This is a genomic window from Streptomyces sp. NPDC058632, from assembly GCF_042717095.1.
Taxonomy (GTDB): Bacteria; Actinomycetota; Actinomycetes; order Streptomycetales; family Streptomycetaceae; genus Streptomyces.
In genome coordinates, this window is the sequence record NZ_JBHXQZ010000013.1 from 46,928 (window position 1) to 100,620 (window position 53,693).

43 protein-coding genes and 1 pseudogene are annotated in these 53,693 nt (G+C 71.0%); 28 read left to right on the forward strand and 16 right to left on the reverse strand.

Annotated elements, in window-relative coordinates; all coding sequences use genetic code 11:
• Positions 1-322 precede the first annotated feature (322 nt).
• On the forward strand, positions 323-1,720 hold the full coding sequence (locus ACFWVE_RS07800; protein WP_384009276.1) for an erythromycin esterase family protein: 1,398 nt from the start codon (positions 323-325) through the stop codon (positions 1,718-1,720).
• Between the two features lie 25 nt (positions 1,721-1,745).
• Here ACFWVE_RS07800 and ACFWVE_RS07805 read toward each other — a convergent pair whose 3' ends face one another.
• Positions 1,746-2,621, reverse strand: a complete 876-nt coding sequence (locus ACFWVE_RS07805; protein ID WP_384009277.1) for an alpha/beta fold hydrolase — start codon at positions 2,619-2,621, stop codon at positions 1,746-1,748.
• Positions 2,622-3,052: 431 nt separating this feature from the next.
• Between ACFWVE_RS07805 and ACFWVE_RS07810 the strand changes: the two genes are divergently transcribed.
• On the forward strand, positions 3,053-5,824 hold the full coding sequence (locus tag ACFWVE_RS07810) for a cation-translocating P-type ATPase (RefSeq protein ID WP_384009279.1): 2,772 nt from the start codon (positions 3,053-3,055) through the stop codon (positions 5,822-5,824).
• 201 nt (positions 5,825-6,025) lie between these two features.
• Here the strand turns inward: ACFWVE_RS07810 and ACFWVE_RS07815 are convergent, their stop codons facing one another.
• A complete protein-coding gene (locus tag ACFWVE_RS07815) occupies positions 6,026-7,378 on the reverse strand; it encodes an acyltransferase family protein (RefSeq protein WP_384009281.1) in 1,353 nt (450 codons plus the stop codon).
• A gap of 350 nt (positions 7,379-7,728) precedes the next feature.
• Here ACFWVE_RS07815 and ACFWVE_RS07820 point away from each other — a divergent pair, with 350 nt between their 5' ends.
• From ACFWVE_RS07820 to ACFWVE_RS07830, 3 genes are all read left to right on the forward strand, one after another.
• Complete coding sequence (locus tag ACFWVE_RS07820; RefSeq protein ID WP_384009283.1) at positions 7,729-8,724, forward strand: sporulation protein; 996 nt, start codon at positions 7,729-7,731, stop codon at positions 8,722-8,724.
• 227 nt (positions 8,725-8,951) lie between these two features.
• Complete coding sequence (locus tag ACFWVE_RS07825; RefSeq protein WP_384009285.1) at positions 8,952-9,218, forward strand: GlsB/YeaQ/YmgE family stress response membrane protein; 267 nt, start codon at positions 8,952-8,954, stop codon at positions 9,216-9,218.
• Positions 9,219-9,299: 81 nt separating this feature from the next.
• Positions 9,300-9,875, forward strand: a complete 576-nt coding sequence (locus ACFWVE_RS07830; RefSeq protein WP_384009286.1) for a TerD family protein — start codon at positions 9,300-9,302, stop codon at positions 9,873-9,875.
• A 79-nt stretch (positions 9,876-9,954) separates the two neighbouring features.
• On the opposite strand, the gene ACFWVE_RS07835 is transcribed toward ACFWVE_RS07830, so the two are convergent.
• Genes ACFWVE_RS07835 through ACFWVE_RS07845 form a run of 3 tightly spaced genes read right to left on the reverse strand, consistent with a single transcriptional unit; the run spans position 9,955 to position 12,449 of the window.
• The gene (locus tag ACFWVE_RS07835) at positions 9,955-10,530 is read right to left on the reverse strand and encodes a GNAT family N-acetyltransferase (RefSeq protein WP_384009288.1); all 576 of its coding nucleotides are present in this window, start codon (positions 10,528-10,530) and stop codon (positions 9,955-9,957) included.
• Between the two features lie 58 nt (positions 10,531-10,588).
• Positions 10,589-11,350, reverse strand: a complete 762-nt coding sequence (locus ACFWVE_RS07840) for a class I SAM-dependent methyltransferase (protein ID WP_384009362.1) — start codon at positions 11,348-11,350, stop codon at positions 10,589-10,591.
• A gap of 4 nt (positions 11,351-11,354) precedes the next feature.
• Positions 11,355-12,449 carry a helix-turn-helix transcriptional regulator gene (locus ACFWVE_RS07845; RefSeq protein WP_384009289.1) on the reverse strand — a complete coding sequence of 365 codons (1,095 nt, stop codon included), beginning with the start codon at positions 12,447-12,449 and terminating at the stop codon, positions 11,355-11,357.
• Between the two features lie 104 nt (positions 12,450-12,553).
• On the opposite strand from ACFWVE_RS07845, the gene ACFWVE_RS07850 reads away from it, so the two are divergent.
• The 9 genes from ACFWVE_RS07850 to ACFWVE_RS07890 all read left to right on the forward strand — a co-directional run bounded on the left by ACFWVE_RS07850 (position 12,554) and on the right by ACFWVE_RS07890 (position 20,897).
• Positions 12,554-13,177: a DinB family protein gene (locus ACFWVE_RS07850; protein WP_384009291.1), complete on the forward strand. Its 624-nt coding sequence runs from the start codon at positions 12,554-12,556 to the stop codon at positions 13,175-13,177.
• Positions 13,178-13,269: 92 nt separating this feature from the next.
• Entirely contained in the window at positions 13,270-14,364 is a 1,095-nt protein-coding gene (locus ACFWVE_RS07855; protein ID WP_384009293.1) for a winged helix DNA-binding domain-containing protein, read from the forward strand.
• 400 nt (positions 14,365-14,764) lie between these two features.
• Positions 14,765-15,970 carry an ATP-binding protein gene (locus ACFWVE_RS07860; protein ID WP_384009295.1) on the forward strand — a complete coding sequence of 402 codons (1,206 nt, stop codon included), beginning with the start codon at positions 14,765-14,767 and terminating at the stop codon, positions 15,968-15,970.
• Positions 15,967-16,368, forward strand: a complete 402-nt coding sequence (locus ACFWVE_RS07865; RefSeq protein WP_384009297.1) for a roadblock/LC7 domain-containing protein — start codon at positions 15,967-15,969, stop codon at positions 16,366-16,368. Before ACFWVE_RS07860 ends, ACFWVE_RS07865 begins: the two co-directional genes overlap by 4 nt.
• Positions 16,365-16,739 carry a DUF742 domain-containing protein gene (locus ACFWVE_RS07870; protein ID WP_266075846.1) on the forward strand — a complete coding sequence of 125 codons (375 nt, stop codon included), beginning with the start codon at positions 16,365-16,367 and terminating at the stop codon, positions 16,737-16,739. The genes ACFWVE_RS07865 and ACFWVE_RS07870 overlap by 4 nt, the downstream gene beginning before the upstream one ends.
• A complete protein-coding gene (locus ACFWVE_RS07875) occupies positions 16,714-17,316 on the forward strand; it encodes an ATP/GTP-binding protein (RefSeq protein ID WP_384009299.1) in 603 nt (200 codons plus the stop codon). The genes ACFWVE_RS07870 and ACFWVE_RS07875 overlap by 26 nt, the downstream gene beginning before the upstream one ends.
• Before the next feature lie 103 nt (positions 17,317-17,419).
• Positions 17,420-18,721 carry a cytochrome P450 gene (locus ACFWVE_RS07880; protein WP_384009364.1) on the forward strand — a complete coding sequence of 434 codons (1,302 nt, stop codon included), beginning with the start codon at positions 17,420-17,422 and terminating at the stop codon, positions 18,719-18,721.
• 101 nt (positions 18,722-18,822) lie between these two features.
• On the forward strand, positions 18,823-20,109 hold the full coding sequence (locus tag ACFWVE_RS07885) for a cytochrome P450 (protein WP_384009300.1): 1,287 nt from the start codon (positions 18,823-18,825) through the stop codon (positions 20,107-20,109).
• Complete coding sequence (locus ACFWVE_RS07890) at positions 20,106-20,897, forward strand: enoyl-CoA hydratase/isomerase family protein (protein WP_384009302.1); 792 nt, start codon at positions 20,106-20,108, stop codon at positions 20,895-20,897. The genes ACFWVE_RS07885 and ACFWVE_RS07890 overlap by 4 nt, the downstream gene beginning before the upstream one ends.
• 111 nt (positions 20,898-21,008) lie before the next feature.
• Here ACFWVE_RS07890 and ACFWVE_RS07895 read toward each other — a convergent pair whose 3' ends face one another.
• Positions 21,009-21,416, reverse strand: a complete 408-nt coding sequence (locus tag ACFWVE_RS07895; RefSeq protein ID WP_384009304.1) for a RidA family protein — start codon at positions 21,414-21,416, stop codon at positions 21,009-21,011.
• 301 nt (positions 21,417-21,717) lie between these two features.
• Between ACFWVE_RS07895 and ACFWVE_RS07900 the strand changes: the two genes are divergently transcribed.
• The gene (locus tag ACFWVE_RS07900) at positions 21,718-22,503 is read left to right on the forward strand and encodes an endonuclease/exonuclease/phosphatase family protein (RefSeq protein WP_384009306.1); all 786 of its coding nucleotides are present in this window, start codon (positions 21,718-21,720) and stop codon (positions 22,501-22,503) included.
• A 90-nt stretch (positions 22,504-22,593) separates the two neighbouring features.
• Positions 22,594-25,233: a SpoIIE family protein phosphatase gene (locus ACFWVE_RS07905; protein ID WP_384009308.1), complete on the forward strand. Its 2,640-nt coding sequence runs from the start codon at positions 22,594-22,596 to the stop codon at positions 25,231-25,233.
• A gap of 26 nt (positions 25,234-25,259) precedes the next feature.
• Here the strand turns inward: ACFWVE_RS07905 and ACFWVE_RS07910 are convergent, their stop codons facing one another.
• From ACFWVE_RS07910 to ACFWVE_RS07920, 3 genes are read right to left on the reverse strand one after another with little or no spacing between them, the layout of a single operon-like run.
• Complete coding sequence (locus ACFWVE_RS07910) at positions 25,260-27,362, reverse strand: xanthine dehydrogenase family protein molybdopterin-binding subunit (RefSeq protein ID WP_384009310.1); 2,103 nt, start codon at positions 27,360-27,362, stop codon at positions 25,260-25,262.
• 24 nt (positions 27,363-27,386) lie between these two features.
• Complete coding sequence (locus ACFWVE_RS07915; RefSeq protein WP_384009312.1) at positions 27,387-28,382, reverse strand: FAD binding domain-containing protein; 996 nt, start codon at positions 28,380-28,382, stop codon at positions 27,387-27,389.
• Complete coding sequence (locus tag ACFWVE_RS07920) at positions 28,379-28,951, reverse strand: 2Fe-2S iron-sulfur cluster-binding protein (protein WP_384009314.1); 573 nt, start codon at positions 28,949-28,951, stop codon at positions 28,379-28,381. The genes ACFWVE_RS07915 and ACFWVE_RS07920 overlap by 4 nt, the downstream gene beginning before the upstream one ends.
• A 235-nt stretch (positions 28,952-29,186) precedes the next feature.
• Here ACFWVE_RS07920 and ACFWVE_RS07925 point away from each other — a divergent pair, with 235 nt between their 5' ends.
• From ACFWVE_RS07925 to ACFWVE_RS07935, 3 genes are all read left to right on the forward strand, one after another.
• Positions 29,187-29,939: an IclR family transcriptional regulator gene (locus ACFWVE_RS07925; RefSeq protein ID WP_384009316.1), complete on the forward strand. Its 753-nt coding sequence runs from the start codon at positions 29,187-29,189 to the stop codon at positions 29,937-29,939.
• Positions 29,940-30,037: 98 nt separating this feature from the next.
• The gene (locus ACFWVE_RS07930) at positions 30,038-31,303 is read left to right on the forward strand and encodes a PP2C family protein-serine/threonine phosphatase (RefSeq protein WP_384009319.1); all 1,266 of its coding nucleotides are present in this window, start codon (positions 30,038-30,040) and stop codon (positions 31,301-31,303) included.
• Between the two features lie 183 nt (positions 31,304-31,486).
• Positions 31,487-32,248, forward strand: a complete 762-nt coding sequence (locus tag ACFWVE_RS07935; RefSeq protein ID WP_384009321.1) for a YqjF family protein — start codon at positions 31,487-31,489, stop codon at positions 32,246-32,248.
• 39 nt (positions 32,249-32,287) lie between these two features.
• On the opposite strand, the gene ACFWVE_RS07940 is transcribed toward ACFWVE_RS07935, so the two are convergent.
• Positions 32,288-32,488, reverse strand: a complete 201-nt coding sequence (locus tag ACFWVE_RS07940) for a DUF2191 domain-containing protein (protein ID WP_384009324.1) — start codon at positions 32,486-32,488, stop codon at positions 32,288-32,290.
• A 252-nt stretch (positions 32,489-32,740) separates the two neighbouring features.
• Here ACFWVE_RS07940 and ACFWVE_RS07945 point away from each other — a divergent pair.
• The 3 genes and pseudogenes from ACFWVE_RS07945 to ACFWVE_RS07955 all read left to right on the forward strand — a co-directional run.
• Positions 32,741-34,407: pseudogene (locus tag ACFWVE_RS07945) on the forward strand (GH92 family glycosyl hydrolase); the annotation flags it as partial.
• The gene (locus ACFWVE_RS07950) at positions 34,388-34,984 is read left to right on the forward strand and encodes a metallophosphoesterase (protein WP_384009365.1); all 597 of its coding nucleotides are present in this window, start codon (positions 34,388-34,390) and stop codon (positions 34,982-34,984) included. The pseudogene ACFWVE_RS07945 and the gene ACFWVE_RS07950, both read left to right, overlap by 20 nt.
• Positions 34,985-35,249: 265 nt before the next feature.
• Positions 35,250-35,912 carry a CBS domain-containing protein gene (locus ACFWVE_RS07955; protein WP_384009327.1) on the forward strand — a complete coding sequence of 221 codons (663 nt, stop codon included), beginning with the start codon at positions 35,250-35,252 and terminating at the stop codon, positions 35,910-35,912.
• 88 nt (positions 35,913-36,000) lie between these two features.
• Here the strand turns inward: ACFWVE_RS07955 and ACFWVE_RS07960 are convergent, their stop codons facing one another.
• Genes ACFWVE_RS07960 through ACFWVE_RS07975 form a run of 4 tightly spaced genes read right to left on the reverse strand, consistent with a single transcriptional unit; the run spans position 36,001 to position 40,479 of the window.
• Complete coding sequence (locus ACFWVE_RS07960) at positions 36,001-37,377, reverse strand: GH1 family beta-glucosidase (RefSeq protein ID WP_384009367.1); 1,377 nt, start codon at positions 37,375-37,377, stop codon at positions 36,001-36,003.
• A gap of 32 nt (positions 37,378-37,409) precedes the next feature.
• Complete coding sequence (locus ACFWVE_RS07965) at positions 37,410-38,252, reverse strand: carbohydrate ABC transporter permease (protein ID WP_384009329.1); 843 nt, start codon at positions 38,250-38,252, stop codon at positions 37,410-37,412.
• A 5-nt stretch (positions 38,253-38,257) separates the two neighbouring features.
• Positions 38,258-39,208, reverse strand: a complete 951-nt coding sequence (locus ACFWVE_RS07970; protein ID WP_384009331.1) for a carbohydrate ABC transporter permease — start codon at positions 39,206-39,208, stop codon at positions 38,258-38,260.
• A gap of 11 nt (positions 39,209-39,219) precedes the next feature.
• Entirely contained in the window at positions 39,220-40,479 is a 1,260-nt protein-coding gene (locus ACFWVE_RS07975) for an ABC transporter substrate-binding protein (RefSeq protein WP_384009334.1), read from the reverse strand.
• A gap of 329 nt (positions 40,480-40,808) precedes the next feature.
• Here ACFWVE_RS07975 and yicI point away from each other — a divergent pair, with 329 nt between their 5' ends.
• Positions 40,809-43,082, forward strand: coding sequence for an alpha-xylosidase (gene yicI, locus ACFWVE_RS07980; RefSeq protein ID WP_384009336.1), 2,274 nt, complete (start codon positions 40,809-40,811; stop codon positions 43,080-43,082).
• A gap of 503 nt (positions 43,083-43,585) precedes the next feature.
• Here the strand turns inward: yicI and ACFWVE_RS07985 are convergent.
• Complete coding sequence (locus ACFWVE_RS07985; RefSeq protein WP_384009338.1) at positions 43,586-44,374, reverse strand: SAM-dependent methyltransferase; 789 nt, start codon at positions 44,372-44,374, stop codon at positions 43,586-43,588.
• Between the two features lie 101 nt (positions 44,375-44,475).
• Complete coding sequence (locus tag ACFWVE_RS07990) at positions 44,476-45,483, reverse strand: LacI family DNA-binding transcriptional regulator (RefSeq protein ID WP_384009370.1); 1,008 nt, start codon at positions 45,481-45,483, stop codon at positions 44,476-44,478.
• Positions 45,484-45,882: 399 nt separating this feature from the next.
• Between ACFWVE_RS07990 and ACFWVE_RS07995 the strand changes: the two genes are divergently transcribed.
• The 5 genes from ACFWVE_RS07995 to ACFWVE_RS08015 all read left to right on the forward strand — a co-directional run bounded on the left by ACFWVE_RS07995 (position 45,883) and on the right by ACFWVE_RS08015 (position 53,587).
• A complete protein-coding gene (locus ACFWVE_RS07995; protein ID WP_384009341.1) occupies positions 45,883-46,809 on the forward strand; it encodes a carbohydrate ABC transporter permease in 927 nt (308 codons plus the stop codon).
• Between the two features lie 7 nt (positions 46,810-46,816).
• Positions 46,817-47,767 carry a carbohydrate ABC transporter permease gene (locus ACFWVE_RS08000; RefSeq protein WP_384009344.1) on the forward strand — a complete coding sequence of 317 codons (951 nt, stop codon included), beginning with the start codon at positions 46,817-46,819 and terminating at the stop codon, positions 47,765-47,767.
• A gap of 138 nt (positions 47,768-47,905) precedes the next feature.
• The gene (locus ACFWVE_RS08005; RefSeq protein ID WP_384009346.1) at positions 47,906-49,249 is read left to right on the forward strand and encodes an ABC transporter substrate-binding protein; all 1,344 of its coding nucleotides are present in this window, start codon (positions 47,906-47,908) and stop codon (positions 49,247-49,249) included.
• A 59-nt stretch (positions 49,250-49,308) separates the two neighbouring features.
• Positions 49,309-51,351 (forward strand): beta-galactosidase, encoded by a 2,043-nt coding sequence (locus tag ACFWVE_RS08010; RefSeq protein ID WP_384009349.1) that lies wholly within the window; start codon positions 49,309-49,311, stop codon positions 51,349-51,351.
• Between the two features lie 187 nt (positions 51,352-51,538).
• Positions 51,539-53,587: an RICIN domain-containing protein gene (locus tag ACFWVE_RS08015; RefSeq protein ID WP_384009352.1), complete on the forward strand. Its 2,049-nt coding sequence runs from the start codon at positions 51,539-51,541 to the stop codon at positions 53,585-53,587.
• Positions 53,588-53,693: the final 106 nt, after the last annotated feature.

The window sequence follows — 53,693 nt, forward strand, 5'->3', positions numbered from 1 at the left end:
GTATGGACTTGGACGGTGGTCGGGTTCGGGTTGTGAGTGCGGATGGTGGGGGTGTTTGTGATCCTGGGCGGGGGGGTCCGGGTCGGCGGGCGCGTGGGGTTGGGGTGGGCACCCGGGCCGTCCGGTGTGCCCACCGATCCAGGAGGACGGTCCGGCCCTCACGATGCAGCCTGTACCCCGGCCCGGGGTACAGGCTGCACCACCACACACGTCCGACGGACCCGGACACGGCCGGAGTGCCTCGACGGTAGTGCCTGGGGTACCTCGAGACGGGCAGCACGGGGGTTGGTGAAGCCCACCGTACGCCAGGAAATCTATGGGTATGACACGACGCAAGGCAGTAATCATTCCCTCGGTCCTCCTCTCCCTAGGTGCCATCGCCGTGGCCACTCCGGCCGTCGGGGACGAAGGGCCGGGGACACAGGCTTCGGTTTCCCCGCCACAGGCCACCATGTCCGGGCAGTACGCGGGGACGGTGGTCGATGCCATCGGGCGCAGTGCCCACACACTGCGCAGCACCGAACCCGAAGGCGGCCTGCGCGATCTGAACGCGCTCGGCCGTATGGTCAAGGGCGCCCGCGTGGTGGGTCTTGGCGAAGCCACCCATGGGTCGCGGGACTTCTTCCGCATGAAGCACCGGCTCTTCCGTTACCTGGTCGAGGAGAAGGGATTTCGGGCTTTCTCTCTCGAGCTTGCCTGGAGCAGTGGTGTGCGGCTCGACGACTACGTGGTGAACGGCGAGGGCAACCTGAAGGACATCGCGCGTGAGGAGTTCCAGGGGTCGTACCGGATCTGGAACAACCAGGACTACCTCGACCTCATCGAGTGGATGCGCGACTACAACCGTCAGCACCCGCACGACCCCGTCCGCTTCACCGGCAACGACATGGGTCATGCCGGACCGGAGTTGTACGAGCGGGTGACCGGCCATGTGGCCCGCCGTCACCCGCGACTGCAGGAACGCGTCGCCGGGCTCTACCGCGGTCTGCCTCCGACCACCGACGCCGGCACCTACATGCAGGAGTACCTCGAGCTGCCGCTGGCCGAGCGCAGGGAACGGGCGGAGCGGACCGGGAAGGTGCTCGAACTGCTGCGGGAGCAGCCCTCGGGTCGCGGTGCCGGCAAGCAGGAGCATCTGTGGGCCGTGCAGCACGCCAGGGCCATTCATCAGATGGCCAAGGGCTATTCCTTCGACATCACCGACGAGGCCCAGGTCGCGGAGATGATGAGATTCCGTGACCAGGTGATGGCCGAGAACGTGGCCTGGTGGCACCGGCACACCGGTGACCGGGTCCTGCTGTCGGCGCACAATACGCATGTGTCCTACGATGCCTTCGATGTGCGGTACCCCAAGACCCAAGGGGCTTTCCTGCGCGACACGTTCGGCAAGGGCTACGTCAGCATCGGCTTCAGTTTCCACGAGGGCGCCTTCAAGGCGTTCGGTACGGACGACAACGTCATGCGGACCCACCGTGTCGGCACCGCGCAACCGGGTTCCAACGAACACACCCTGGACCAGGCCCGCCAGAGCGACTACATCCTGGACATGCGCACCGCCCCCCGCTCCGTGCGCGACTGGCTGGACCAGCCGCGCGTCACTTACAACATCGGTGCCGGGTGGCCCGACCCCATGGAGTACAGGATCGCCCTCGGTGAGGCGCACGACATCCTCATCCACCTCGACGACGTCGAGGCCACCACGTACCTGGGCGCCCCCTGAGTCGGGCCGACGGACCGATGGGCCGTCAGCCGGTGTGGCCGAGGACTTCGCGCAGTTTGCGTGCGAAGTCCTCGGGCTGCCCGGCGTAGCCGGACTCACCGTCCAGGAAGCCGCCGTGGTGGTTCGGGAACACCGTCGGCTGCTGTCCGAGCAGCGCGGCCGTCGCCACCGCGGTGCGTCCGGTGAGGGTGTCCAGGGATTCCTCCCCCACCGCGATTACGATCCGCGCCGAAGCGCCGGCGAGCACGTCCGTGTCGGGGCGGTGGCCGCTCACCGCCCATGAGCGGTCGGAGAGCAGTGGATCGTCACGGGAACCGTCGTCCTCGGCCGGCATTCCCAGGGCGGCGGGGTCCGGCGCGCACTGGGCGAAGTAGTCCTCGGTGAACTCGCCCCGCCACGACGTCATCATGACGAACGCGGCCATGCCGGCGCCCCAGCCCTTCTCCTCATAGGCGTCCCGCACGGCCGCGCGGGCGCGTACGGCGGCCCGGGCGTCGGGGAGCGCGGTGATGAGGGGTGGTTCGTGTGCCACCAGGGTGGTCACATCGTCGGGGTACGCCTCCACCAGCGCGAGCACGGTCACCGCTCCCCCGCTGCTCGCGAACATCTCGACCGGGCCCGCGCCGAGCGCCTCGATGACAGCGTGTACGTCGGTGGCCTGGAGCGTGGGACTGTGGTCGACCCGGCCGTCCTTTCGGACGCTGCGGCCGATACCGCGGGGGTCGTAGGTGATCACGGTGCGCTCGGGGAAGTACGACGCCAGCGCGCGGAAGCCTGCCGCGTCCATGGGCTGGCCGATCATGAACAGCGGCGGACGTCCGCCGGCGGCCGGCAGCGGGCCGAGGACGTCGTGAACGAGGTCGGCTCCGGAAGTCCTGAGGGTCTGTGCATCTGCAGTCATGACGGTGTGGACCGGTCCTGGGCCGAGAACTCCTCGGCCGCGGCGGCACCCGGCTACAGGCGCGGGGCGCGGCGGCGGCAAGGTCCGGGCTCCGGGTGGCCCACAGTCTGCTGATCCCGCCGGCTCCGCATCCGCGTACCACCGTGCGCGCCCACTCCGTCAAGGGACGGACCGGTCTCGTGGTGCGCTACGGCAGGGAGGCGGCCGCCGTCATCGGCCTCGACATGGCCGGCCCTCACCTCAGGCCGTACAAGCGGCAGGGCCGAAGGGGTGACGCCGTTCGGGGGGTCCGCTGTCCACCGGTGCGGGAGCGGATACGCGGACGGGCCGGTCACGGGCGGGTGCGGGCAACTCTCTTGCCCCCGGGCCGGCCCTCCGGATTCCTCCTGTACGCGCGTGCTCGGCCGCACAACCGCATGCAGAATGGGGCAATGCTGCCTTCCGACACTTCCGCCACACCACCGCCCTGGCATGCTCTGCCCGCAACCGACGCGACGGGCCGGCTCGACGTCGACCCCGGTGCGGGGCTTTCTTCGGACGAAGCGGCCCGGCGGCTGGCGGAGCACGGGCCGAACCAGTTGGACGAGGCTCCGCGTGAACCCCGGTGGCGGGCCTTCCTCCGGCAGTTCCAGGATCTTCTGATCATCATTCTGCTGGTGGCCGCCGTGGTCAGCCTGCTGGTGTCCCAGGAGTGGGAGACCCCGATCGCGATCGCGGTGGTGGTGCTGCTCAACGCGACGATCGGGTTCGTGCAGGAGTCCCGGGCCGAGGCGGCCCTGGACGCCCTGCGGGAGATGACCGTCACTCATGCCACGGTCCGCCGCGACGGCCGTCTGATGCAACTGGCCGCCAGTGAACTGGTCCCCGGGGACGTGGTCACCCTCGCGCCGGGCGACCGGGTGCCCGCGGACGGACGGCTGCTGACGTCGGCTTCCCTGGAGGTGCAGGAGTCCGTCCTGACCGGCGAGGCGCAGGCCGTGGCCAAGGACGCGGATGCCGAGGTAGCGGAGGACGCCCCGCTGGCCGACCGGTTGACGGCGGTGTTCATGAACACCGCCGTCACGCGCGGCCGCGGTGAGGTCACGGTCACCGCCACCGGTATGGACACCGAGACCGGTCGCATCGCCGACATGCTGCACTCCGCCAAGCCCGGTCCGACGCCACTGCAGCGTCAGATCGACGCACTCAGCCGCAGCCTCGCCCTGATCGCCGGGCTGGTCATCGCGCTTGTGTTCATCCTCGGCCTGGTGCGCGGGCAGGACTTCGGCGACCTGTTCATCAGTGCCGTGTCGCTGGCGGTCGCGGCCATCCCCGAGGGCCTGCCCGCGGTGGTCGCGTTCACCCTCGCGATGGGCACGGGCCGGATGGCCAAGAAGGGGGCGATCGTCAAGAAGCTGGCGTCGGTCGAAACCCTCGGCAGCACCACCCAGATCTGCACGGACAAGACCGGCACGCTGACGCTGAACCAGATGACGGCGCGGGAGATGCTGCTGGCCGGCCGTCGGCTCACCCTCTCCGGCGAGGGCTACTCCTCCGAGGGACGGATCCGCACCACCGACGGACAGCCCCTGCCGCAGACGCTGGATCACGCGCTGACCGCGATGGCCCTGTGCACCGACGCCGTGATCCGCGACGGCGACGTCGTGGGTGACCCGACCGAGGGCGCCCTGGTGGTCCTGGCCGAGAAGGGCGGCATCGACGTGACCGGGCTGCGGCAGCAGCGGCCTCGGCGGCTGGAGGTTCCCTTCGACTCCGACTACAAGTTCATGGCGACCTTCCACGACTGGACAAACGACTCCGGGCACGCGGTGATCCGGTGCTTCGTCAAGGGTGCCCCCGATGTCCTCGCGGACCGCGCGGACCGCCTCGTCGGCGAGGAGGGCATCCTGCCGTTCGACGACACGGCCCGCCGTCGGTTCGACGAGGGCAACGCCTCGCTCGCCGAGCAGGGCATGCGGGTCATGGCGCTGGGCATGGAGGATTTCCCCGCCGACGGCTTCCAGGCCCCCGAGGACCCCAAGGATCTCCTCGACCGGATCGTGCTGACAGCCATGGTCGGTATCGTCGATCCGCCCCGCCCGGAGGCACGCACGGCGATCGCCGAGTGCATCGACGCGGGAATCCGGGTCCGCATGATCACCGGTGACCACGCGGTGACCGCCGGCGCCATCGCCCGCGAGCTCGGTATCCCCGGAGCCGCCGTGACAGGCGCCGAGCTGGACCGTATCGACGACGACACCGCCCTGGCCGACCGGCTGGACGAGGTGGGCGTCGTCGCCCGAGTGTCCCCCGAGCACAAGATCCGTATCGTCCGGGCGCTGCAGGACCGCGGTGACGTGGTCGCGATGACCGGTGACGGTGTCAATGACGCCCCTGCGCTGCGCAAGGCCGACATCGGGGTGGCGATGGGTGTCACGGGGACGGAGGTCACCAAGGAGGCCGGCACGATGGTGCTGACCGACGACAACTTCGCCACCATCGTGTCCGCGGTCCGCGAAGGCCGCGGCATCTACGACAACATCGTGAAGTTCACCCGGTTCCAGGTCTCCACCGCCCTGGGTTTCGTGGCCACCTTCCTGATCGCCTCACTGACCGGCCTGGCGGGCGGGGCTCCCTTCACCGCCCTGCAGATCCTGTTCGTCAACCTGGTCATGGACGGCCCGCCGGCCATGTCCCTGGGCGTCGACCCGGTCAGCCCGGACGCGATGAAGCGCGCGCCCCGTGCGGCCGGTGAACGGATCCTCAGCAGGCAGCGTCTCGCCCGCATCCTGCTGGCGAGCACGGTGATGGCGGCCGGCACGCTGGCGGTGCTGGTCTGGGCCCCCGGGCCCGAGCCGGAACTGGGAGAGGCTACCGTCGCGGGCACGATGGCCTTCGTCACCTTCGTGTTCTTCCAGGTCTTCAACCTGCTCAACGTGCGGCACGACATCCGCAGCGTGTTCAGCCGGGAAACACTGCAGAACACCTCCGCGTTCGTCGCCACGGGTGCCGTGATCGCCCTGCTCGTCATCATCGTCGAGACGGACGCGCTGCACGGTTTCTTCACCACCACCGATCTCACTCCCGGTCAGTGGCTGGTGTGCGCTGCCGTCGGCTCGGCGATCCTGTGGACCGGCGAGGTGCTCAAGACCGTGCTGCGTGCGCGCGCACGCGGCACGCGCGGCACCGGTTCGCAGCAGCCGACGTCACGGCAGGCGGCATGACGGCGGTGCGCCGGGCACACCGACCGGGCGGGAAGAGCGGACGGGAAGAGCGGGCACAGGACAGGCGGGCGGGCGCGGGGGTTACGGTGTCTCGCACCCACGACGGCCGGGACCTCGTGGACCGGTTCGTCGTCGGTGATCGCCTCCACCATGAACAGCGCGAAGTCGACCCGCCGGGCGGTGTCGCCGACGAGGACCGGGTCACCGACCTGCCGGCTCCGCACCGGCAGCCCCTGGCTCCCGCCCTCCTTCAGATCGCTCCCGCGTACGACGGTCCAGCGGGTGCCGCCGGCGAAGAGGCGGCGGCATGCCTCCACCTGGTCGCGCAGGTCGGCGAAGCGCGTCGGCCCCTCGGTTCTCACCGGACCGCTGTGATGCCGCTGCCGGTTCCGGAACCGGCTTCTGCGCCGGTGCCGACGCCGGCACGGGGGTCTGCCGTCGGAAGGCCCAGTCCATCTTCGGCTCGAACGCGGCACGGAAGATCCGCCGCACCGGTGCGGTGCACAGGGCGGTCACGACCACGGCGGCGATCGCGGTGACGGTGATCTCGCCCAGCGGGGTGTGGAACCAGTCGTTGCGGGACCAGTGCCAGTGGTTGGCTGCCTGGATGAAGAAGCCGTGCAGCAGGTACCCGTACAGCGTGCCGGCGCCCAGCGCGGTGAACCAGGTCCGGCGCCGCGGGACGAGCGCCACGAAGGCGGCGGCGAGGACCGTCGAGCAGCCGAAGATCGCCAGTGTCATGAGCGGCCCGTACCAGGCGGGCGCCGCGAGGTCCTCGGCGCTGGACTTGTGGAAGAACCAGGCGTAGTTCATCCGTGTCACGGCCCAGTAGGCCACGACCAGCGCGCCCGCGAACACCGGCACGGCGAGGATGCGCACCTCACGGCGGCGCACCATCTCGAAGTGCTCCTTCCTCAGCGAGAGGCCGAGCACGAAGTACGGCAGGAACTGCAGGGTGCGGTGGAGGTCGAGGTCCTTGCCGATGGACGGGGCGAGGGTGGCCAGTGCCGCGATGGCGAGGGCGACGGGCAGCGGCCGGCGCAGGGTCCGCCAGATCGGAGTGGTCAGCCGCCAGATGAACAGCGCGGCCAGGAACCATGTCAGGTACAGGGGGTCCAGCAGGCTGACCGAGCGGTCCGGTTCGTTGTCGCTCCACCGGGTGAAGAAGGTGTACGCCACCTCGAAGACGACATACGGCACGGCGACGCCGGTGACCAGGCGCCTGATCTTCCCCGGGCTCCAGTCGAAGCTGCGCGAGAAGTAGCCGGAGATGATGATGAACGCCGGCATGTGGAAGGCGTAGACCAGCGTATAGAGAGCCGTGACGGTGCGGCTCTCGCTGCGCAGGGGTTCCCACGCGTGGCCGACCGCCACCAGCACGATGGCCAGGTACTTGGCGTTGTCGAAAAGCGCGTCCCGCGGTTTCGCCGAGCGGACCTCCCCGCCGGCCTCCCCGCCGGCCGGTGCGGTGCCGGCGCGGGTCTTCTCCTGGTTCGTTCTCGTCGGCGGCCCGTCCGTCTCCCCGGGGCTGCGCGAGGGCAGCGTTTCGTTCACGATTCCTTCCTTCGGGAACCCAGACAGAGCAGAACACCTCTTACGGGGGTTGCGTAAGTGACACGAGAGCAACGACCCGGGAAACCGTAGCCGCGGCCGACGCCCGGGTAAACCCGAGCCCTGGGAGATGTGACCATCGCGATCGCGGGCGGTGCGGGAAGTCCCGTGTCCGCCGTCGGCGCGGGTGCCCACTTTCGGCCATTCCCGCCGCGTCGGCGACGAGTGCACGCCCGCCCGGACATCGCCACCCTATGCTTCTACGTGCTTGTAGAAAGTTGGTGCCGTGCTCCCGCGGGGACGTGCGGCACCGCGCTTACGGAACACTCGCACGTGAAGGAGTGGACGCCGCGATGGTGTTCAAACGACTGCTCGGCTCACTCGGTGTGGGCGGCCCCACGGTCGACACGGTCCTCGACCCCGGTGCGCCCCGGCCCGGAGCCGCGCTGACCGGGCAGGTCCATCTCAAGGGCGGCGACGCCGACTTCGACATCGAGCACATCACACTGGAGCTGGTGGCCCGGGTGGAGGCCGAGCACGAGGAGGGGGAGAGCGAGGGCGTCGTCGTCTTCGAGCGGTTCACCGTGGGTGGCGGCTTCCGGCTCGGCGCCGGCGAACTGCGGAGCGTCCCGTTCACCGTGGCACTGCCCTGGGAGACCCCCGTCACCGAGCTCCACGGCCAGGGCCTCGGTGTCGTCCTGGGCGTGCGGACCGAGCTCGCCGTGGCGGGCGCCAAGGACAAGGGTGATCTGGACCAGCTGAGCGTCGGGCCGCTGCCCGTGCAGGAAGCGATCCTCGAGGCGTTCGGCGGGCTCGGGTTCGGCTTCCGGTCCGCCGATCTCGAGTACGGCCGCATCCGCGGCACCGGCCAGCAACTGCCCTTCTACCAGGAGATCGAGCTGACCCCGGGGGCACAGTACGTCCACCAGGTCACCGAGATCGAGGTGACGTTCCTCGCCGGCCCCGGCGGCATGGAGGTCGTGCTGGAGGCGGACAAGCGCGGCGGGCTCTTCTCCTCCGGCCACGACTCGGTGAACCGGTTCACGGTCTCCCACGACGGTGTCGAGCACCAGGACTGGAACGCGATCGTCGGCGAGTGGATGCGCCGGCTCGTGGAACACCGGGCTTCGTACGGCTCGCACGGCGATCACGGGCACGCCGGGTACCACGGGCACGACGAGCACCACCACGACGGCCACCGCTCCGGCCCCGGCATGGGGACGGTCGTCGCGGCGGGCGCGGCCGGACTGGCCGTGGGCGTAGTCGGCGGCATGGTCGCGGCCGAAGTCGTCGACGAGGTCGGGGACTTCTTCGAGGGCGACGAGGAAGAGGCGGAGGACGAGGGCTGACCGCACGGGGGCGGGCCGGACACGTCATGTGCGCGGCCCGCCCCGCCTCGTCCCGCCGGTGACCATGGGTACCGCCCGGTGGTCGCCGGGACTTCCTGTCGTACGACACCCCCGCCCCGCAGCTTCTACAGAATTGTAGAGGTTAGACTTGCCCCTGCACGGACGTCCGCCGTACCGCACCGTCGGCATGGCCGGCGCGGCACGGCGACACGACTGGGAGGGGCGTCATGGGCGTCATCGCATGGCTGGTACTGGGACTGCTCGCAGGGGCAACAGCCAAGGCCGTCCTGCCCGGACGCGACCCGGGCGGACTCATCGGGACGACGGTCATCGGCGTCGCGGGGTCCTTCCTGGGCGGCTGGCTGTCGTCGCAGTTCCTGGACCGGCCGGTGCAGCGGGAGTTCTTCGACGCCGCCACCTGGGGCTCTGCCATCGTGGGCGCGCTCGTCCTGCTCATCGGCTACCGCGTCCTCTTCGGCAACTCACGCGGCTGAGCGTCGGCCGGGAACGGCCCATCGATCGCGGACGACCGCGAATACTCGACACCACCGAGAACGACCGAGAAGGAGTACCCAGTGGGAGTTTCCCTTTCCAAGGGCGGCAACGTCTCTCTCAGCAAGGAGGCCCCGGGCCTGACCGCGGTCGTGATCGGCCTCGGCTGGGACGTCCGCACCACCACCGGTACCGACTACGACCTCGACGCCTCCGCCCTGCTGCTCGACACCTCCGGCAGGGTGCCGTCCGACCAGCACTTCGTCTTCTACAACAATCTGAAGAGCCCGGACGGTTCGGTGGAGCACACCGGGGACAACCTCACCGGTGAGGGCGAGGGTGACGACGAGTCCGTCAAGGTGAACCTCGCCGGTGTCCCCGCCGAGGTCGACAAGATCGTTTTCCCGGTCTCGATCCATGACGCGGAGAACCGCGGCCAGAGCTTCGGCCAGGTCCGCAACGCCTTCATCCGGGTCGTCAACCAGGCGGACAACCAGGAGATCGCCCGCTACGACCTCTCCGAGGACGCCTCCACCGAGACGGCGATGGTCTTCGGCGAGCTCTACCGCAACGGTGCCGAGTGGAAGTTCCGCGCCGTCGGCCAGGGGTACGCCTCCGGACTCGCCGGGATCGCCGCCGACTTCGGCGTCGGGGTCTGAGACCCGGCTGTCAGACCCGGCCGGGGTCACCCGGCCGGAACGGCCGCCGGGCCGGGCCCTCCGTGGCCGCTCCGGGTCCTTACGGGCGCAGGTCGAGGCGCATCAGGACCCGGGGATGTCCGGCCAGTACCGAGGTGGTGTCGGCGGCATGGGTGAACCCGGCACGCTCGAAGTTCTTGCGGATGCCCGCGTACGCCATCGTGAGGTCGACCCTGGCGTCACCGTTGTCGAGGGGGTACGCCTCGATCGCGGGTGCCCCCTGAGTGCGGGCGAACTCGACCGCACCGGCGATGAGCGCGTGCGAAATCCCCTGTTTGCGGTGACCGGGGCGGACCCGGATGCACCACAGCGACCACACCGGCAGGTCGTCGACGTGCGGGATCTTCCGGTTGCGGGCGAAGGACGTGGCCGAGCGCGGCGCCACCGCGGCCCAGCCGACCGGTACGTCGCCGGCATGGGCGAGCACCCCGGGCGGGGGCGACGTACGGCACAGTTCGGCGACGTACTCACCGCGGGCCGGCCCGCACAGCTCGCGGTTGAGCTTGGACGGGATGCGGTGGCTCAGGCACCAACAGACGTTGGCCGTAGGAGACCTGGGGCCGAGCACGGCGTGGACGCCGTCGAAGTCGGAGGCCGGGCGCACATCGATGCTCATGGCAGCATGGTGTCACGGGGCGGGTGCCACGGTCCGCCCGGAAATCCTCCGCGCGGGTCTATCTCCCGGGCTCGGCCGGGTACGCGAGCGGCATGCGGTAGACCGACACATGGGAGCGCGACTCGGCGGTGAAGGGGGCGCCGGTCCAGTCCCCGTGCCTGGTCTCCAGGTCGAAGCCGGCCAGCTGAGCCATGAGGTCGAGTTCGGCCGGCCAGATGTAGCGGTGCGGGGTGCGGTCCAGCCGCGCCTGCCGGGTCCCGTCGAACCGGAAGTGGTGCGACACCACCTGCTGGTGCAGGACGTCGTACGTGTCCAGGAGGATGTAACCGGATTCGGACCGCATGACCGTGGCCGCCTGGCCCGGTGGGAGCCTGCGCAGCTCCGGCACCCAGAGCTCGATCACGAACCGGCCGCCGGGGACGAGGTGGCGGGCCGCGTTGCGGAAGCACTCGACCTGCTCGGCCTGGGTGAGCAGGTTGGCGATCGTGTTGTGGACAAGGTAGACGAGGCGGTACTCCCCCGGCGCGGTGGTGGTCGCCATGTCGCCGATGACCACCGGGATCGTCGCCTCGTCCGCCTTGGTGCGCAGCCGCTCCACCATCGGGCGCGACAGCTCGATACCGGTGACGGGGACGCCTCGTTCGGCGAGGGGCACTGCCACCCTGCCGGTCCCGACGGCGAACTCGAGCGCCGCTCCGCCCTCGGTGAGCCGGGCGAGCCGGTCCACGGCCGGCCGCAGGGTGTCGGGCGCGAACATGCCGGTGCCGGGCGTGTCGTAGCGCTGTGCGGCGTCGGCGTCCCAGAGGTCCTCCTGCTTCATCACGTCAACGCTCCCCTGTGGCCGGGGGGTTGTCCAATGAGTTTCGGGCCGGGGTGGGTCCGCCGTGCGGTGCGGGGGGCGCGGGGGTAACCGTCGCGGTGGGCGGGGCGGTCGCACCGGCGGCTGTGCAGCGGCGGCCCAGGCGGGTGAAGGCGGCCTTGAGTTCGGGCGGGCCGACGACCTCGATGCCGGTGTCGAAGAGGCCGACGGTGGCGGCGAGGCCTGCCCATGACCACGCGCCCAGGGTGAGCCGGCAGCGGTTCGGGCCGAGTTCCTCGACGACTCCGTCACGGGCGTATGGGGACACCTCGGCGGCGGGCAGGTCGAGGATCACCTCGCCGCGGCAGGGCCAGTTCCCCGAGCCGTCGGAGCCCCGGAACCTGGCGGCGACGAAACAGGAGACCTCGCCCCCGGGCAGTTCGCGCGGGGTGAAGCGGGGGCCCGTGGGGGTGCGCGGGGTGATCCGGTCCGCGCGGAAGGTGCGCCAGTCCTCGCGGTCGAGGTCCCAGGCGACGAGGTACCAGCGTCCGCCCCGGGTGACGAGATGGTGCGGTTCCACCCGGCGGGGCGGGGGTCCTGCGGGGTCCTGCCCGCCGTGTTCGGACGGGAAGGCGGGGGTGTAGTCGAAGCGCAGTACCTCCCGGGCGTGGACGGCGTCGCTGAGCGTCAGGAGCACGCCGCTGTCGGCCTGGGGGTCCGGGCCGGCTCCCGGCCGTTCGACGGCAGTGACCTGGAGGGTGTCGACGCGGTGGCGGAGCCTGGCGGGCATCACCTGGCGGACGGTGTTCAGCGCGCGCACCGCGGCCTCCTCGATACCGGCGCCGGTGGTGGTGGCGATCCGGAGGGCGACCGCGAGGGCGACGGCCTGCTCGTCGTCGAACAGCAGCGGCGGGAGGTCCGTGCCGGCGCCGAGCCGGTAGCCGCCGTCGGGGCCCTTGACGGCCACGATGGGGTAGCCGAGCTCGCGCAGCCGGTCGACGTCACGGCGCACGGTGCGCGGGCTGACGTCCAGCCGCTCGGCCAGCAGCGCCCCCGGCCAGTCCCGGCGTACCTGGAGCAGGGAGAGCAGGGCCAGCAGTCGCGCTGATGTCTTCGGCATGGAGTCCATGGTGCCCCGAGTGGAGGACACATCCTGACCTCCACGGCTGTCACGGTGGTCCCGTACCGCAGGACGACGAGCACGACCCGAGAGGCTTCCTCACCATGGCCATCACCCCCACGCCGGGCACCACCACGACCGGCAGCGCTGCCACGGCCGCGGCCGCTTCCCAATCCGCCGTCGACGCGGAGCGGGCCGATCTGCTCGCCGCCCTCGCATCCGCGCGCTCCGCCCTGACCGTCACGACGCAGGGACTGAGCGACGAGCAGGCGGGTGAGCGGTCCACGGTCAGCGCGCTGTGCCTGGGCGGGCTGATCAAGCACGTCGCGTCCATCGAAGAGGGGTGGATGCGCTTCGTGCTCGAGGGACCCTCGGCGATGTGCCACGACCTGCCCGACGGCGTCACCTGGGCCGACCTCGCGGCCGGTACCGCACGCGAGGTCCCGCAGTGGGCGATCGACCACCGGAACGCCTTCCGCATGCTGCCCGGTGAGACCCTCGCCGGGATCGTCGCCCGGTACGAGCGGGTCGCCGCCCGGAGTGAGGAGATCATCGCCTCCGTGCCCGATCTGTCGGCGGCGCACCCGTTGCCCGAGGCGCCGTGGAACGAGCCGGGAGCGGTGCGCAGCGTGCGCCGGGTGCTGACGCACCTCGTCGCGGAGACGTCCCAGCACGCCGGGCACGCGGACATCCTGCGCGAGACCCTGGACGGGCGGACGTCGAGCTGACGGACCCGTCCCGGCCTCACCGCGTTGTACGGAACCGAAGGGAACGGTGTCACCGTGACGACACATGGACAGGCGCATCGCCGGGTGATCCGGTGACCGTACTGGATGTCCGGGCGCTCAACCGCGCCATGCTCGCCCGGCAGTTGCTGCTCGACCGCGCCGAGATGCCGGCACAGGGCGCCGTGGCGCACCTCGGGGGTCTGCAGGCGCAGGAACCGCAGGAGCCGTTCGTCGGGCTCTGGTCGCGGGTGCGGGGGTTCGAGGCGCCCGCGTTGTCGGACCTGCTGACCGGGCGGGGCGTGGTGCGGGCCCATCTGATGCGCCGGACGGTGCATCTCGTCACGGCCGACGACCTGCTGGCCTGGCGGGCCCGGCACCACGCCATGCTGCGCCAGCGGGTGCTCGGCGTCTACCGCCGTGAGCTCACCGGGGTCGATCTCGGTGAGCTCGAGTCGGCCGGCCGGGAGTTGATGTCCGACGGGGAGCCGCGTTCGATGGGCGGCCTGGCGCGGGAGCTCGCGGGGCGCTGGCCGGAGCCGGGGCCGCGCGCGCTGGGAGAGATGCTGCTCGCCGCCTTGATCCCGGTGGTTCAGACGCCGCCGCGCGGGCTGTGGCGGACGAAGGGCCCGGTCCGCAACGCCCTGGTCTCCTCGTGGCTGGGCCGCGACGTCGACCCGCTCCCCGCGGACGGCTCGGACCCGGTGGGCCGGGCACTGGTACGGCGCTACCTGACGGCGTACGGTCCCGCCGCCACGGCCGATCTGCGCGCCTGGTCCGGTCTGGCCGGGCTGCCGGCCGCGGTCTCCGCGCTGCGCGGGGAACTGGTGTCGTTCCGCGACGAACGGGGCCGGGAACTGCTGGACCTGCCCGGCCTGCCGCGCCCCGATGCCGCGACGCCGGCCCCGGTGCGGTTCCTGCCGGCGTTCGACAACGCGATCCTCGGCTACCACGACCGGGGACGCGTCGTCGACGACGCGCACCGCGGTCTGTCGGTCACCGGTGCCCGGGTGGTGCTGGTCGACGGGCGGGCCTCCGCGACCTGGGAGTTCGGTGAGGGCACTGTGGTGGTCACCCCGCTGCGCCGTTTGTCCCGGGTGGACCGGGCCGCGGTCACCGAGGAGGGGAGCGCGCTGGCGTCGTTCCTCTCCGACCGGGAGAGTGACCGCGTGCGGATCGACGCGTCCTGATCGGCACGTGCCGGACGACCCGTCAGCCCGCGTTCCCACCAGCAGTTCCACCAGGGTTCCGTCCGGGTTCCCTGCTGGTTTCGGCCCGGTTCCCTCCGGATCCGGTTGCGCGCGTTCCGTGTCGGTGGCGTACGGAAGGCAGGCGTGTGAGGGTCTGGTGAGGGTCGCCGAGTGAGGCACGGGGCATGCGTTTTGTGCATATGCAGCTGATAAGATCATCGGACTTTCAGTAGACTGACGGCGCGTCATGAACGCGTACGGGGGACAGTCTCTAAGGCCCCATCGCCAAGGAGTGAGGTGTGGTCCGCCCGTGGACCCGAGCCGTTCGACGGCCGGGTCGCTCAGTACGGATCGGCGGACCTCCCGCATTCCCGGCGCGATGCGACTTGAAGAGAGTCTCATGACGTCATTGATCCGGGATCCACTGTTGTGGATCTTGCTGGTAGTGCTCATCATTGCGTCGTTCGCAGTGATGAGGGCGCGGAGAACCAATCTGGCTCTCCGCAGAACGAGGAAGGACCTGGAAGCAAGCCTGGGGCAGACCCAGGGTCAACTCGCCCAGCAACAGGGGCAGATCGCGGCGCTCAACGCGCGGCACCAGGGCGACCTCGCCGACGTCCGCGCGGATGCCGAGTCGTCGACCAAGGCCGTACTGAAGTCTGCGATGGGAACGCTGCAGTCCCTCGCCGAGGAGCAGCAGCTGCTGCTCGACGAACTGCTGAAGAAGTACGGCAACGACACCGAGGTCCTCGCCGACCTGATGTCGGTGGACCACACCGGCAGCCAGTTCAGCCGCCGGGCCAAGGGCATCTCCGTACTGTGCGGCGGATGGCTGGGCCGGCGTGACGGCGCGGCGACCGTGTACGACGTGGCGCGCAGCGCCCAGGGGCGGATCAAGGACTTCAACCGGGTCGGCATCCATGCCCAGGTCAGCGTCTCCGTCTCCACGAAGGCCGTCGAACCGGTGGCCGTCGTGCTGGCCGAGCTGCTGGACAACGCGACCACCTACAGCGCTCCGGGCACACCGGTCGAGGTCAACATCCAGGCCGTCCCGACGGGTGTGTGCTTCATCGTCGACGATGCCGGACTGGGCATGGACCAGGAGACCAAGGACCGGGCGGCGGCACTGCTGTCCCCCGAGGGCGCGGTCGACATCACGAGTCTGGGTGATCCGCCCCGGTTCGGGTTCGCGGTGTGCGGCATGCTCGCGGCGCGGTACGGCTTCGCCGTCTCCGTAGGCTCGGTGTCCCCCTACGGCGGAGTGCGTGCAGTGATCCGTGTACCGGAAAGTCTTCTTGCCGCCGAGGCGCCCGCGCCTGCCGAGCCCGTTCAGGAATCCTCCGGGGAGGAGGCCGCCCCGCAGCGGCTCGCTCCCGTGCCGGTGGGTCCCTCCCATGTGGTGGGCAGGACCAACGGCGGACTTCCCAAGCGCCGTCGGCGACAGGGCTCCATCTCGGTGGTGCCCTCGCCGGACGCCACGGCCCCTGCCGACGAGCCCACGCCCGAGCAGGCCAGCGAGGTGACCGCGTCGCGCCTCGGCGCGTTCGCGCGCGGCACCCAGCTCGGTCGGATCACGAACTCCATGGAAGGACCTGATCAGCGGTGAACACCGACCTGTCGTGGGTGCTGAACGACGTGCTCGAGGTGCGCGGTGCCCGTCACGCCGTCCTCGTCTCGGGTGACGGCCTGCTGCTGCAGCGTTCGGACGACATCTCGCGCGACGACGCGGAGACGAACGCCGCGGCCATGAGTTCCATGCAGTCACTCAGCCGCGCGGTCGCCGGTTTCGTCGGTTCGGGCAACGGCGTCTGGAAGCAGACGCTGCTGGAGTACGACGGCGGCTGGATCTTCCTGAGCGCCGCCGGTCAGGGCGCCTATCTGGCTGTCTCGGCGGCTCCCGACGTCGACATGGAAGCCGTCTCGTTCCGTATGCAGAAGACGGTGGTGGCGCTCAGCAAGGCGATGAGCGTCGCACCGCGCTCGGACCACGGTGGCGGCTCATGACGGCTCCCGGCGAGGAGGAATCCGTCTCCAGCGACTTCGTCCGCTCCTACGTCATCACCGGTGGCCGGAGCCTGCCGTCCTCGGACGATCTTGCACTGCACACCCTCGTCACGCTGGCTCCCGAGCGGACTCCTCCGCTCGGGGCCGGGCCCGAAGTGACGGCGATCTGGGACCTGTGCGCGGGGGGCTACCTGTCGGTGGCCGAGGTGGCGGGTCACCTCGGGCTGCCGGTCGGGGTGGCCCGCCTGTTGCTGACCGACCTGTTCGAGCAGGGGCACCTGCTCCACCGCGCCGAGCCGCCCCGGGCCCAGAACGTTGACAGAGCGACCCTCGAGAAGGTTCTGCATGGACTCCAATCCCTCATCAGCTGAGACGGCCCAGGGCTCCATCTACGTCTCCAGCGCGGTGACCAACGCCGCCAAGATTCTCGTCGTCGGGCATTTCGCCGTGGGCAAGACGACGCTCATCGGTTCGCTGTCGGAGATCACTCCGCTGCGCACCGAGGAGAAGATGACCCAGGCCTCCGTGCACGTCGACGACCTGCGGGGCGTGACGGACAAGACCACCACCACGGTCGCCCTGGACTTCGGTCGTCTCACGCTCAGCGAAGACCTGGTGCTGTACCTCTTCGGTACGCCGGGCCAGCAGCGCTTCATGCAACTGTGGGAGGACATGGCCCGCGGTGCGCTGGGAGCGCTGCTGCTGGTCGACCCCGCGCGGCTGGAGGAGACGTTCCCCGTCATCGACCTCGTCGAGGGGTACGGCCTGGAGTACGCCATCGCCGTCAACACCTTCAATCCGTCCGCCACCTACAGCGAGGCGGAGGTGCGTGAGGCGCTCGACCTGCTCCCGGACACCCCTGTCGTCTACTGCGACGCCCGCGACCAGCAGTCCTCCGCGCGGGCGCTGATCGCGCTGGTCCGGCATCTGCTCGAGCGCGCGGCCTGACCGTTCCGCGCCCACCCCGCCCGGGAGCGACCGCTCCCGGTACACCAAGGAAGACTTCATGGATCTTCAGCAGACCTCTGCGCCCACGGGCAGCAGATGCCCCATGCACGACGCCTCGTTCGCCGCCGATCCGCAGGCGCTCTACGACCAGTTGCGGGCCCACGCTCCGGCCGGTCCGGTCGAGCTCGCCCCGGGGGCAGACGCCACGCTGGTCGTGGGGCACGAGATGGCGCTGCGCGTCCTGCAGAACACCGAGCTCTTCGCCCGCGACGCCCGCCGCTGGAAGGCCCTGAACGAGGGGCGCATCGGGATGGACAACCCGGTGCTGCCGATGATGGCGTACCGGCCGAACTGCCTGTTCACCGACGGTGCGGTGCACCTGCGGCTGCGCAAGGCGGTCACCGACAGCCTGGCCAGGCTCAACATCACCCGGGTCCGCCGGGACGTGGAGCCGATCGCCGACTACCTGCTCGACCAGTTCAGCGAGCGGGGCCGTGCCGATCTGCTCAACGACTACGCCAAGCTGCTGCCGCTGTTGCTGTTCAACAAGCTGTTCGGCTGCCCCGCGGACATCGGTGACACCCTCACCACCGCGATGTCGGCGATCTTCGACGGCAAGAATGCCCTGCGCGCCAACGAGGACCTGACCGCCTGCCTCATGGAGCTGATCGCCCTCAAGCGGCGCCAGCCCGGCGAGGACATCACCTCGTGGCTGATCCAGCACCCGGCCGGGCTGACCGACGAGGAGCTGAAGGACCAGCTGGTGATGCTGATGGGCGCCGGGGTGGAACCCGAGCGCAACCTCATCGGCAACGCCCTGGTGCTGCTGCTGTCCGGCGCGGGCGGCCGGCAGAGTGGCATGATGATCGAGGAGGCCCTCGATCATGTGCTGTGGAACGAGACGCCGATCGCCAACTACGCGACCCACTACCCGGTCCAGGACGTCGACCTGGGCGGCCACGTGGTGGAGGCGAACACCCCGGTCGTCATCTCCTTCGCGGGCGCCAACAGCGATCCCGCGCTCGCCGAGGCCCGTCGCACCCACAGCAAGGGCGCGCACCTGGCGTGGGGGGCCGGACCGCACGCCTGCCCCGCCAAGGACCCCGCGACGGTGATCGCCACCACCGCGATCGAGCGGCTGCTCAACGCGCTGCCCGACCTGGCGCTGGCCGTGCCGCAGGAGGAACTGCAGTGGCGGCCTGGGCCGTTCCACCGGGCCCTGGTGGCACTGCCCGCGACCTTCAGCCCGTCACCGGCCACGCGCATGGCGGCGGCTCTGCAGAGCCGTGCCTCGGAGCCCGGTACGGAGCAGCCCCTGGCCGTGGCGCAGTCCGTGCCGGCGCGGCAGGAACCAGGACGGAAGAAGGGATTCTGGAGCAGTTTCCTCGATGTCTTCCGTGTCTGATGCACGGCATGTGACAGGAGCAACACTCTGGGGCGCATGACGGAGGAGGGTGGAAGGGTAGGTTCCGGCGGTACCGGCAGCCCCAGCCAAAGGAGCTCTGCGTGACCGCCGTTGGCGACATACGTGGCATCAGCACCATCCCCGGCACCACGACCACCGACCGCCGAGCCGTCATCTCCCTCCTCCGTCGGCTGCGTTCCGGCGAGGGCCAGAGCAACCCTCTTCCCATCTGGTCGGAACTGCGTTCCATGGGAGACGTCGTACGCGCCCCCTGGGGCGGCTACTTCGTCACCGGATTCGAGGCGTGCAGCCAGGTCCTGCGCGGCAGGAACTGGCTCGTCCCCGACTTCGCCTGGCAGGAGCGCCAGCCCGATCAGGAGCGCTGGGAGGCCCCGGCCACCCGCGAAATGACCAGGACCCTGCCCCGGCTCAACGCCCCCGCCCACACCTGCCAGCGGCGGGCCCTGGGCAATCCCTTCGACCGCTCCGCGCTCGAGGAGCTGCGTCCCGCGATCGCCGCCCTGACCTCGGGCCTCCTCGACGACCTCGCGGACCGGCTGAAGGCCGACGGGGAGGCCGACTTCGGGACCCTCGTCGGTGAGCAACTGCCCATCCGCACCGTCGGGCGGTGGCTCGGTCTCGACCCGGAGGACCATGCGCGCATCCTGAGTTTCACCCATCGGCAGGTGTACGCGCAGGAGTTGCTCCCCACCAAGAGCGAACTCGCGATATCGGCCCAGGCCACCCTGGAGATGCGGGCCTATTTCACCGAACTGATCCGGCACCGTCGCGCGAACCCCGGCCACGACGCCCTCACCGGCTGGATCCACTACTGGGACGCCCAGTACCCGGACGACCGGGCCGCCGCGGACCGGATCATCTACGACCTGACGATGTTCATCACCATCGCCTCCCTGGAGACCAGCGCGGTGCTGATGACCAACGCCGTCTGGCTGCTGACCCAGGATCCGTCGCGCGCAGCCTGGCTGCGGCAGCATCCGGAGCACATCGACGACGCGATCGAGGAGACGCTGCGCTACGACCCTCCCGTGTTCGTCAACTCCCGTATCGCCGCGGACGACACCGTCCTCGCCGGGGTGCCCGTCGCGAAGGACACCACCGTCCACGTCCTGTACGGTTCCGCCGCCCACGACCCCCGCCGCAACCCTGACCCCGGTGTCTTCGACCTCCGGCGCAACGGAGGGCACCTCACCTTCGGCGGCGGCGCGCACTACTGCCTGGGAGCGGGCCTCGCCCGGCTCGAGGCACGCGAGCTCCTCACCCAACTGCTGGAACGATTCCCCACCTTGCGGCCCTCCGCTCCCCCTTCGTACGACACCTCCCGTGTCGTCTTCCGCCGCATCACCTCCCTGAAAGTGACCGTATGACTGCCCCGCCCCTGTCCGGCCTGCCCGACGACCGGATGCTCAAGACCCTGCGCGCCCACCGGCAGGGTCCTGTCCTCACCGTCGAACTGAACGTTCCCGAGCAGGGAAACGCCGTCACCGACGCCATGCTCGACGACCTCCTCGCCGTGCTCGACGACCAGGATCCCGCGGTGCGTGTCCTGGTCCTGGCCGGTGCCGGGCAGGACTTCTGTCTCGGCGGGGACCGCGGCGAGTTCGCCGAACACCTCACCCACGATGCCACCGGTGGCGGCATCCGGGTCTCCGGTGTGAAGGCGCGGCGGGTGTGCGACGCGCTGACCTCGCACCCCGCCGTCACCATCGCCCGTGTGCAGGGCAAGGCGATCGGGGCCGGCCTCGCCCTCGCCCTCGCCTGCGACCTGCGGGTGGGTGCCGACACCGCGACCTTCCGGCTGCCCGAACTCGCCCTCGGTCTGCCCACGGCGTGGGGTGGCCTGCTGCCACGGCTGATCAGTGAGGCCGGAGCCGCGTCCGTGCGTGAACTCATCCTCACCGGCCGGGCCTTCGACGCCCAGGAGGCCCTCGGCCTGTCGATCCTCCAGCGGGTCGTGCCCGAGGAAGCGCTCGACGACGCGGTCGACGCCTGGGCCAGACCCGTCCTGCGACGGCCGGCACCGGCTCTGCGCGTCACCAAGACACTGCTCAACTCCCTGACCGCGTCCACCCGTCTCGCCGATGCCTCGGTACTGGATCCCGAACTGATGGCAGCGGTCGTCAGCGAACTGCACCATACGCGCACGATCCGCTGACAACGCGCTGATCACGCTCTTCGCAGCGTTGCCGGCCCCTGGAACGCGCCGACTTCCGGGGGCCGTTACTGTTCCCGTCGTCCTGGGCCGGGGTCGAGGGGCGCGAGGGCCTCAGTCCAGGACCGCGACGGCCTCGATCTCGACCAGGTGGTCGGGGATGTCCAGTGCCTGTACGCCCACCAGCGTGCCCGGCGCCGCCGGGGTGATTCCCAGCTTCTGCGCCGCGCGGGTGGCGCCCTCCATGAACTGCGGCATCTTGTCGGGCGTCCAGCCGACGACGTAGACGGTCAGTTTCACGGCGTCGGCGAACGTGGCGCCGGCCGCGGCCAGGGCGGTGCCGACGTTGAGGTAGCACTGCTCGACCTGGGCGGCGAGATCGCCCGCCCCGACGGTGACGCCGTCGGCGTCCCAGGAGACCTGCCCGGCGATGAAGACCATCCTGGAACCGGACGCGATCGCCACCTGCCGGTAGACGTCGATCTCCGGAAGTCCCTCGGGGTTGATCAGGGCGATGGCCATGCTGTTTGCCTCCTTGTGCCGTGAGCCCGCGGGCTCGCTGCCACCGGGCCGGTGACGGTCCCGGCGGTCGATCCTGGTCACCTGTGGTTACTGGGAAACCGTAAGAGAGTGAACGCTGACATGGAAGAACGCACTTTCTGGTGACTGAGGAACCAAAAGGTGACCCAGCACGGAACCCGCGTCACGCGGGAGCGCGTCCTGGAAAGAAGGATCATGCGGGCGGGGCGGCGGGACAGCGGGGAGAAAACGGGGGGCGGCGGACGGTGGGGCGCGCGGCGGGTCGGTCCGGACGCGAGGGCGGGTGATCGCGGCGGTCGCGGCGCTGACGGCGGGACCGCTGGTGTTCCACCGCGCGATGCCCAACTCCGTGGGCCGGGCGGGCAGTCTGCCGGAGTCGTTCCTGCCCTGGCTGGGGATGGCGGTCGTGGTGCTGTTCGCGGCGGCGCTGCTGCGGCGTTCGGCGACCGCGCTGCTGGCCCTGCTGCTGTCGGCGACCGCCTGGACGTATCTCTTCGGCGGGCTGCTCCTGCCCGAACCGCGGGCCGGCGCGCGGCACCTGGTGGTGGTGCAGCACGACGTCAGTGACGAGAACACCGACCCGGCGGGCACCGCCCGTGCCCTGGCCGGCGCCGGCGCCGACCTCATCGCGCTGGAGGAACTGGTGCCGGCGGCACTGCCGGTCTACGAGCGAACACTCGCCCGGCGCTACCCGTACCACGAGGTCCGGGGCGCCGTCGGCCTCTGGCCGAGGCATCCGCTCACCGATGCCCGGCTGCTGTCAAGCCCCCGGGGATCACCGAGGCGTGGAGTCGGGGGCTGCGGGCCGTGGTCCGTGGCCCCCACGGGGACATCGCGGCCCAGGTCGCGCCCCTGCCCTCGATCCGGGCCGGGCCGGTCGGTACGAGGCCGGATCACCGGAGCCGTCGCCGTCGCGCAGCCAGTCGTGCAACCGGTGTCCGGCGATGCCAGCGAGGCGGCGGCGTCGTCCTCCGGGCCGGCGATGAAGCCGTCGAGAGACATGGACATGTACAACACGAGTCGCGCCATGACGTCCTTCGGGAAGGGTTCCGGGTCCTCCGTGAAGTGAGACCACCGCGGGCGTACGGACCCATCGGTCCCGCGCGGCAGGCGGGTGAGCGTGCACGCGGCGGCGGGTGCCGTGGGGCAGACTGAATTCATGGGCGACCTCAATGCCCCCGGGGCACCGTCACGTCGCTTCCCCCCGGAGCCGGAGAGCGTGGCAAAGGCTCGGCGGTTCGTGCGGGCCACACTCGGCGACGCCGCACCGGGGACGGTGGACACCGCGCAGCTCCTGGTCAGCGAGCTGGTGACGAATGCGGTACTGCACGCACGCACCGAGATCGAGGTGACGGCACGGGCCGGCGACGACGGGGTCCTGGTGCGGGTGAGCGATCGGCGGCCGGAGCGCGGGCTCGTGCCGTACGAGAGTCCCGCGTACACCGGTTCGGGGCAGGGGCTGGCTCTGGTCGAGCGGCTGGCGTCCCGGTACGGCGTCGACACGGGCGACGCGGGCAAGACGGTGTGGTTCGAGCTGCGGCCCGAGGGATCACCGTCGCCGTCGGGCGGGTGGGCGACCGCTCCACCCCGTTGGGGGCCGGGTGAGACCGTGACGCTCCTCGATGTACCGGCGACGCTCTGTCTGGCCTGGACGCAGCACCGGCACGCGCTGCTGAACGAGGCCGCCCTGGCCCTGGCCGCCGGAGACGTCCCGGGTGTGACGGCGGAGGACCTCGCGGTGGCCCTGGACATGAACGACGTGATCAGCGCGGGGGTGACGGCCGCGCTGCGGCGGCAGCACGGCGAGGCGGAGCTCGGGTCCCTGCCCCTGTGGGTGCCGTCGGACGCCGGACCTCCGATGGAGACCTTGCGCGTGGTTCTCGACATGGCCGAGGAGGCTGCCCGCGACGAGCGTCTTCTGACACTGCCGGCGCTTCCGCGCGGTCGGGGCTTCCAGGAGTGGCTGCTGGGCCAGATCGGCGACCAGCTCGCCGGGGAACGACCCACGGCGTGGACGGTGATGCCCCGGGAACCGGGCGCCGGTGCCTCGGAGCCGGTGCTGTGGGATGCCGGTCAGGTGCAGGCCAGCGGGGTCGCGACGATCGCCGCCGACGAGTCGAACCGGATCATCGCGGTCAGCGGACCGGCGGCGGACCTGCTCGGCTGGCCCGTGGACGATCTCATCGGGCAGCCGCTCACCTCGCTCATCCCCGAGCATCTCCGCAGGCGTCACACCGTGGCATTCACGTCCTTGCTGCTCAACGGGCGGCCGCGGATCCTGGGCCGGTCGCTGCCGCTCCCCGCGTTGCACCGCGACGGTGGGCTGGTCCCCGTCCGGCTGTTCGTCGAGAGTCAGGAGACCACCGACGGCCGCACCGTGTTCGTGGCCCGGCTCTCCCCGAGGGGATCGGTGCCGTCGCCCCCGGCCCGTCCGCCCGGCCGGATGCGGCCCGGGGCCCGGCGGGAGGCGGGAGGCGCCCTCTGGTCCGCCTCCTCCGGACGGGACCGGAGAACGGGCGTGGGCCGGGCCGGCGGCGCATCCGAGCTGGAACGGCTTTCCCTGCTGGCCGACACGGGGGCCGCCCTGGGCTCCCTCGCGGACCTGAACGAGGGCCTGCGAAGGGTGGGCCGGATCCTGACCCGTTGGCTGGCCGACTGGTGCCTGGTGGACCTGTTCACGGCACAGGACGAGGTGGAGCGGGTCTGCGTCGTGCACCGTGCGCCCCGGGGGCCGTGGCCCGAGGAGTACGAGGGCCGGCTTCCGCCGCTGTCCGAGACCGCCCGTGGACCGCTGGCCCGCGCGCTGCGCGGGGCGGGACCCCTGCTGTTCACCAATCCCCCGTCCCCGGGCCTGGCCGCGAGCCCGCTGGACGCCCACTACGTGGACCTGTTCCGGGAACTGGGTGCGAACAGCGCGGTGGTCGCCCCGCTCCGGTCGCCCCGGAAGGTCATCGGCGCGCTCACCATCGCCCGCAAGGGGCGGGGAAGGCCGTTCACCGAGGAGGATCTGCCGCTGGTCGACGAGCTGGTGCGCGCGATCGCTCTCCGGGTGGACAACGCCCGCCTCCACCAGGAGACGCGGACGATCGCCGAACGCCTCCAGCGCTCGCTCCTGCCTACGCTGCCCGAGATCCCGCGTCTCCAGCTGGCCGCCCGCTACGCGGCCTCCTCCACCACGGCCGAGGTCGGCGGCGACTGGTACGACTGCTTCGCCCTGCCCGACGGGGACACGGCGCTGGTCATCGGTGACGTCGCCGGGCACGATCTCGACGCGGCCATCGCCATGAGCCAGCTGCGCAGCATGCTGCGCGGTATCGCCGTGGACCGGCAGGAGCCGCCGGGGGAGGTCCTGCGCCGCCTGGACATGGCGAACCACACCCTGCGCCAAGAGGCCACCGCGACCTGTGTATACGGCCTGATCAAGGAACTCGGGAACGGCCTCTGGCAGTTCATGCACTCGTCCGCGGGCCATCTGCCGCCGCTGCTCGTCAGCCCGGACGGCCGCACCCGCTACCTGGAGGACGGGGCGGGGCTGCTGCTCGGCGTCGACCCCGATCCGGTCCGCCCCCAGGCCAACGACGCGATCCCGATCGGCTCGACCGTGCTGCTGTACACCGACGGCCTCATCGAACGCCGCGCCGAGTCCCTGGACCACGCCCTGGACCGGCTCCGCGGACACGCCTCCGGGCTGGCCCACGAGCCCCTCGACGTCTTCTGCGACGAGCTGCTCATCGGACTGGCCGCCGGCAGCGACGACGACATCGCGGTCCTCGCGGTCCGCCCCGGGCCTGTGCCCTGACCTGACGGCGCGTGCGGCGGGGCCGCTCAGCCGCCCGCCAGCGCGGTCAGCACCTTGTCCGGCGTCAGCGGGAGGTCGCGGAAGCGGATGCCGGTGGCGTGGTGCACGGCGTTGCCGATGGCCGCCGCCGTGCCGACTGTGCCGATCTCGCCGATTCCCTTGCTCCCCATGGGGTTGAGGTGGGTGTCCTCCTCGTCGATCCAGTGCGCCTCGACGCGGGGCACGTCGGCGTGCACGGGAACGTGGTAGGTCGCCAGATCCGATTCGGTGAAGTCGCCGAAGACGGTGTCCATCGTGCTGCCCTCGGTCAGCGCCATGCCCAGGCCCATGATCATGCCGCCGACGAACTGGGACCGCGCGGTGCGGGCGTTGAGAATCCGTCCCGCCGCATAGACACTCAGCAGCCGGCGTACCCGGACCTCGCCGGTGACGCGGTCCACGGTGGTCTCCGCGAAGTGCGCGCCGAAGGCGTGGCGCGCGTAGGGGCTGTCGGCGTCGGCCTGTCCCGTGGTGTCGGCGTGGACGGTGATCCCCTCGTCGGGCAGCCGACCCGTGCGGGCGGCGAGAGCATCCGCCAGCCGGGTGCACGCCTCGTGGACGGACCAGCCCCAGGAGGCGGTCCCGGAGGAGCCGCCGGCCAGCGGTGCGGAGGGCAGGTCACTGCTGCCGACCTCGGTCCGCACCCGGGCGAGGGGCACCCCGAGGGCGTCCGCCGCCACCTGGGCGAGCACCGTGCGGGCTCCTGTGCCGATGTCGGTGGCGTTGATCCGTACGACGAACGTTCCGTTCGGCAGCGCGCGTGCCTCGGCGGTGGACGGTGCCACGAGAACGGGGTAAGTGGCTGCCGCGACGCCCGTGCCGACGAGCAGAGGCCCTTCGGCGCGGGAGCGGGGCCGTGGGTCGCGCCCTGCCCAGCCGAACCGCCGCGCACCGTCCCTCAGGCACTCCGTGAGGTGCCTGCTGCTGAACGGCTTGCCGCTGTCCGGTTCGCGCTCCGGTTCGTTGAGAAGGCGCAGCTGTATCGGGTCCATGCCCAGTTCGTCCGCCAGCTCGTCCACCGCGGACTCCAGGGCGTACATCCCGGGTGCCTCGCCGGGGGCGCGCATCCACGAGGGGATGGGCACGTCGAGGCGCACCAGCCGGTGGAGCGTACGGGAGTGGGGTACGGCGTACATCGTGCGGGCGGGTACCGCCGCCTGCTCCACGAACTCCTTGATGCGGGAACTGTGGGTGACGGCCTCGTGGGTCAGGCTGGTCAGCCGGCCGTCGGTCCCGGCGCCCAGGCGGAGCCGGTGCAGGGTGGGCGCCCGGTGGCCGACGACGGCGGGAAGCTGCCGGCGGGGCAGGGCGACGGTCACGGGCCTGGCCGTCCGGCGGGCGGCCATGACGGCGAGCACGACGTCGGGGCGTGGGGTGCCCTTGGAGCCGAAGCCTCCTCCGACGTGGTCGGCGACGACGGTGATCCGGTCCTCGGGGATCCCGAAGAGTGCGGCGAGCGCGGCGCGCACCGTGGTCGTCCCCTGGCTGGAGGTGTGGACGACGAGCCGGTCGCTCTCCCAGTGCGCCGTGCTCGTGTGGGGTTCCATGGGGTGGTTGTGCAGGGGCGGCACCCGGTAGGCGACGTCGACCCGGACGGGCGCGGAGGCGAAGGCGCCCTCGGGATCTCCGTGTTCCCGGCGGGCCGGGAAGCCGCCGTTGGCGGTGTCCGGCTCGTACGCGTCGGGGTGGTCCGCCCGCAGGGTCACGTCGTGCTCCTCCACGGCGTACTCGACACGGACCGCGTCCGCGGCCAGGCGCGCCTCCTCCAGGGAACGCGCCACGACGAGTGCGACGTACCAGCCCCGGTGCGGCACGCGGGGATCCTGCAGCACGGCCAGCATGGGGTCGTCGGGTTCGGTGATCCTGGGGGCGTCCTCGTGGGTGAGCACGGTCAGGACCCCGGGCAGGTCCAGGGCCGCCGCCGTGTCGATGGACGTCACCCGGCCGCGGGCGATCGTGGCGGTCACGGGCCAGGCGTGGGCGCGGCCCGGCAGCGGGTGCTCGGCGGCGTAGCGGGCGCTGCCGGTGACCTTCTGGCGCCCTTCGCGGCGCTCGGCCGGAGCACCCGTTGTGGGACCGGTGCCGGTCATGGTGTCCTCCTGTGGCGTGCCGGTTCAGGTCCTGGCGGGCGCGGCGAGCCGGGTCAGGACGTCCAGGGCGAGACCGCGGGCGAGGCCCACCTTGTACCCGTTGTCCCGCAGGGGACGGGCGGCCCGGAGTTCCAGGTCGACGCCCTGGGCGAGCGCGTCCGGTGTCGCCGGCCCGCCCCGCAGCGCGTCCTCGGCGCGGGTCGCCCGCCACGGCCGGTGGGCCAGCGCGCCGAAGGCGAGGCCCACGTGGGCGACGGTTCCGTCGTCCGACAGGTTCAGGACGGCGGCGACGGACGCCAGGGCGAAGGCGTACGAGGCCCGGTCGCGGGCCTTTCGGTAGGCCGAGGGCAGCGAGGCTGTGGCGGCGGGGAGCACCACACCGGTGATGAGTTCACCGGGACGGATCTCGGTGTCCCGCTCCGGATGGTCGTCGGGCAGCCGGTGGAAGTCGGCGACCGGGACGCTCCGGGCGCCCCCGGTGCCGTACAGCTCCACGCGCGCGTCCAGGGCGGCGAGCGCGACGGCCATGTCCGAGGGGTGGGTGGCGATGCAGTGGCCGGAGTGGCCGAGGACCGCGTGATCGCGGTGCGTGCCGTCAAGAGCGCCGCAGCCGCTGCCCGGTGCCCGCTTGTTGCAGGGTTTGGACACGTCCTGGAAGTAGGGGCAGCGGGTCCGCTGCAGCAGGTTGCCGCCGGTGGTGGCGGCGTTGCGCAGCTGGCCGGAAGCACCCGAGAGGAGCGCCTGGGACAGCGCGGGATACCGGTCGCGGACCAGGGGGTGGGCCGCGAGGTCGCTGTTGCGGACGGTCGCGCCGACACGCAGGGAGCCGTCCGTCAGCTCCTCGACCGTGTCCAGCGGCAGGCGGCTCGTCCCGACGAGGAGGTCGGGCCGCTCCACACCCAGTTTCATCAGGTCGACGAGGTTGGTGCCGCCGCCGAGACAGCGGGCGCCCGGGTGCGCGGCGAGAGCTTGGGCGGCTTCCTCCACGGTCGTGGCCCGCAGGTATCCGAAGGGTTTCATGGGATCACGTCCTGCACGGCCTCGACGATGCGCGGATAGGCACCGCAGCGGCACAGATTGCCGCTGAGCCGCTCGCGGATCTCGGCGGCGTCCAGCGCGGCCGGCCGCTCCGGCGGTGTGGCGGGGTCGGTGGCGTGGGAGGGATGGCCGGCCGCGGCCTCGGCGAGGACACCGACGGCCGAGCAGATCTGCCCCGGCGTGCAGTACCCGCACTGGAAGGCGTCCCGGTCGAGGAACGCCCGTTGCAGGGGGTGCAACTGGTCACCGTCGGTGAGTCCTTCCACCGTCAGCACGTCGCAGCCGTCCAGCGAGACGGCCAGTTGCAGACAGCTGTTGACACGGCGGCCCTCGACCAGCACCGTGCAGGCGCCGCACTGGCCGTGGTCGCAGCCCTTCTTGGCCCCGATGAGGTCCAGATCCTCCCGCAGAAGGTCCAGCAGGGCTCGCCGGTGGTCGATCAGGAGGGTGTGCGGCTTTCCGTTGACGTTGAGTGTCACTTCGGAGCGGTGCGCGGCCGGCGGGGCGCTGCCCGTGCCGTCGGCACCGTCGTCGTGCGGGGCGCTGTCCATGGCGTCGAAGAACCTTCCGGACGACCGTGGTGCGGTGGGGGTGGGGATGGCGCGGTCGGGGTGGCACCGGCCGGGGATGCCGTACCCACCGCGTATCCATGTCGTGGCACCTGACACGTGCCGCCTTCCTTTCGGAGTGAAGGGACAGGGAGGAGCGCGGGGAAAGGGGCGGAGGGCGGGGCGGTTCCGTGGGGTGAACCTTGCTTGGGGTGCGGGCGTGACGCACGCTGGTGCCATGAGCACGGGCCCCACTCTCATCACCTCCGTGCAGCGCGCCTTCCGCTTGCTGGAGGCGGTGAGCGCGCACGAGACCGGCGCGCCGGCGAAGCAACTGGCGCGCGAGGCGGGGCTGCCCCTGGCCACCGCCTATCACCTGTTGCGCACGCTGGTCCACGACGGATACCTGCGCAAACTGGACGACGGCGGGTTCGTCCTCGGCGAGCGGCTGCACACGCTGCACACCGACGGCCGCGGTCAGGCCCTGCTCAGCCGCGTCCGGCCGACGCTCGCCGCCCTGCGGGACGATCTCTCGGCCGCCGCCTACCTCACCTTCTACGAGGACGGCGAGATCCGGGTCGCCGAGATCGCCGACGGTCCCCGCGCGCCCCGGGTGGACCTCTGGGTCGGCTTCGAGGACGCCGGGCACGCCACCGCGCTGGGCAAGTCCGTCCTGCGCGAGCTGGACGACGCGGCCCGCCGGGACTACCTGTCCCGGCACACCTTGAACGATCTCACGCCCCGCACGGTCACCACCGCGCCGGAACTGCTCCGCCGGCTCGACTCGAGCCCGGTGGCCCCCGTCGTCACGGACCTGGAGGAATACGCGCTGGGCACGGTCTGCGCCGCGATCCCCGTCTACAGCGGGGACACCCTCGGCTCGCTCGGTGTGTCCCTGCGGGTGGACCGGCTCTCCCGGCTCGAGGAGATCCGGGCGCGGCTCATTGCCACCGCCGACCGCATCACCCGGAGCCTCTCTCTCACTATCTGAAAATCATCCTCTTGTGACGGCCGGTGCGCACCGACTTTCCTGGACAAGCAAGACGTCAAGGGACGTGCGCCGTGCACAGTGAGGATTGCGGACGACACATGAGTCACGCCCGACAGCATCGTGGCGATCACCGGCCGGTGCGGAGTTTCCGGGCCCGGAGGGCCGGCCGTCCGTCGTTCCCCCGGACCTGGGCGCTCGCACACCGGGCCACCGGTACGCCCGTACTGCCCTTACTGCTCGTCTGCGTCATCACGGTCACCGACCTGGTCGGTGGTACCGGCCTGATCTGGCTGCCCCTGCTCGCCGCCGGACCGGCGCTGGCGGCCGCCACCTGCGGATGGCACGGAGTCGCCGGGGTCGGCCTCCTCGCCACGCTGCTGAGCGTCGTGCTCGGGGTCAGGGGCGGGGTGACCGGCGGGAATCTGGTCGCCGTGCTGGCCGTAGTGGCGAGCGTCACCCTGGCCAGCAGCCTGGCCGGGGCGGTGCGCGCCCGTCGCGAGCAGGTCCTCGCGGCCGTCCGCTCCGTCGCCGAGACCGCGCAGCACGCCCTGCTCCAGCCGCCGCCGGCCACCGTCGGCCCGTTCCAGGTGGCCGTCCACTACAGTGCCGCCGCCGCGGAGGCCCGGATCGGCGGGGACCTCTACGCCCTGATTCCGACCCCTTACGGGGTGCGGCTGATCGTCGGCGACGTGCGCGGCAAGGGGCTGTCGGCCGTGAAGACCGCCGTACTGGTCCTCGGCGTCTTCCGCGAGGCGGCCTACGACGAGCCCGATCTGCTGGCCGTCGTCGGCAGGATCGAGCGGAGTCTGGCCCGTAACCTCGGTGACGACGACTTCGTCACCGCCGTGGTCGCCGGATACCCCGAGCCCGGACGCCTGGAGCTGGTGAACTGCGGGCACGCGCCTCCCCTGCTGGTCCGGGGCTCCGACGTGGTGGCGGTGGAAGCCGCGCGGCCGGCGCCGCCGCTGGGGCTGCGCGCCCTGGCCGGTGAGGCCCCCGGCCTCCAGGTGCTGCCCTTCGGCGACGGGGACCAGTTGCTGCTCTACACCGACGGGGTCACCGAGGCCCGCGACGCCGACCGCGCCTTCTACCCGCTCACCGAGGGGCTTGCCCGGCATCTGCACGACGATCCGGCGCGCACCGTCGCGGCTCTGCATGAGGAACTGCTGACGCATGTGGGCGGCAGGCTGCACGACGACGCGGCGCTCCTCCTGCTGCGCAAGCCCGCCGTCGCGGAGCCCGTCGTCGCAGAGCCCGCCCTCGTGGAGTCCGCCGCCGCCGGGACGGCAGCCACCGGACCGTCCGTCCCGGCGGCGGGGCTTGGCGGCGCACTCGGCGTCGGCGAACGGAGGCGCGCCGCCTGACAGCCGGACGGTGCACACCGCCCGCCCTGAAGTACCGCACCACGTGCCGGCGCCCCTGTGACGGCGAACGGTCCGGCCACCGCCGCGGCGGTCAGGGATCGGTCGTACGTCGCGGGTCACGCGTCGCCCGGGGTGGCAGCTCCCGACACCGCGCCCTTGCGGGGCGCTTGGGATACTGCTGTGATGTCGCCGACCCTGCCCCCCGACCCCATAACCGCCGACCCTCCCAAAGCGATCGCGCGTCCGCTGCTCACCCAGTCGTGGCTCGACCTGACCTTCCTCCACTGGGCCGCGGACCCGGCCGACGTGGCGCCTCTGCTGCCGCCCGGCACCGTGCCCGACACCCTGGACGGCGTCACCTACGTGGGGCTGGTCGCCTTCCGGATGCACCGGGTCGGCTGGCTGCGCCTCCCCGGCATTCCGTACCTCGGAACCTTCCCGGAGACCAACGTCCGCCTCTACTCGGTGGACGAAAACGGGCGCCGGGGCGTGGTGTTCCTCTCCTTGGACGCCTCCCGGCTGCTTCCCGTGACGGTCGCCCGGATCGGCTTCCGGATGCCCTACCTGTGGTCCCGCATGGCCGTCCGGCACAGCGGCGACACCGTCACGTACACCAGCTCGCGACGCTGGCCCGGCCCTCGCGGTGCCCGCAGCCGCGTCACCGTGCGAATCGGTGAGCGGATCGGGGAACCCACCGAGCTGGAGCACTTCCTGACCGCCCGCTGGGGCCTGCACGGCACCTTCTTCGGCCGGTCGATGTACCTGCCCAACACCCATCCGCGCTGGTCCCTGCACCGCGCCGAGGTGGTCGAGTGCGAGGAGGACCTGGTGACGGCGGCAGGCCTGCCGAAGCCGGTGGGCGGCCCCGTGAGCGTCCTCTACTCCCCGGGCGTCCCCGCCCGCTTCGGCCGCCCCGCCCGCCCGGCGGGCATCCGGACCCCGTAACGGCCCTGGTCCCGTGCCCCCGTGGTCCCGCCTGCGGGTTCAGCCCTGCGGTTCCTGCGGCCGGATGTCGACCTCACGCAGGTTCTGGTCCTTGCGTTCGGTACGGGTCTCCGTGCGGTGGCCACGGGCGATGTAGTCCCGCACCACGACCTCGACGGCGTCCTGGGGCGACCCGACTCCGGCCAGCACCATGACTTCCACGACCAGCTCGGCGTCGAGCGTGACGGTGACCTTGGCCATGAGCTCCCCCTGCCGGTATCACCCGGGCTCCGCGTCGGCCCGGATCACCGCACTCTACAGGGGGCCGCGTCACCGTGCCCGGCGGGCACATCCACTCGCATCCCCGCGCACATGCCTCACTTCTCCCGGCATTCACCTGATCCTTCCCGAAGTCTTCCCCTGGCGAGCCGCAGGCGCTGAACTGCAGGACGCGGCCCATACCGGCACCACACAAAGACAACGTTGTCACCCAGTGAGAGCAGGGGCTTCGCCATGTGGAAATCCGCCAGACCGCATCCACCGACGCCCCCGCCGGGGCGCCGCAGACTCCTGGCCACCCTGGTGGCCCTCGGCACGCTCGTGACGGGGCCGGTTCCCGCGTCCGGCGCTGCCGCACAGGGCCGTGAGGTCGCCGCGTTCGACGCCGTCGACCCGTTCATCGGCACCGAACTGGACCCCACGCAGAACAAGGGGAACAGTGCGTACGGGAACACCTGGCCGGGCGCCACGGTGCCGTTCGGCATGGTGCAGTCCTCCCCCACCACGTACCGCTCCTCGGACGGCGACCAGAAGGGGGGTTACGAGTACACCGCCGACAGGATCCGCGGCTTCGGCATGACCCGGCTCTCCGGGACGGGCTGCGAAGGACGGTACAGCGGCTTCGACTTCCCGGTGCTGCCCTACACCGGTGAACTGCCCGGCGGCTCCCTGCCGTCCAGCCCGGCCGGGTCGATCACCGACTACTACCTGGGATTCGACCACGCCGGCGAGAAGGCGGACCCCGGCTTCTACTCGGTGGACCTCGCCAACGGGGTGGAGACCGAGCTGACCGCGACCACGCGCACCGTGGTGAGCCGGTACGACTTCCCCCCGGACGGTTCCTCCACGCTGCTGTTCGACGTGGCCGGTTCCAACAACCGGGTCTTCGGCAGCGAGGTGAACGTCGAGGGCAGGACCGTCAGCGGGTGGGTGGAGACCGCCTCGGTGTGCGACGAGGGCGGACGCTACCGGGCGTACTTCTCGACCACGTTCGACCGGCCCGTGAAGGCGCACGGCACCTGGCAGGGCGACGCGACGCGGCCGGGCGCGGACAGCGCCTCGGGCGGTGGCACCAAGCACGGGGCGGGTGCCTGGCTCGTGTTCGACCGCGGGGCGAAGGTCACCTCGAAGACCGGCCTCTCCTACGTCGGTGTCGCGAACGCGGCGCAGAACGCGGCCACCGAGACCCGCGGCAAGGGCTTCGACCAGGTGCGCGCACAGTCCGCCCGGGTGTGGCGGGACGCGCTGGGCACGGTCGACGCCGCCGGCGGCAGCCGTGAGGAGCGGGTGAAGTTCTACACCGCGCTCTACCACGCGCTGCTGCACCCGAACGTCTTCGACGACGTGAACGGCCAGTACCAGGGCTACGACGGAAAGGTGCACCGGGCCGCCACCACTACGCCACTTACGCGGGCTGGGACATCTACCGCAGCCAGGCCCAGCTGATCGCCCTGCTGTTCCCGAAGGCCGGCAGCGACATCAACCAGTCGATCACCGACATGGTGCGCCAGACCGGCAGCTGGCCCAACTGGCCGCACCTCAACCAGGCCCAGCAGAAGATGAGCGGCGACTCGTTGCAGTCCGTCGTCGCCTCCATCGACGCGTTCGGCTCCACCGACTACGACCGGCGGGCCGCGCTCCGCCTGATGAAGTCCACACAGGACCTGCCCGCCGACGCGACGCTGCGGCGGCACGCCTACCAGTACGCGACGGCCGGTTTCATCGAGAACCGCAGGGGCGACTCCGCGACGTCGAAGACACTCGAGTACGCCGTCGACGACTTCGGTATCGCCCAGCTCGCCGGACGGCTGGGCGACCGGGCGACGTACGACCGGTACATGGCGCGGACGCAGAACTGGCAGAACGTCTTCGACGACGCCAGTGACCACATCCGCCCCCGGGAACTGCCCCGATCCCCAGAAGCTCTGGCTGGACATGCAGGGCCGCTGGCTGGACGCGGCCGTCGAGGACAACCCCGGCAAGTGGACGGTGGCGGTCTTCCACCAGCCGGTCTTCTCCGGTGCCGAGGGCCGCGACGAGAAGGCGGTGCGCGACGCCTGGCTGCCCGTGTTCCAGAGCAGCGGCATCGATCTGGTGCTGATGGGCCACGACCACGTGTACGCCCGCGGGTTCGCCGACGAGGACGCCACCGGCACGCCCGGCGTGACGACCGGGCCCGTCTACACGGTGGCCGTCTCGGGACCGAAGTACTACGAACTCGCCCCCGAGGACGACAACGTGTGGACCCGCAACGGTGCGACGCAGGTGGTCCGCGCCGGTCACACCTCCACCTTCCAGGGGATCAGGGTCACGCAGGACCGGCTCCACTACGAGGCCGTCGTCGCGGCCAAGTGGGACGACCGGTCGACCACCGACAAGGAGGTCGGCGAGGTGCTGGACTCGTTCACCGTCACCAAGTACGACGACGGCACCAAGTACGTGACGGAGAAGGGGGTCGAGGTGCCGCCCGCGCCGTAGACGGGCCGCTGAAGCGCAGCGATGGGCATCGGCCCGCGTTCCGTCCGGCTCCGTCCGGGTGGGCACGGGCCGATGCCGTGCCGGGGCCCCGGCGGCCCGGCGGCCTCACACGGTCGGGGGAAAAGGAGTCCGACGGGGCCGGAACGTGATCCTCCTGTTCCCGTTCGAGGCCCGCGACCGGCGATGATGTCGGTGACGTCCGCGTGCGCACAGCGGTCGTCCGTCCGTCGGGTCTGTGCCAGGAGCAGAGAGAGGAACTGCCACGATGAGCCACCAGAAGGTGCGCGATGTGATGAGCGACGCCGTCATCCGTATCCAGGGCGGAACGCCGTTCAAGGAGATCGCGCACCTGCTGCTCGAGTACGACATCACCGCCGTCCCCGTGGTCGACGTCGAGGACCGTCCGGTGGGCGTGGTGTCGGAGGCGGATCTGCTGCACAAGATGTGGGGCCGTCAGGAGGGCGATTCCGGTGGGTCCGGTGTGGTGCCCCGGCCGGAGAAGGCGTGGGCGACCGACGCCGCCGGACTGATGACGTCGCCCGCGCTGTGTGCCGCCGAGGACTGGAGCGTGGTGGACGCCGCCCGGGTGATGGCGCAGCACGGGATCAAACGGCTGCTGGTGGTCGATGCTGCGGGGCGGCTGAGGGGTGTGGTGAGCAGGAGCGATCTGCTGCGCGTCTTCGTGCGCGAGGACCGGGCGATCCGTACGGAGATCGTCGAGGACGTGCTGGTGCGGGCGCTCGGCGAGGCGCCCTCGGCGGTCGAGGTGAATGTGACGCACGGTCACGTCAGGCTCATCGGGCAGCTGTCGTCCCAGGCGATGGCCGGGGAGCTCGAGGAGCTGTGCCGCAACGTCGACGGCGTCGTCGACGTGGAGTTCCGTACGGTGCCCGGGGCCGGCGCCGACGGCCCGGCGCGGGCGGGCTGAGCACCTGCGGGGCCGGCCACGGCACCGGGAGCCCGGGAAGGGGCCGTCGCCGGACGGGACGGCCCCGGTGCCCGTCGTGCGGGGTGGCTCAGGGGTGCTGTGCGGCGATCATCCGCCGGTACCAGTGGTAGCTGTCCTTCGGGATGCGCCGCTGGGTGTCGTAGTCGACGCGGACGATGCCGAAGCGCTTGCCGTAGCCGTAGGCCCACTCGAAGTTGTCGAGGAGGGACCACACGTAGTAGCCGCGTACGTCGACGCCCCGGTCGATGGCGGCGCGCAGGGCGGTGAGGTGGTCGCGCAGGTAGGCCACGCGGTCGTGGTCGTGGACGGCGCCGTCGGTGACCCGGTCGTCCTCTGCGGAGCCGTTCTCGGTGATGTGGACGGGCGGCAGGGCGGCCCCGTACTGCTCCTTGAGGTCCACCAGCAGGTCGGTGAGGGTGTGGGGCACCACCGGCCAGCCCATCGCGGTGTGGCGGACACCGGGTGTCGGTGCCTCCTCGTACCGGTTGTCGGTGGCCACACGCCGGGCGGGGTCGCTCTCGCGGTACGGGGCGTCGGCGACGGTGATGGGGCGGTAGTAGTTGATGCCGAGGAAGTCCAGCGGCTGTGAGATCAGGTCCAGGTCGCCGTCGCGGCGGAAGTCCTGGCCGGTGATCAGCTCGCCCCAGGTGTCCTGTTCGGTGCCGGGGTAGCGGCCGGCCAGGATGGGATCGGTCCACGCCAGGTTGTGCAGGGTGTCGGCGCGGACGACGGCGGCCCGGTCGGCGGCGGAGTCGGTGGCGGGCAGGTGGTGGTCGAGGTTGAGGGTGATGCCGGCCTCGCGCACGCCGGCCGCCCTCAGTGCCTGTACGGCGAGGCCGTGGGCGACCAGCAGGTGGTGGGCGGCGGCCAGGGCGCCTCGGCCCTCGCGGGCGCCGGGGGCGTGGCGCCCGACGGAGTAGCCGAGGAAGGCGCTGCACCACGGTTCGTTGAGGGTGATCCAGCGCGGTACGCGGTCGCCGAGCCGGTCGGCGACCGCGGCGGTGTACTCGGCGAACCGCTCGGCGGTGTCGCGCACACGCCAGCCGCCCCGGTCCTCCAGGGCCTGCGGGAGGTCCCAGTGGTAGAGGGTGGCGGCGGGTTCGATGCCGGCGGCGAGGAGTTCGTCGACCAGGCGCTCGTAGAAGTCCAGACCCTTGGGGTTCACCGGTCCGCTGCCGTCGGGCACGACGCGGGGCCAGGCGACGGAGAAGCGGTAGGAGCCGACGCCGAGGTCGCGCAGCAGGGCGACGTCCTCGGGGTAGCGGTGGTAGTGGTCGCAGGCGGTGTCCCCGGTGTCGCCGCCCTCCACCAGGCCGGGGGTGTGGCTGTAGGTGTCCCAGATCGACGGGCCGCGGCCGTCCTCCCGGACCGCCCCCTCGATCTGGTAGGACGCGGTCGCGGCGCCGAGGACGAATCCGGGCGGGAAGCTCGGGAAGTCGGACATGCGCTGGGGGCCCTCCTCGGGGCGTGCGGTGGTCACTTGACGGAGCCTCCGGTGATGCCGGCGGCGATGTACTTCTGGGCGAGGACGAGCAGGATCGCCGCCGGCACGGCGGAGAGCACGGACGCGGCCATCACCGAGCCCCAGTCGCCGACGTGGGCGCCGATGTACTGGTAGATGCCCAGGGTGATCGGTTTGACGTCGTCGGTGGTGTTCAGGGTGAGCGCGAACATGAAGTCGCTCCACGAGAACAGGAAGGCGAACAGGCCCGAGGTGATCAGGGCGTTGCGGCTCATCGGCAGCACCACGCGGACGAAGGTGCGCACCGGGCCGGCGCCGTCGATCTGCGCGGCCTCGACGACCTCGCCGGGGATGGACACCATGAAGGCGCGCATCAGCACGATGGAGAAGGGGATGCCGAGCGAGGCGTCGGCGAGCATGAGGCCGAAGTAGGAGTTGACCAGGCCGAGGTCCACGTAGGAGTTGTAGAGCGCGTTGGCGATGACGATGCCCGGCACCATCTGGGTGATGAGGGTGCCGAACACGATGGTGCGGGTGCCGCGCAGCCCGAAGCGGGCCAGCCCGTAGGCGGCGGGGGCGGAGACGGCGAGGCAGATGGCGACGGCTCCGAGGGAGACGACCAGGGAGGTGAGCAGGTGTCCGCCCTGGTCACTGATGGCCTTCGAGAATCCGGACAGGTCCAGGCTGCCGGGAACCGGGTCGACCTGGAGCAGTCCGGACTCGGGCTGGAGTGCCGTGTTGAGCATCCAGTAGAGCGGGAAGAGCATGACGCCCAGGATGAGCAGGCCCGCCACGGTGGAGCCCAGGCGGCGTCCCCGTACGCGTGGTGCGGCGGGGGCGGGGGTGTGAGCGGCCATGTCGGTCACTTCCCGTCGGTGCGGTTGGCCCGCAGGTAGAACACGGCGAACGCCGCGGAGATGAGGATGAGGACGTTGCCGACGACGGCGCCCGCTCCGAAGTCGAGCTGGACGAAGGAGTTCTGGTAGGTGAGCGTGCCCAGGGTCTGGGTGGCGTCGGCGGGGCCGCCGTCGGTGAGGGCGAGGATCAGGTCGAGGATCTTCACCGTCGACATGAAGCCGAGGACGAGGACGACCGTGACCACCGGCTTGAGCATGGGCAGGGTGACGGAGCGGAAGGTGCGCCAGGCGGAGGCACCGTCCAGGGAGGCCGCCTCGTACAGCTCTCTCGGGATCTCCTGGAGGCCGCCGTACAGGATGACCATGTTGAACGGGATGCCGATCCAGATGTTGACCAGGACCACCGAGAGCAGGGCCATGTCGGGGCTGGTCAGCCAGGGGGTGTCCCCGCCGAGGCCGATGGCGCCCAGGAAGGTGTTGAGTACGCCGGTGTCCTGGTCGAGGATGCGGCGCCAGACGATGCCGGACACCACCATGGGCACCAGCCAGGGCAGCAGGATCAGGGACCGCAGGACGCCGTTCAGGGGGAACGCGCGGCTGAAGAAGACGGCGAGCGCGAGCCCGATGCAGAACTGGCCGAGCAGGGAGCCGACGGTGAAGACGAGAGTGTGCCACAGGGCCTTGCCGAAGAGGGCGTCCTGGAGGACGGCCGACCAGTTGTCGGTGCCGTTGAAGGGCGCCTCCGAGGTGAAGAACGTCTTCGGCGTGTAGTGCTGGAAGCTCATCACGACGTTGCGGACGAGCGGGTAGCCGAAGAAGAGCAGCATGAAGACGACGGCGGGGGCGACGAAGCCCCACTGGGCGAGCCGGCGTCGGCGGCGCAGCCGGGCGGGGTCCGGTGCGGCCTTCCGGGACGCCTTCGCGGAGGCCGCGGCGGTGACGGTGGAGGTGGTCATGGGCACGTACCTCAGTTCCCGCTCGTGGCGCGCTGCTGGGCGCGCTTCAGGGCGGCCTCGCTGGACTGGCCGGTCAGGGCGGACTGGAAGGCGCTCTGCAGCGCGAGGGAGACGGAGGACCAGCCGGCTCCGAGCTTGCCGGTGCGGGAGCGGGCCTCGGCGACCTGGTCGGCCAGTGCGTCGAGTTCGGGCACGCGGTCGCGCCAGACGGCGGCGGCCTTCTCGTTGGCCGGGACCATCCAGCTGTTCAGGGCGTAGGTGAGCTGTTCCTTCTCACCGGCGAGGCAGGCGACGATGCGGCCGGCCGTCCTCTCGCGGTCCTCGTCACCGGTTTTCGGCACGGTGAGCACCGCACCGCCGAGCGGTCCCACCGAGGCGTCGCCGGCCTGCGGGACGGGGATCTGGGCGATGCCCCAGTCAAGGGACTCGTCGGTGTTGAGGGTCTCGACCTGCCACGGGCCGTTGATCATCATGGCGGCGTTGCCGGCCATGAACTGGTCGTTGACGTCGGCCTGGGTCCAGTTGACGGTGGACCTGGACAGCGAACCGTCCTGGAGCAGCGCCTTCCAGTAGTCGAGCGCCTCGACGACCTGCGGGCTGTCCAGCTCGGTCTCGTCGCCGCCGTTGGACCACATGAACGGGGTGAACTGGAAGACGCCGTCCTCGGCGCCGCCCGCGCTGAGCGCCAGGCCGTAGCGCCTGCCCTCGGTGAGCTGTTTCGCCGTGTCGCGCAGTTCGTCCCAGGTGGTGGGGACCTCGAGGCCGGCCCGGTCCAGAATGTCCTTGTTGTAGAAGAGGGCCAGAGTATTGACAGAGCGGGCCGCGCCGTAGTAGGTGCCCCGGTAGGAACCGAACTCGACGATGCCCTCGGGGATCTCGTCGGTTTCGAGGCCGAGGGTGCGCAGGTCGACGAGTCCGCCCGCCTCGGCGAAGGTCGGCATCTCGGAGGCGTCGAACTGCACGATGTCCGGCAGCGACTTCGACGAGGCCATGCGCAGCGCCTTCGTCATCACCTGCGCGGCGGGGACGCTCTGCTGCTCGATGCGGATGCCGAGCTGCTTGCCGCAGCGGGCCATCGCCTCGGCGTCCCAGCGGTGGTAGGACTCGTCGGTCGAGGAGTTCATCACGGTGTACACGTCGTTGTCCCGTTGCTGTGCGCAGCCGGTGAGTGCCGCCCCGGTGACCAGGACGGCGACGGCGGCGAGGGACGTGACGGCTCTGCGCGGGCGGCGGGGCCCGCGCTGTGCGGCGACCGGGGGATGTGCTGTCACGGTGGGTGCCCTTGGGTGGGACCGGCTCGGCGTTCGCCGACCCGGCGGCTCGTGGGAGGGACGGGGCCGAGAGGGAGTCCGAGACGGCGAAGCAGCTGGTGAAGCGCTTCGACGATTAGTCGGTCCCGCTCGTGGGAAAATCGGCTCTGAGGTCGGGTGTAATTTGTTTTGCCTGATTACTAATACGTCAGCGGAAGCCGGTCGCGCTAGCCCCCCAGCAAGGTGATCTGTGCGCACCAGGGCGTGACAGAAACCCCTGAGCCTGTCATAGTTCCTGGTCAAATACCGCTTCCCTCCCGCCATCGCCCTCTCCCCCTCCGAGGAAGATCATGAAGTTCACCGACGGCTTCTGGCGCATCCGCGACGGCGTCCAGATCTCGTACGCTACCGAGGTGCGCGAGGTGCGCCCCGAATCGAAGCGCTTCACCACGTACGCCTCCGTGCGGAAGGTGGCACGGAGGGGTGACACCCTCAACGCGCCGCTCGTCACGGTGGAGTGCTTCTCCCCCGCCGAGGGCGTCATCGGTGTCCGCGTCACGCATCACGCGGGCAAGCGGCGGCCGGGGCCCGACTTCGCCCTGGGCGGCGACGCCGACGGCGCTGGGACGGTACGCCAGGAGGGCCCGGTCACCGAGCTGACCAGCGGTCCGCTGACGCTCCGTCTCGACGGGTCCGGTCCCTTCGCCCTCGCCTTCCACGACGCGGACGGGCGCGAGCTGACCCGTGCGGACGCCAGGAACACGGCCTTCGTCACCACCGGACACGGGGAGCGGCACCACATGCTGACCCGGCTGGCGCTGGGTGTCGGGGAACAGGTCTACGGCCTCGGCGAGCGCTTCACCCCGTTCGTCAAGAACGGCCAGACGGTCGACGTGTGGCAGGCGGACGGCGGCACGAGCAGCGAGCAGTCCTACAAGAACATCCCGTTCTACCTGTCGTCCCGCGGTTACGGCGTCTTCGTCAACCATCCCGGTGCGGTGTCCTTCGAGGTCGGTTCGGAGTCGGTCGGCCAGGTGCAGTTCAGCGTCGAGGACCAGTCGCTGGAGTACTACGTCGTCGCCGGTCCCACCCCGAAGGACGTCCTCACCCGTTACACGGCCCTCACCGGCCGCCCGGCCCTGCCGCCCGCCTGGTCGTTCGGCCTGTGGCTCAGCACCTCGTTCACCACGTCGTACGACGAGGCGACGGTGACGTCGTTCGTGGACGGCATGGCCGAACGCGGTATCCCGCTCACGGTGTTCCACTTCGACTGCTTCTGGATGCGTGAGTACCAGTGGTGCGACTTCCAGTGGGATCCCGACGTGTTCCCCGACCCGGACGGCATGCTGGCCCGGCTCAAGGAGAAGGGGCTGCGGATCAGCGCCTGGATCAACCCGTACATCGCCCAGAAGTCGCCGCTCTTCGACGAGGCCGCCGCCCTCGGGCATCTGGTGCGCCGGGCCGACGGTGACGTGTGGCAGTGGGACCTGTGGCAGGCCGGCATGGGCCTGGTCGACTTCACCAGTCCCGAGGCGCGGGCCTGGTTCCAGTCGAAGCTGAAGCCCCTGCTCGACCAGGGCGTGGACTGTTTCAAGACGGACTTCGGCGAGCGCATCCCCACCGACGTGGTCTGGCACGACGGCTCGGACCCCGAGCGGATGCACAACTACTACACGCAGCTCTACAACCGGACGGTGTTCGAGCTTCTGGAGAAGGAGCGCGGGCAGGGTGAGGCCGTGCTCTTCGCACGGTCCGCGACCGCGGGCGGGCAGCAGTTCCCGGTGCACTGGGGCGGCGACTGCTGGTCGTCCTTCGAGGCGATGGCCGAGTCGCTGAGGGGCGGGCTGTCGCTGTCGCTGAGCGGGTTCGGTTTCTGGAGCCATGACATCGGCGGTTTCGAGGGCACGCCGGACCCCTCGGTGTTCAAGCGATGGCTCGCCTTCGGTCTGCTGTCCTCGCACAGCCGGCTGCACGGCTCCACGTCGTACCGGGTTCCGTGGGAGTTCGGCGACGAGGCGGTGGACGTCGCCCGGCGGTTCACCCTGCTCAAGCACCGGCTGATGCCCTACCTGTACGGCGCCGCCGTCGAGGCGCACGACACCGGGGTGCCGATGATGCGGCCGATGGTGCTGGAGTTCTGGGACGATCCGTCGTGCCGTCAGCTGGACCGTCAGTACATGCTGGGCCCCGATCTGCTGGTCGCCCCCGTGTTCGACACGGACGGGGAGGTGGAGGTCTACCTGCCGGAGGGTACCTGGACCCACCTGCTGAGCGGCGAGAAGGTCACCGGCCCGTGCTGGCGCACCGAGCGGCACGGCTACGACAGCCTGCCGCTGTATGTCCGGGAGGGCGCCGTGCTGCCGCTGGCCGGGGACGACACACGGCCCGACGGCGACTGGCTGGACGCGCCGGTGCTCCTCGTCCACCCGCCTGCCTCGCCCGGTTACGAGGCCGAGGTCGCCGTACCCGACACGACGGGTGCGCGGGCGGCGGGCTTCCGGGTGGTGCGGGACGGCGACGTGCTGCGGGTCACCGCGTCGGGCACCGAGCGGCCGTTCACGGTGCGGGTGGCGGGCGGTGCCCAGGCCCGGGGGGCGGGCGAGGTGACGGTGCCGCTGGGGTGACCGGAGCCGGGGTCGTGACCTGCGGGAAGACTGTCGGCGGCCGCTGCCCGCCCGGGGGAGGTCCTCGGGCGGGCAGGGCGGCCGCGGCGGTCCGGCGCCGGGGCTGACGTCCGGGCGGCCGTCTGACGCGGTGAGCGCTGTGCGACCCGGCGGACGGATGCGGGGTCCTGTGCGACCCGGCCGACGGATCGGGGTCAGAGTGCCGGAACTCCGGGGCTCCGCTCGCCCTGCGGGGCCGCGGGCGCAGGCGCGCCCGCGCGGCCCTCGGACGGCACAGGGCGGTCAGGAAAGGCGGGGCCCATGGCGGTGACCTCGCCACCGGCTGCTGGCACCCGGGTGTCGCCGCCTTCCGGTGGTCCCGGTGACCTGGCGGGCGAGGTCCTGGGCCTCGCCGCGTCCCGCTGCCGGGTGGCTCACGCGTTCAGTCCGCGTCCGCCCGGCGGCCCCTGTCCGCGGCCGGACGCGGCACCGGACGGTGCCTGCGGGGCCGGGCGACACGGAGGTCAGCGGAGCCGGGCGACGCCCGCGTAGATGCCGCTGTCCTCGGGTGCCGGGGCCGGGGTCTTTCGGAACCACTCCGTGGCCGTGACCAGGCCCGGCTCCACCAGGTCCAGGCCGTCGAAGAAGCGGGCGACTTCGGAGCGGGTGCGGAAGCCGAGGCGGATGCCGGCCCGGGCGTACTCGGCGGTGACCTGGGCGGCCAGTTCCGCGTGGCGGTCGGACGCCGCGTGCGACAGCACCAGGTAGCTGTCCGGTGGGAGTGCGGAGAGCAACTCTCCGACAATGGCCCGGGGTTCCTGGTCGTCGGGGATGAAGTGCAGGAGGGCGATCAGGGACAGCGCGATGGGACGGCCGAAGTCGAGGACGGTCCGGGCGTGGTCGATGATCTCCCCGGGGTTGCGCACATCGGCCTGGAAGTAGTCCGTGGCGCCACGGGGACTGCTGATCAGCAGGGCCTCCGCGTGCCGCAGGACGATGGGGTCGTTGTCGGTGTAGACGACCCTCGCGGCCGGGACGACGGCCTGCGCGATCTGGTGCAGGTTCGGCTCGGTGGGGATGCCGGTGCCGACGTCGAGGAACTGGTCGACGCCCTGCCCGGCGAGCCAGGCCGCGGCCCGGTGCATGAACCGGCGGTTCTGCCGGGCGGCGTCCCGCGCCTGGGGCGGCAGCTTCTCGCCGACGGCCTCGTCCACGGGGTAGTTGTCCTTACCGCCGAGCAACCAGTCGTAGACCCGCGCGGGGTGCGCCCTGCTGGTGTCGATCCGCAAAGGGCTGGACCTGCCGGCCGGCATGACGAACTCCGTCCCACGGTGGATCACGGCTACTGACGATCAACGAGTCTTGCACACCAACACGTGAGCAGACAGGGTGAGTTGAGCCGGATCGGGCCACGTCACCCCCTCGCCCGCGCCTTCTCCGCCGGCGGCGGTGCCGTACTGGCGCGCGGCACCAGGCGGGTCGGGACGAGGGTGGTCCCCCGCTCGGGGCCGCCGTGGCGCATCTTGCCCAGGACGGCCGCCACACAGTGCCTTCCCACCTCGGCGAAGTCCTGGTGGACGGTGGTCAGGGGGGGCAGGAACGAGGACGCCTCGGGGATGTCGTCGAAGCCGATGACGCTGACGTCCTCGGGGACGCGCCGGCCGCGTTCGTGGAAGGCACGCAGCAGGCCGAGGGCCATCTGGTCGTTGGCCACGAAGACGGCGGTGCACTCGTCGAGGGCGGCGAGTCCGAGGCCCGCGCGGTAGCCGGACTCCGCGGACCAGTCGCCGCGGACGAGTCCCGGCGGGACGCGTCCGGCGTCGGTGAGGGCGGTGCGCCAGGCGTCGGTGCGGCGCTGGGCGGCGAAGGAGTCCTCGGGTCCGGCCAGGTGCCACACCGTGCGGTGGCCGAGGTCGAGCAGGTGGTGCACGGCGGTACGGGTGCCGCCGGCCTGGTCGGTGTCGACGACCGTGTAGTGGTCGCCGGCATCGGAGTCGACGACCACGACCTGGACGTGCGGGGGCAGTTGGATCGTCGCCGCGTCCAGCAGATGGACCTCCATGATGACGATCACCGCGTCGACGGCGAGTTCCTCCAGCCGGGAGAACGCGCCGCGCACCTCGTCCTGTGTCGGTATCGCGACGGGCAACAGGGTCACCGCGTAGCCCTCGTGCGCGGCGGAGGTGGCGATCGCCTCCAGGGTGCGCACGTTGCCGGTCGTGGCCAGCGAGAAGGTGATGACACCGATGGTGCGGAACTCGCCGCGTTTGAGGGCGCGAGCCGCGCTGTTGGGCCGGTAGCCGAGCTCCTGCATCGCCGCGAGCACCTGCCTGCGGGTCTCCTCGTTCACCCCGGCGTAACCGTTGGACACGCGGGAGACCGTCTGGGACGAGACGCCGGCGAGGCGGGCCACGTCCGCCATGGAGGCCCGGGTGTGGCGGCCGCCGCCCCGCGGGCGGGAGCGCGGCGGGGCACCGTCGGCCGGATCCGTGCCCGCGGGGCCCGCGCCCGCCCGGTCCCTGCCGGCTGTGGTCGCCTCGGGGGCGAGGGTCCTTCCCGGCGTGCTGTCCACCGTCTCCACTCGCTTTCCGGCCGCCTTCCCCTCGCCGTCCGCCGCGTGAGGGTTTCCCAGAGGACCCTTGACCGTCGTCATCAGGGCAGTGTAGACATGCCGCCACCAGATGTTTACGTAAACATAACACCCCGTCGCATTCCTGCGGCGCTCGATGTTTGCGTAAACATCGGCTGCGGGGGCATGGCTCCCGGCCCCGAGGAGGGCGCCGTGACCACCCGGCCAGAACGTGGACGAGCGAGGAACGACATGACGACGCTGCAACCGCCGGCGACCGCCGAGCCACGGCCGGCACCACCTCCGGCGAAACGGGACCGCCGCTCCTGGACCGGGTGGGGGTTCATCGGTCCCTTCGTGGCCGTGTTCACCCTGGTCTTCCTGGCCCCGATCGTGTATTCGATCTACCTGAGCCTCTTCCGCGACCAGCTCATCGGCGGCACCAGCTTCGTCGGGCTCGACAACTACCGGCAGGCCCTGCAGGACGAACGGTTCTGGGCCGCGCTCGGCAGGGTCTCGCTCTTCCTGTGCGTCCAGGTGCCGGTCATGCTCGGCATCGCCCTGCTGGTGGCGCTGGCACTGGACAGCGGACGCCTCTACGGCAAGAGCTTCTTCCGCATCTCGATCTTCCTGCCGTACGCGGTGCCCGCCGTCGTCGCCACCCTGATGTGGGCCTTCATGTACGGCACCCGCTTCGGCCTGGTCGGTGACGTCAACGAGGTCTTCGGCGTGTCACTGCCCGACCCGCTCTCCCCCGACCTGGTACTGGCCTCGATCGGCAACATCGTCACCTGGGAGTTCGTCGGCTACAACATGCTGATCTTCTACGCGGCGCTGCGCGTGATCCCGCACTCCCTCTACGAGGCGGCCGAGATCGACGGCGCCGGGCAGATCCGCGTCATCACCGCCATCAAGCTGCCCGCGATCCGCGGCGCCCTGGTCATCGCGACGATCTTCTCCATCATCGGCAGCTTCCAGCTCTTCAACGAGCCCAGCGTCCTGCAGAAGCTGGCGCCCAACGCCATCACCACGGACTACACGCCGAACTACTACACGTACTCGCTGTCCTTCTCCGGCCAGCAGCACAACTACTCCGCGACGGTCGCCATCATCATGGGGCTGATCACCATGGTCATCGCCTATGTCGTCCAGCTGCGCGGCATGCGCAAGGGAGTGTGAAGCAGCGATGACCACTACCGTCTCCCCCGCCCCCGCGGGCCGGACCGGCTCAGCGTCCGGCACCTCCGGTTCCGTCCCCCGGCTGCGTACACGCCGGCGCGGCTCCACCCCGGGACAGCCCCGCCGCAGTGTGCTGCTGACCGTGCTCACCGGCCTGGTGCTGCTCTACAGCCTGGTGCCGCTGGTGTGGCTGGCCATCAGTGCCACCAAGACCCAGGAGGGGCTGTCCCGTTCGTTCGGCCTATGGTTCGACGGCGACTTCGCCCTCTGGGACAACATCGCCGAAACGTTCACCTACGACGACGGCGTCTTCACCCGCTGGCTGCTGAACACCATGCTGTACGTGGGGCTCGGCGCGGGAGGTGCGACCCTCCTGGCCGTGCTCGGCGGCTACGCCCTGGCCAAGTTCGAGTTCCCCGGACGCCGGGCCGTCTTCGCCGTGGTCATCGGCGCCGTGGCGGTACCGGGTACGGCGCTGGCGGTGCCCACCTTCCTGATGTTCAGCAACATGGGGCTGACCAACACCCCGTGGGCGGTGATCATCCCGTCGCTGATCTCGCCGTTCGGCCTGTATCTGATGTGGGTGTTCGCCAGTGAGGCCGTCCCGGACGAACTCCTCGAGGCGGCCCGGATCGACGGCGCGGGCGAGCTGCGCACCTTCTTCCTGGTGGTGCTGCCGCTGCTGGCGCCGGGCATCGTCACCGTCTCGCTGTTCACCATGGTCGCGACCTGGAACAACTACTTCCTGCCGCTGATCATGCTCAAGGACCCCGACTGGTACCCCCTCACCCTGGGCCTGCACAGCTGGAACGCCCAGGCCGAGACGGCCGGCGGGCAGCCCGTGTTCCACCTGGTGATCACCGGCTCGCTGATCACCATCATCCCGCTGATCGCCGCGTTCCTGCTGCTGCAGAAGTACTGGCAGTCGGGGCTCGCCGCCGGAAGCGTCAAGGAATAGCGCCGGCCGCCGTCCCCCCTTCCCCACGCTCTCCTGCCCTCACGCACCCCTGCTCCTGCCTCCACAAGGCCCTCCTCACGGCCCGTCACCCTCCCAATGCCCCGGAATCCAAGCCCACTAAGAAGTGGAAGCACGCCCATGCACAAGCAATCCCGCCGCCTGCTGCGCGGCATCGGCATCGTCTGCGCCCTGGCCCTGGGCGCCACCGCCTGCGGTGGTTCCGACGACGGGGACGCCGCTCCGAAGGCGGTCTCCGAGTCGGACGTCGCGGCGGCCCTGGAGAAGGGCGGTACCGTCACCGTCTGGGCGTGGGAACCCACGCTCGAGCAGGTGGCCGCCGACTTCGAGAAGGAGCACCCCGGTGTCGAGGTGAACCTCGTCAACGCGGGCACCGGCAACGAGCAGTACAAGGCGTTGCAGAACGCCATCTCCGCGAAGAAGGGCGTCCCCGACGTCGCCCAGGTCGAGTACTACGCCATGGGTCAGTACGCGCTGACCGACGGGCTCACCGACCTCAGCGGCTTCGGCGCCGACCAGCTCGCCGACCAGTACTCCCCCGGCCCGTGGAACGGTGTGAAGGCCGGCGGTGAGGGGATCTACGGTCTGCCGATGGACTCCGGCCCGATGGCACTGTTCTACAACAAGAAGGTCTTCGACAAGCACGGGATCGAGGTGCCGACCACGTGGGACGAGTACGTGGACGCGGCCCGCGCCCTGCGCAAGGCGGACCCGAAGGCGTACATCACCAACGACGCCGGTGACGCGGGCTTCACCACCAGCATGCTGTGGCAGGCCGGTTCGCGCCCCTACAAGGTGGACGGCACCGAGGTGAAGATCGGCTTCGCCGACGAGGGGACCAAGGACTTCACCGGCACCTGGCAGAAGCTGCTCGACGAGAAGCTGGTCGCCCCGGTCACCAGCTGGTCCGACGACTGGTACAAGGGCCTTGGCGACGGCACCATCGCGACCCTGGCCATCGGTGCCTGGATGCCGGCCAACCTCGCCTCCGGCGTGAAGGAGGCCGCCGGTGACTGGCGCGTCGCCCCGCTGCCGCAGTGGACGGCGGGTGCCGACGCCAGTGCGGAGAACGGCGGCAGTGCCCTCACCCTGCCCGAGCTCGGCAAGAACGAGGCGCTCGCCTACGCGTTCGTGGAGTACGCCAACGCCGGCGACGGTGTCGGCACCCGCGTGAAGAGCGGCGCTTTCCCGGCGACCACGGCGCAGCTCGGCTCGGAGGAGTTCCAGAACACCGAGTTCCCGTACTTCGGCGGGCAGCAGGCCAACAAGGTGTTCGCCGAGTCGGCCGCGAACGTCGCCGACGACTGGGCGTACCTGCCGTACCAGGTGTACGCCAACTCGATCTTCAACGACACCGTCGGCAAGGCCTATGTCTCCGGCACCACGCTGACGGACGGCCTGAAGGCCTGGCAGGACGCGTCGGTCAAGTACGGCAACGAGCAGGGCTTCACCGTAGCGAAGTAGCACACCGGGGCGGCACGCACGCCGTGCCGCCCCGGTGCGAGACACCCGGAAGGACCGCCATGATCTCCACCCTCCTGTCCCGTTCCAGCGGGGCGGACGGTGACCGTGCCCCCCGCCTCCTGTACGGCGCCGACTACAACCCCGAGCAGTGGCCCCGCAGCGTCTGGGAGGAGGACGTCCGGCTGATGCGGGAGGCCGGCGTGAACGTCGTGTCCGTGGGGATCTTCTCCTGGGCGCGGCTGCAACCGGCCGAGGACTCCTGGGACTTCGGATGGCTCGACGAGGTGCTGGACCTGTTGCACGCGGGCGGCATCGGCGTCGACCTGGCGACCGCCACCGCGTCCCCGCCACCGTGGCTGACCACGGCCCACCCGGAGATCCTGCCGGTCACCGCGGACGGCGGAACACTGTGGCCGGGGGCACGCCAGCACTGGCGTCCCACCTCTCCGGTGTTCCGTATCCACGCGCTGCGCCTGGTAAGGGAGTTGGCGACCCGCTATGCGGACCACCCGGCGCTGGTCGCCTGGCACGTCAACAACGAGCTGGGCTGCCACAACGTCTACGACTTCTCCGACGACGCGGCGCGCGCGTTCCGGCACTGGCTGCGGTCCCGTTACGCCACGCTGGACACGCTCAACTCCGCCTGGGGCACGGCCTTCTGGTCCCAGCGCTACACCGACTGGGAGCAGATCCTGCCGCCGCGGCAGGCCGCGTCCCATCCCAACCCCACCCAGCAGCTGGACTTCAAGCGCTTCTCGTCGGACGTGCTCAAGGAGCATCTGCGGGCCGAGCGGGAGATCCTGCGGGAGATCACCCCGGACATCCCGGTCACCACCAACTTCATGGTGATGGGCAACACCAAGGGAATGAACTACCCCGACTGGGCGCAGGAGATCGACTTCGTCTCCAACGACCACTATGTCCACCCGGGTCCGCAGGACCGCGACGAGCTGTCCTTCTCCGCGAACCTCACCAGCGGCATCTCCGGCGGCCGTCCCTGGTTCCTGATGGAGCACTCCACCAGTGCCGTCAACTGGCAGCCGGTCAACGTGGCCAAGCGTCCGGGCGACCTGGCCCGTGACTCGCTGCTGCACGTGGCGCACGGGGCCGACGCGGTGTGCTACTTCCAGTGGCGGCAGTCCGCGGCCGGCGCCGAGAAGTACCACTCGGCGATGGTCCCGCACGCCGGCAAGGACAGCGACCTGTTCCGCGCGGTGACCGAACTCGGCAGCATTCTCAAAGCACTTGCCCCGGTCGCGGGCAGCGAGCGGGAGGCCGCCCGGGTCGGCATCCTCTACGACTGGGATTCGTGGTGGGCGAGCGAGCAGGACTCGCACCCTTCCGCACTGCTCGACTACCGGCAGGAGGCGCTCGACTGGTATTCGGCGCTGCTGGCCCTCGGTGTCCGCGCCGACCTCGTCACCACCCGCGCCGACCTGCACCGCCACCAGGTGCTGGTGGCCCCGGTGCTGCACATGGTCCCCGCCGACCTGGCCAAGACGCTGACCCGGTACACCGAGCAGGGCGGACACCTGATCACCACGTACTTCTCGGGTGTCGTCGACGAGCACGACCACGTCTGGCTCGGCGGCTATCCGGGGGCGCTGCGCGATCTGCTCGGCATCCGCATCGAGGAGTTCGGTCCGCTGCTCGACGGGGACACGGTGGAGCTCGACGACGCGACGACCGGCAGCCTGTGGACCGACCGGATCGACGTCGGGGCCGGGACGGACGTCCTGGCCCGCTACCGCACGGGCGTGCACGCCGGCCGGGCGGCGGTCACCCGGAAGGCCACGGGCGCCGGTTCGGCCGCCTACGTCTCCACCCGGCTCGGTGTCGAAGGGCTCACCTCGCTACTGCCCCGGCTGCTCGCACCGGCCGGTGTGGAGAGCGAACTGCCGCCCGAGGTCCGCGGGCTGGTCGAGACGACGGTACGCAGCGGTCCCGGCGGCCGGTTCCTGTTCCTGGTGAACCGGACCGACACGGCCGTCCCTGTGCGCGGCCTCACCGGGGAAGTACTGCTCGGCGCCACGGAGGGCGGCGACGGCGCCCTCGTCCTCGGGCCGCGCGCCGTCGCCGTACTGCGGCAGCCGGCCGGCTGAGTCGCGGCGACTGCGCGCAACTCCTCGCAACGCCCCTGGAACGGCAAGGTCGTTGCGAGGGCCACCTGCCCCACCTCCCGGAACGGCAGGCCGTTCCGGGAGCCTTCTTCTCCTTTGGCCCGCGCGGTGGGCGCGGGCCAAAGGGTCCACCAGAGCGCGACCACACCTCAACGTTGGGAGCACACCGATGGCACGCCGCACCCGCAGAAGACGGCTCCTGTCAGCCGCAGGCCTCACCGCCCTGGCCACCGGGGCCGCCCTGATCCCCGCCCCGGCCTCCACCGCTCAGGCAAAGGACGTCGTTCCCTCCGTCACTGTCCGGCCCGATCCGTCCTACCAGCAGGAGGAGTTCGAGGGCTGGGGCACCAGTCTGGTCTGGTTCGCGAACGCCACCGGCGACTATCCACCGGAGATACGCGAGAAGCTCGCCGAACTCCTCTTCGGCGACGAGGGACTCGCGCTGAACATCGCCCGCTACAACGTGGGCGGCGGCAACGCCCCCGACGTCAAGGACTACCTGCGCGCGGGCGGCGCCGTCGAGGGCTGGTGGAAGGCACCGGAGGGCACCACCCGCGAGGACACCGACTGGTGGGACGCCGGGGACCCGGCGGACTGGAACGAGAACGCCGACGCCACCCAGCGCTGGTGGGTGGACCGCATCAAGAAGGACATCACCCACTGGGAGACCTTCAGCAACTCCCCGCCCTGGTTCATGACCGTCAGCGGCTATGTCTCCGGAGGGTTCGATGCCGGCGAGGACCAGCTCAAGGCCGAGTCGGTCGACGACTTCGCCGCCTATCTGGCGGGCGCGACCAAGCGGCTGGAGAAGGCGCACCGTATCGAGGTCGACACCGTCGACCCGTTCAACGAGCCGAACACCACGTACTGGAGCACCCGTCTCGGCCCGGACGGCGAGCCCGTCGGCGGCCGGCAGGAGGGCGCCCACATCGGCCCCGAGCTCCAGGAGAAGGTGCTCCACGCCCTCGCTCCGGCGCTGAGGAAGGCGCGGACCGGGGCCGGTGTCTCCGCCATGGACGAGACCAACCCGTCCACGTTCGCGCGGAACTGGAATTCCTACTCCCCCGCTGCCCGCGATCTGGTGGACCAGATGAACGTGCACACCTACGGAACCGGGCAGCGCACCACGGTGCGCGACCTCTCCAAGGTGGCGGACAAGCGGCTGTGGATGAGCGAGGTCGAGGGCGACTGGGGCGACGGCCAGAGCTTCACGGACATGCGTCCCGGTCTGGGGCTCGCCCAGCGCATCGTTGACGATCTGCGCGAACTCGAGCCGCGTGCCTGGGTGTTCTGGCAACCCGTCGAGGACCACGACAACATGAGGCCCGGCGGGGAGTCCGCGAAGGGCGGCAACTGGGGTGAGATCCAGCTCCCGTTCAGCTGCACGGCGGCCGACACCCTCGAGACCTGCCCCATTTACACGAACACCAAGTTCGACACCGCCCGCAACTTCACCCATTTCATCAAGCCCGGTGACCGGCTGGTCCAGGTGAACGACACCTCCAGCGCGGCGGCGGTGACGAAGAACGGCAGGGGCGCCTCGGTCGTCCACGTCAACAGCACCGGCGAGGCGCGCGACGTCACCGTGGACCTGTCGAAGTTCCGCACGGTCGGCCGGAACGCGACCGTCACGCCCGTCGTGACGAGCGCCGACGGCAAGCTGGAACGGCACGGGGCCATCAGGGCCGACGACCGCTCGGCCACCTTCACCGTACCCGCCCAGTCGGTGACGTCCTTCGTCGTGGAGGGTGTCTCCGGCGTCGCCGCGGACGCGCCGCTGCTGCGCAAGGGCCACACCTACACCCTGACCGGTGTGCAGAGTGGCAAGGCCGTCACCGTCGGAGAGAACGGCAGCGGCCTCGTCATCGGCACCGGCGACGGCTCTGCGGCCCAGCGGTGGCGGCTGAGCGCGGTGCGTCCCGGCGACGGGGTCCGACAGCGCTACGAGTTCACCAGTACGCGGGACGGTGAGCGCAGGCGTCTGACCGTGCGCGACGACGTCCCGGTCGCCGAGCCCGACACCGGCACACGGGACAGGGCCGCCGAGTGGATCGTGTCGGGCACCGGCGACGGCACCTGGACGCTGGTCAACGCGGCCACCGGACGTCTCCTGGAGGTCGGCGGCCAGGCCACCCACGAAGGGGCCGCGGTGACGACCTGGGAGCCCAACTCCGGTGTCAACCAGCGTTGGACGGTCACGGACGTGACCGGGAGCTGACGCGCCCGTCCGGGCCCCGGGTTCCGGGCCCCGGACCCCCCGGCCCGTGGGGGCGGGGGCCCGCCGCCGTCACGAGGCCAGTACCGCCCCGCCCGCGGGGAGGATG

Coding starts and splice junctions, on each gene's coding strand:
- ACFWVE_RS07800 (WP_384009276.1), top strand. CDS start 323: ATGACACGACGCAAGGCAGTAATCATTCCCTCGGTCCTCCTCTCCCTA.
- ACFWVE_RS07805 (WP_384009277.1), bottom strand. CDS start 2,621: ATGACTGCAGATGCACAGACCCTCAGGACTTCCGGAGCCGACCTCGTT.
- ACFWVE_RS07810 (WP_384009279.1), top strand. CDS start 3,053: ATGCTGCCTTCCGACACTTCCGCCACACCACCGCCCTGGCATGCTCTG.
- ACFWVE_RS07820 (WP_384009283.1), top strand. CDS start 7,729: ATGGTGTTCAAACGACTGCTCGGCTCACTCGGTGTGGGCGGCCCCACG.
- ACFWVE_RS07825 (WP_384009285.1), top strand. CDS start 8,952: ATGGGCGTCATCGCATGGCTGGTACTGGGACTGCTCGCAGGGGCAACA.
- ACFWVE_RS07835 (WP_384009288.1), bottom strand. CDS start 10,530: ATGAGCATCGATGTGCGCCCGGCCTCCGACTTCGACGGCGTCCACGCC.
- ACFWVE_RS07840 (WP_384009362.1), bottom strand. CDS start 11,350: ATGAAGCAGGAGGACCTCTGGGACGCCGACGCCGCACAGCGCTACGAC.
- ACFWVE_RS07845 (WP_384009289.1), bottom strand. CDS start 12,449: ATGCCGAAGACATCAGCGCGACTGCTGGCCCTGCTCTCCCTGCTCCAG.
- ACFWVE_RS07850 (WP_384009291.1), top strand. CDS start 12,554: ATGGCCATCACCCCCACGCCGGGCACCACCACGACCGGCAGCGCTGCC.
- ACFWVE_RS07860 (WP_384009295.1), top strand. CDS start 14,765: ATGACGTCATTGATCCGGGATCCACTGTTGTGGATCTTGCTGGTAGTG.
- ACFWVE_RS07870 (WP_266075846.1), top strand. CDS start 16,365: ATGACGGCTCCCGGCGAGGAGGAATCCGTCTCCAGCGACTTCGTCCGC.
- ACFWVE_RS07875 (WP_384009299.1), top strand. CDS start 16,714: ATGGACTCCAATCCCTCATCAGCTGAGACGGCCCAGGGCTCCATCTAC.
- ACFWVE_RS07880 (WP_384009364.1), top strand. CDS start 17,420: ATGCACGACGCCTCGTTCGCCGCCGATCCGCAGGCGCTCTACGACCAG.
- ACFWVE_RS07890 (WP_384009302.1), top strand. CDS start 20,106: ATGACTGCCCCGCCCCTGTCCGGCCTGCCCGACGACCGGATGCTCAAG.
- ACFWVE_RS07895 (WP_384009304.1), bottom strand. CDS start 21,416: ATGGCCATCGCCCTGATCAACCCCGAGGGACTTCCGGAGATCGACGTC.
- ACFWVE_RS07905 (WP_384009308.1), top strand. CDS start 22,594: ATGGGCGACCTCAATGCCCCCGGGGCACCGTCACGTCGCTTCCCCCCG.
- ACFWVE_RS07910 (WP_384009310.1), bottom strand. CDS start 27,362: ATGACCGGCACCGGTCCCACAACGGGTGCTCCGGCCGAGCGCCGCGAA.
- ACFWVE_RS07915 (WP_384009312.1), bottom strand. CDS start 28,382: ATGAAACCCTTCGGATACCTGCGGGCCACGACCGTGGAGGAAGCCGCC.
- ACFWVE_RS07920 (WP_384009314.1), bottom strand. CDS start 28,951: ATGGACAGCGCCCCGCACGACGACGGTGCCGACGGCACGGGCAGCGCC.
- ACFWVE_RS07925 (WP_384009316.1), top strand. CDS start 29,187: ATGAGCACGGGCCCCACTCTCATCACCTCCGTGCAGCGCGCCTTCCGC.
- ACFWVE_RS07930 (WP_384009319.1), top strand. CDS start 30,038: ATGAGTCACGCCCGACAGCATCGTGGCGATCACCGGCCGGTGCGGAGT.
- ACFWVE_RS07935 (WP_384009321.1), top strand. CDS start 31,487: ATGTCGCCGACCCTGCCCCCCGACCCCATAACCGCCGACCCTCCCAAA.
- ACFWVE_RS07940 (WP_384009324.1), bottom strand. CDS start 32,488: ATGGCCAAGGTCACCGTCACGCTCGACGCCGAGCTGGTCGTGGAAGTC.
- ACFWVE_RS07955 (WP_384009327.1), top strand. CDS start 35,250: ATGAGCCACCAGAAGGTGCGCGATGTGATGAGCGACGCCGTCATCCGT.
- ACFWVE_RS07960 (WP_384009367.1), bottom strand. CDS start 37,377: ATGTCCGACTTCCCGAGCTTCCCGCCCGGATTCGTCCTCGGCGCCGCG.
- ACFWVE_RS07965 (WP_384009329.1), bottom strand. CDS start 38,252: ATGGCCGCTCACACCCCCGCCCCCGCCGCACCACGCGTACGGGGACGC.
- ACFWVE_RS07970 (WP_384009331.1), bottom strand. CDS start 39,208: ATGACCACCTCCACCGTCACCGCCGCGGCCTCCGCGAAGGCGTCCCGG.
- yicI (WP_384009336.1), top strand. CDS start 40,809: ATGAAGTTCACCGACGGCTTCTGGCGCATCCGCGACGGCGTCCAGATC.
- ACFWVE_RS07985 (WP_384009338.1), bottom strand. CDS start 44,374: ATGCCGGCCGGCAGGTCCAGCCCTTTGCGGATCGACACCAGCAGGGCG.
- ACFWVE_RS07990 (WP_384009370.1), bottom strand. CDS start 45,483: ATGGCGGACGTGGCCCGCCTCGCCGGCGTCTCGTCCCAGACGGTCTCC.
- ACFWVE_RS07995 (WP_384009341.1), top strand. CDS start 45,883: ATGACGACGCTGCAACCGCCGGCGACCGCCGAGCCACGGCCGGCACCA.
- ACFWVE_RS08000 (WP_384009344.1), top strand. CDS start 46,817: ATGACCACTACCGTCTCCCCCGCCCCCGCGGGCCGGACCGGCTCAGCG.
- ACFWVE_RS08005 (WP_384009346.1), top strand. CDS start 47,906: ATGCACAAGCAATCCCGCCGCCTGCTGCGCGGCATCGGCATCGTCTGC.
- ACFWVE_RS08010 (WP_384009349.1), top strand. CDS start 49,309: ATGATCTCCACCCTCCTGTCCCGTTCCAGCGGGGCGGACGGTGACCGT.
- ACFWVE_RS08015 (WP_384009352.1), top strand. CDS start 51,539: ATGGCACGCCGCACCCGCAGAAGACGGCTCCTGTCAGCCGCAGGCCTC.